The following is a 57671-nucleotide window of genomic DNA, read 5'->3' as shown; positions in this document are numbered from 1 at the left end:
GCTGGCGCCGGGCTTGCAGCCGGCCGCGCTGCAAGCGCTGCTGGCCAACTGGACCGGCAGCCTGGAGCAGGATGCCGGCTTCCAGAAAAGCATCACCGCCTACAACGACAACGTCAACGCCAGCAGCGCCGGTATCGACGATGCGCACTTCACCATGCGTTACCAGGCGTATGTGTTGCGTTTCCTGTCGCCATCGCAAGTTTTTTCCTCCATGGTGGCCGCGTTCAAGGCAGCGAGCCTGAATCCCTTGCTGGTGGGCGTGAACATCGTGGGCCAGGAAAGCGTGAACGTGTCGATGCGCGATTACAGCCTGCACATGGAAATGTTCAAGTTCCTCAAGGCAAAGTATCCGAACGTTAAGATCGCCTTGCACGCCGGCGAGCTGGCGCTGGGCATGGTGCCGCCGGAAGGCATGGCTTTCCATATCGCCGAAGCCGTCGATGTGGCGGGCGCCGACCGTATCGGTCACGGCATGGATATCGCCTACGAGCACAATGCGCTTGCGACCATGCAAAAGATGCGCGAACGGGGCATACCCGTGGAAGTGAACCTGACCAGTAACGATTACATTCTCGGCATCAAGGGCCAGGCCCATCCGATCACCCTGTACCGTAAATATGGCGTGCCCTTCGTCATCTCCACGGATGACGCGGGCGTCTCGCGCAATACCCTGTCGAATGAATACGTGCTGTTTGCCAGCCAGTACAGGACCGATTATGCGGAAGTCAAAAAGCTGTCGTATAACAGCTTGCGGTATTCGTTCCTGGCGGAAGCGGACAAGCAACGTTTGCTGAAAGCACTCGATGCCCGTTTCACCCGCTTTGAAGCGCAAATTGCCGCGGCCGACAAGGCAGGCAAGGCAGGCAAGAGCAGCAAACCGTAAGTTGCGCGACGTTCACAACTGATACTCTCAGGACGGCCGGATATTCCGGCCGTTTTCATTTCTCCCCCTCAAATCCCGGTAATGTATTTTTGTTAATTTTGTGGCGGCCATGCGACACAATTAACGGCAGATGCACGACTTTGTCCAATTTCTTGGATGAATCAATTTCAAGTACATATTGCTCATTTATAATCACGCGCCATAAGCCCGGACGCTGTCAGCACGATATCAATCCAGCTAGTTACCCCACGCTATTTATACTTAAAATATATAAATATGTAAAAAAAAACGTATTTGTCATCCATTTTTTGATGATGCATAGTGGGATGAATGTGATATTAAAAAGTCACAATTCATATGGCTGATAGCGTATGAAGATGGGTATTTGCAGTAAATAAAGGTGAGATGCAGAGTGAAACAAACAGTCGCGCAACTAAATGACGACATTCCTCTGCATTTTGCCGCCGTGTCACAGTCTTGAAATATTTAACAATTACACTCGCGGCTTGCCATGTTAGCCGGGTAAGCCTGTCGGGTGAATGACACAGGAGCTAGCGCCCTGGGTCGTACGGATCGGTCGCAGTTTTTTCCGCCGTTATTGTCTGAATAGGAATGGTTGTGATGTGTGGAGCGGCGTTTTGTGATGGTCTTGTCAGGACCGCAGCCAGTCCCGCCGGCGTAACAGTTGCAGCATCGTAAAGAGGAAATGTTGTGTTTGTGTTGCTGTGCGGCGCAGCCGGATGGTGGGGCAATCCAGGATTTTCAAAAATAATAGTCTTTTCTGGGGTTAAAGATGATCAATCACAAGCGACTTCGGCTAACGCAAATCGCGTTCAGCCTGTCTATTGCACTGGCGGCGGCACCATCGTTCGCACAGAACACTACGTCTTCCATTGGCGGCCGTATCTCGGCCACCGACGGCAAGCCGGCAGCTGGCGCCACTGTTACCATCGTGCACACCGAATCGGGTTCCGTCAGCAATGTGACGACCGATGCGGAAGGCCGTTACGTCGCCCGCGGCTTGCGCGCTGGCGGTCCCTACACCATCACCATCACGAAGAATGGTGAAGTTGAAAAACGCGAAGGCGTGTTCGTTCAGCTGGCTGAAACCGCCAACGTGGATGCCACCCTGGGCGCTCAGATGCAAACCGTGAACGTAACGGGCACGGGCGCACGCGCACAAATCTTTAACCGCAGCAACATGGGTGCAGGCACCAATATCGGCCCAACGGAACTGGCAACCCAGGCATCGATTTCGCGCAGCCTGCAAGACTACGCCCGCGCCGACCCGCGCCTGTCGCAAACTGATAAAGAGCGCGGTGAAATTTCCGTTGCCGGCCAAAACTCGCGCTACAACTCGATGACCATCGATGGCGTGGCCGTGAATGACACCTTTGGCCTGGAAGCTTCCGGTACTGCCACTGGTAAACAACCTATTTCTGTTGAAGCGATCCAGTCGGTCCAGGTGAACGTCGCCAACTATGACGTGACGCAAAAAGGCTACACGGGCGCCAACATCAATGCCGTCACCAAGTCGGGTACCAACAAGGTCAAGGGCAGCGTCTACTACGTCTTCCGTAACGACAAGATGTCGGGTGAGCGCTATAACGACACCACCGGCGAATACTACGATGCGCCAAAATCGAAGGACACCACCAAGGGTATCACCTTGGGTGGCCCGCTGATCGAAGATAAATTGTTCCTGTTTGCGAACTATGAAAAATCGAGCAGCAGCCGTAGCTCGCCAACGTTTGGTCCGATCGGCAGTCCACTGACGAACGTCCTCATTCCACAAGCGGCAATCGATAGCGCCATCGCCATTGCCAAGGATAAGTACGGTATTCCTATCGGTACCTCCGAGGTTCCTGGCGGTACGGAATTCACTGCAACGGAAAAGCTGCTGAAGCTGGACTGGAACTTGACGGATACGCAGCGCGTGATGTTGCGCTATTCGAAAACCGAGCAGGCCGAGCCAATGTTCCCTGGTTTTACCAAGACAGGTCTGTCGCTGAGTTCTTACTGGTATGCCCAGGAAAAGAGCTTGGAAACGATCGTCGCGCAGTGGACTTCCGAGTGGACACCGACGTTCTCTACCGAAGTAAAGTTGTCGAATCGCAAGTATGACAGCGTGCCAAAAAATAATGCCTATCTGCCTTCGATTGGCCTGCAATTCAGCGGTCCCGGACCTGATGGCAAGGCTGCTGACAGCCGCTACCTGAACTTCGGCACTGAAACAAGCCGTCAAAAGAATGTGTTGAATAACAAGGCGCTTGACGCTTACCTTGGCGCCAACTGGGCGCTGGGCGACCATGACGTCAAGTTCGGTACCGATTTCAGCAAAACCGAGGTGTATAACGCCTTCTTGCAAAACGTCAACGGTAACTATACCTTTGGCTGTATTACGACTGACGCGTTGGATTGCATCAAGGCGACTACGGCACAGTGGCAAGCTGCGATGCTGGAAAACTTCCGCAACGGCCGTCCTAGTTCGTACACGCTGCAAGCCCCGGTTGCTGGCGGTTCGCTCGATGACGCGATTGCCCGTTTTACGTTGAAAAATATCGGTCTGTTCGTGCAGGATAGCTGGAACGTCAACAAGCAACTGACGCTGATGGCAGGCTTGCGCGTCGACGGTACGCGCATCGGCGAAAAGCCTATTCGCAACGCTATCGCAGCCATGCCGGTTGGTCCAGTTGTCGCTGGTCGCCAAACTGGTGGTTTCGGCATCGACAATACGCACACGATTGATGGCGAAAACCTCTATCAGCCACGTTTTGGCTTCAACTACAAGCTGGATTCGGCACGCCCGACACAAATCCGCGGTGGTATGGGCTTGTTCCAGGGGGCTGCCATGGCTGTCTGGTTGGGTAATCCTTTCCAGAATACCGGTGTTGCGTTGCGCAACTTCAATTGCAGCTCGACCGGCAAAGCTTGCCCAACGAACGACGGTTTCTTCAGTATTGATCCACTGCGCCAGCCGACCAACGTAGGTGACACGGTTCCTGCGATGAAGGTTGACGTTCTTAGTCCTGATCTGGCTCAGCCATCGGTCTGGAAGGCCAACCTGGCATTCGAACATGAATTGCCATGGATGGGACTGGTATTTGGCGCTGAATACCTGCGCACTCGTACCAAAGATGCGATCTACTACCAAGAACTGAACCTTGGCGCGCCGACCAAAACCGGTAGTGATGGCCGTGCGCTGTACTGGGGCGCAAATGCTTACAAGGTCGATTGCTGGGATACTGTCAAAGGTATCTTGAATGGCAAGACTGGCTGCCGTGCCGATACCAAGGCTGGTAACAATGCCGCATTTGGCCAGGTACTGATGGCAACCAAGACAGACAAGGGCGAAGGCAATGTACTGACCCTGTCGTTGCGTAGCCCAATGCGCAATGGCTTGTCGTGGGGCACGTCGTACACGTACACGGATGCTACTGAAGTATCGCCACTGGGCTCGTCGACTTCCAGCTCGAACTGGGGCGGCCGTGCTTCGTTCAACCCGAACGAAAACGTCGCTTCGAACTCGAACTATATGGTGAAAGACCGCTTTACGGCCAACGTCAGCTGGCAGAAGCGCTTCTTTGGCGAGTACAAGACCAGCTTCGGCCTGTTCTATGAAGGCCGTAGCGGTAAGCCATATAGCTGGACCTTCAACAATGACTTGAACGGCGATGGCCTGGCTGGCAATGACCTGATGTACATTCCTAAAGCACCAGGTTCTGGCGAAGTCGCATTCTATGGCAAAACTCCAGCAGAAAGCGCTGCCAATGAAGCGGCATTCTGGGCAGTTGTGAACAGCAATGGCGATCTGCGCAAGTCCGCTGGCAAAGTCATGAACCGCAACAAGAGCTTTGCGCCATGGACCAATAGCATCGACATGCGCTTTAGCCAGGAAGTTCCAGGCATCTTCAAAGGCAACAAAGGCATCATTACCTTTGATATGTTGAACGTTGGCAACATGATCAACCGCAAGTGGGGTCGTATCAACGAAATCGCTTTCCAACCGCAAGGCGGGCAAGTGCGCAGCTTTGTCGACTTCGTCGGTATCGATGCCCAAGGTCGTTATATCTACAACACGCGTCCAACGGTAGAAGGCACGGAAACGCGCCAAGCCAAAGGCGAATCGCAATGGGCAATTCAAGCCACGGTCAAGTACGAGTTCTAATCTCGTAGTTGCCTCGTAGCTTGGCAAGTAAAAACGGCTGGTGGCGACACCAGCCGTTTTTTTTATAGGCAAGATGGTTTACCCTTTCTCTTTTTGACATATTGATTCCATGGCTCACTTCTTACGCACTCAGGTCGCCAGCGCGGCCCTGATTCTCATCCTGTCCGGCTGCACCAATTTAGCGTCCGCGCCACAGCTTGCGCCGAACGGCCCGATTGAAGTGAACCTGGTCGCCCTGAACGATTTTCACGGCAATCTCGACCGCAGCAAATTTACCTACACGAGCGTCGCCGATGCCGAGCGCAAGACGGTGCAGGCCGGTGGCATCGATACCTTGTCCGGCGCATTGACGGCGTGGCGGCGCGAAGACGCGCAGCTGATTTTTGTCGGCAATGGCGACCTGGTCGGCGCCAGTCCCGCCATGTCGGCGCTGTGGGCCGATGAACCGAGCATCGTCGCCATGAACATGCTGGGCATGAAGGCCAGTTCCGTCGGCAACCATGAATTTGACCAGGGCAAGGCGGAACTGTTGCGCCAGCAGCGCGGCGGTTGCGACTCGTCGCGCGCCGACAAGGCATGCAAGTTCACACCCGATTTCAAGGGCGCCAGCTACACCTATATGGCGGCCAATGTCATCGACACGCAGACGGGCAAGTCCTTGCTGCCCGCCTACCGCATCGAAGAGGCGCATGGCGTCAAGGTGGGCTTGATCGGCGCCGTGCTGAAAGATACGCCGTCCGTGGTGACGGCCGCCGGCATTTCCGGTTTGCAATTCGGTGATGAAGCGGATGCCATCAACGCCACCTTGCCGCAGCTGCGCGCGCAGGGCGTTGGCGTGTTCGTCGTGCTGCTGCACCAGGGCGGCGAGACGAAGGAAGCCGTCGACCAGCCCGATTGCAGCCAGCTGAAGGGCGAAGTGGTGGATGTGGTGAAACGTCTCGATCCGGCGATTCAGCTGGTCATCAGCGGCCATTCGCACCAGGGCTATTTGTGCCGCGTCGATGGCCGCCTGGTGACGCAGGCACAAATGGGCGGACACATGTTGACGCGCATCAAGCTCAAGGTCGATCCTGTCAAGAATGCGCTGATCGATGCCAGCGCGCAAAACGTGGTCATGCTGCCAGGCATGTATGAGCCGGACCCGGCCGTGGCAGCTTACCTGGAATCGGTGAAGCAGCGCAGTGCGGCCGAATTGTCGCGTCCCGTGGCCGCCATCGCCGTACCCACCGTGGGCCGCAGCACCAAGGGCGGCGGCGCATCCCCGCTGGGCGACCTGGTGGCCGACAGCACCTTATTTGGCGCGCGCGCAGCCGGCGCGCAAATTGGCCTGATGAACAATGGCGGCATCCGCAAGGACCTGGAAGCAGGCGCCGACTTGATGACGAACGTGGGCCAGAACCAGGCCGTGGTGCCGTTTGGCAATACCCTGATCGTCGTGAGTCTTTCCGGCGCGCAAATCCGTACCTTGCTCGAGCAGCAATGGCCGGGCGAAGAGGCCGGCGAGGGCAATCTGCTGCAAGTGTCCGAAGGTTTTAGCTACCGTTGGGATAGCACGCAGCCGCAAGGCCAGCGCGTGCTGCCGGGCAGCATCATGCTGAATGGCATTCCTCTTGAAGACAATCAACAATACCGAGTCGCCGCCAACAGTTTCCTGGCCGGTGGCGGCGACAGCTTCACCGTGCTGGCGGCCGGCACGCGCCGCCTGGACACGGGCGTGCGCGACATCGACGCCTTCAGCAATTACCTGATCGACCGCGCGCGCGCCGGCAAGCCGGCTGGCAGCGCCACGGCGGCCGGCCGCATCGTGCGCGTCAAATAACATTACAAGGAATAACCATGCGTCGTTTATTTGTTTCTGTCGTTCTCTCCAGTCTGTTCGCGGGTACGGCCCACGCCGATTTCACGATTCCCGGCTTTGAGCTGGTACACACCTCGCCCGTGGAAACGAGCTTGACCAATCCCGACCTGCGCGAGCCCGTTACCGTGTGGAGCGAGCTGTTTGATTCGGCCAAGAAAGAAATCGTCATCGCCCAGTTCTATGCCGTCAGCAAGCCGGGCACGGCCTTTGAAAAAGTGCTGGCGAGCCTGACGGCCGCGGGCCAGCGCGGCGTGAAAATCCGCTTCCTGCTGGACCAGAAGGGCGTGGGCCTGTCGGAAGCGGCGACCATCGACCGGATCAAGGCGATACCCAACCTTGATATGCGCCTCATCGACTTCAATAAAATCACGGGCAATGGCATCGTGCACGCGAAATACCTGGCCGTCGATGGCCAGGTGGCATACATCGGCAGCCAGAATTTCGACTGGCGCTCGTTCGAGCACATCCATGAGACGGGCTTGAAGATCACGGAGCCAGGCATGGTGAGCCAGGTGCAAGCGATTTTTGAACAGGATTGGCAAGCCCAGGCATTGACGTCGCAAGGCAGCCGCGCCACGGTGCTCAACAGCAAGATCGTGCCTGCCAATTACGCGCAAAACGCTTTCCTGTTGGCCAGCCCGAACGCTTACAACCCGGCCGGCGTGGGCGACTCGGAAACAGGCTTGCCCGCCTTGCTGGCGGAAGCGAAAAGCGAAGTGCGCATCCAGCTGCTCGACTATGCGCCCCTGTCCTACGGCCCGAACCGCACGCGGCCGTATTACGCCGTGATCGACAACGCCGTGCGCGCGGCTGCCCAACGTGGCGTGAAAATCAAGCTGATGGTGTCCGCCTGGAACACGGAAGCGCCCGCCATTGCCTATCTGAAAAGCCTGGCGCTGGTGCCGAACGTGGAAATCCGCATCGTGACGATACCCACGGCGTCGACGGGTTTTATCCCGTTCGCGCGCGTGATCCACAGCAAGACCATGAGCATCGACGGCAAGCTGGCCTGGGTCGGCACGAGCAACTGGGCGGGCGGCTATTTTGATTTGTCGCGCAACCTGGAAGTGGTGCTGCGCAACGATGCCATGGCGCAGCGTATTGCCGCGCTGCATGAGCAGACGTGGAGCTCGGCGTATGCCCAGCCTATCGATATCAACAAGCAATATCCGAAGCCGGCCAAGGCGGCGCCGCAAGGCAAGGAGTGAACATGAAAAAACTGTTGACGGTGCTGGCGCTGGGCGCGGTTTTCTCCTCCGGCAATGTGCTGGCCTGGGGCAACGACGGCCACCGCGCCGTGGGCGCCATCGCTGATCAGTTGCTCAAGGGTAGCGCGGCGCAGGAGCGGCTGGAGAAATTGCTGTTGCCCGGCGAAAGCCTGGAAAAGATCGCCAACTGGCCCGATTGCGTGAAGGGCACGTATTGCGGTCCGCAATCGCCCGAAATGTTGACCTATGTCGCGGCGAACCCCAAGCATGGCGAATACCATTACACGAACGTGCCTTTTCAAAACGCGCATTACCACGACCATGGCGTGGGCACGGCCGACGACGATATCGTGCAGACGCTCAAGCAGGCGATCCTGGTGTTGCAAGGCAAGGCTGATGCGGCCAGTAATCCGCACGGCTTCAGCCAGCGCGAAGCTTTGATTTTGATCACGCACCTGGTCGGTGATATCCACCAGCCATTGCATGTGGGCAATGCGTTTGTCGGCAAGGATGGCCAGTTTTTCGTGCCCGCCACGCAGGCGCAGATTGACGATGTCACCATTTTCAATGCGCGCGGCGGCAACGACTTGCTGCTCGACGATGCGAAGATGACGGCGCTGTCGGATGTCGTGATTCCCGCGCCGCTGCCGGCTGAGGATGGCGCGGCCAAGCCCTCCAGCGCGTATCCGAAGTCGCCCACCAAGCCCCTGCATTCATATTGGGACACGACCGTCGTCGATTACGCCATGCGCCGCCTGAGCACGCGCACGCCGCAGCAGTTCGCGCGCACCGTGATCGCCGGCGCGCCTGTGGTCAGCGCCAATAGCGGCGACCCCGCCACCTGGCCGTATCAATGGGCCGATGCCGCGCTGGCGGCGTCAAAGATTGCCTTCACGGACGTGGTGGCCGGCCCGGCCACGCAGCAGACCAGCCGCAAGGGCGATGTCTACAATGTGTGGAATTTGAACGTGCCGGACAATTATCCCGTGCCCAGCTCGGCGCTGGCGAAGCAGCAGCTGATCGAGGGCGGCTATCGTCTGGCCGCCGTGCTGCAGGCGATCTGGCCGCAGTAAAGTGTCATGCGAAAGCGGCCTGCGGGCCGCTTTTTTCATGCCAGGGTGATGCTGATCCCCATCTCGCGGTAGGGCGCGACCAGGGCGTCTTCCACGTCGCGGTGCACGATGATGTCGTTGACCTGGCTCAAGGGGACGATTTGAAACGGCGAGGCCGTATTGAACTTTTCCGGTGAAGCCAGCACGACAGTGCGGCTGGACGCTTCGCTCAGCGCGCGTTTCACGCACGCTTCTTCATGATCCCCCGTAGTGATGCCCGCTTGTGGATGCAGGCTGGACACGCCCATGAAGTACAGGTCGGCACGGATGCGGCCGATGGCTTCCACGGTGGCCGCGCCGACACCCACGATCGAGTGCTTGTACAGGCGCCCGCCCAGCATCAGCACCTCGACGCCGGGGTGATTCACCAGTTCGACGGCAATCGAAGGACTGTGCGTGACGATGGTGGCGCGCAATTCCCGCGGCAGCTGGCGCGCCAGTTGCACGGCAGTCGTGCCGCCATCGAGAAATACCACTTGTCCCGTTTGTATCATGGCACCCGCCGCGCGACCGATGGCGGGCTTGGCTTCCAGCGAAAGCTGTTCGCGCCCGGCGAACGGCGCCAGCGCGGGCGAACGGGGCAGCAAGGGCAGGGCGCCGCCGTGCACGCGCTCCAATAGACCCTCTTTCGCCAGTTCGCGCAGGTCGCGGCGTATCGTGTCTTCCGACAAGCCCAGGCTATCGCTGACGGCCTTGGCGACGATCTGGCCTTCGCGCTGGAGCAAGTCCAGCAGGTATTGTTTGCGTTGATGTGTCAGCATGAATTTTCTTGTATTTTCTTGATATTGCACGAGTTTGCATGATAAAGTCGTCGAAGGCAAGCATATACAAGCACAAGGAGACACTATGCGCGAAGAAACAGCACAGCAGGAACGGGTCCGCATCCACGGCGTGCAGACCCTGTCGCACGACTGGTATTTATTGCAGAAAACCACGTTCGACTATCTGCGCCGCGATGGGCAGTGGCAGATGCAGACGCGGGAAACCTATGACCGAGGCGATGGAGCCACCATCTTGCTCTACAACAAAGTCAAACGTACGGTGATTTTGATCCGCCAGTTCCGCTTTCCCACCTACCGCGAAGGCCACGACGGTTTCCTCATCGAATCGGCGGCCGGCTTGCTGGAAGAGGCCAGCGCGGAGCAGCGCATCCGCGCCGAGGTGGAAGAAGAAACGGGCTATACGGTGGGCGCCGTGCATAAAGTGTTCGAGGCTTTCATGAGTCCCGGTTCCGTGACGGAGCGCCTGCATTTTTTTGTCGCAGAGTACGATCCGGCCAGCCGCATCGGCGACGGCGGCGGTCTGGCGCACGAGGGCGAAGATATCGAAGTGCTGGAACTGCCCCTGGCGCAAGCGCTGCAGATGGTGGCCGATGGCCGCATCTGCGACGGCAAGACCATCATGCTGCTGCAGCATGCGCAGTTGCACTTGATGCCGCGCAAAAGAGGGCTGCAGATTTTAGTAGCTGGCCCGTATCGTTCCGGCACGGGCGACGACCCCGTCTTGATGCAGCGCAATGTGGACGCCATGCAAGCTGTCTGCCTGCCCCTGTATGCCAAGGGACACATGCCCGTGCTCGGTGAATGGCTGGCCTTGCCCATGCTGGCGCTGGCCGGTTCCACCCGGGTGGGCGACGCCGTGTATGAAGCGTTGTTCCACGCGCATGCGACGCGTTTATTGAGCCATTGCGATGCCGTGCTGCGTCTCGGCGGCGCGTCGCAGGGGGCCGACCAGATGGTGGCGGTGGCGCTGGATCTTGGTTTGCCTGTGTATTTCTCGCTGGACGAGATTGCGCGGGCGTAAAAAAAGCGAAGCCCGCGGGCTTCGCTTTTTTATGATGTGATAGCCTCTTAACGGGACTTCACAAAGGGGATACCGATGGCCTTCGGCGCGATGGATTTCGCCATCAAGCCTGCCAGCACGATCACGGTGACCACGTACGGCACCATCTGGATCAGCGAACCGGGGATGCGGCCCACGACGGGCAAGTCCACGCCTTCAATCTGAATCTGGATGGCGGCAAAGAAGCCGAACATCAAACAGCCGAGGAAGGTGTAGACGGGACGCCAGTTGCCGAACACCATGGCCGTCAGGGCCAGGTAGCCGGCGCCGGCCGACATGTCGCGCAGGAAGAAGCCGCTTTGCACAATGGCAAGATATGCGCCCGAGAACGAGCACAGGATGCCGGCCACCAGCATGGCCAGGTAGCGCGTCGCTTCCACGCTGACGCCGGCCGAGTCGGCCGCATGCGGGTTTTCGCCGCAGGCGCGCAGGCGCAGGCCGAAGCGCGTGTGGTACAGCAGCCAGTGCACGAGCGGAATCAGCAGGAATGCCACGTAGACGAGGATGGAATGGCCGCCGATCAGGTGGGCGTACACCCAGCCGATGAAGGGGATGTGTTCCACGTATTGCGTACCCGGCAAGACCACGTCGAACAGCCGCGCCGAACCGAGGTCGGGCGTGCGGCCGCCTTGCTGGAAGAAGAATTGCGCCAGAACAAACGTCAGTCCGCTCATGGCGATGTTGATCGCCATGCCGGCCACCAGCTGGTTGCCCTTTTGCGTGATGCTGACATACGCTTGTAGCAGGGCCAGCGCGACGCAGACGAGCATGCCGGCAGCCATGCCGTAATACGGGTTTTGCGTCGTGTAGGCCACGGCGGCGGACGCGAAGGCGCTGGCCAGGATCTTGCCTTCCAGGCCGATGTCGATCATGCCGCTGCGTTCGGCAAACAGGCCGGCCATGGCGGCAAAGATCAGGACGGGCGCATTGCGCACGGTCGATACCAGGATGCTGGCGAATTGAAAGTCGTCGAGTGTCATGGTGTTAGCCTTTGGTGCGCTTGAGCAGGGCGGAAATGGCCGGTGCGTAGAAGTTTTCCATGGCGCCGCAGAACAGGATGATCAAGCCCTGGATGAAAATGAAAGTTTCCGTCGGGATATTCGGTTTTTCCAGCGACAAGTCGAAACCACCCTGTATCAGCGCGCCGAACAGCACGGCCGACAGGAAGATGCCGACCGGATGCTGGCGGCCCATCAGGGCGATGGCGATGCCGATGAAGCCGGCGCCGCCGACGAAATTGAGCGACAGATAATGCGTCGAACCCATGATGGAATTGACGGAACCTAAGCCCGCCAGCGCGCCGGAGATCAGCATGACGATGATGATCATCTTGCTGATCGACACGCCCGCATAGTGGGCCGCGTGCTTGTTGAGGCCCGTGGCGCGCAGCTTGAAGCCCCACGACGAGCGCCAGACCATCACGCCGTAAATTACCAGCGCGGCAATCGCCAGGATAAAGCTGATGTTCAGCGGGGTGTCGCCCAGCGACGGGAACCAGGTGGACAGACGCGGCATTTCGCCGCTTTCCGCAAACACGCGGCTGGCCGTGTTCTGTTCGCCTGGCGGGATCAGGTATTTCACGATCACGAAGTTCATCAGGCTGGCGGCGATGAAGTTGAACATGATGGTGGTGACGACAATATGGCTGCCGCGCTTCGCCTGCAGGTAGCCGGGCAGGAAACCCCACAGCGCGCCGAACAGGGCCGCGCCGATCATGGCGGCCGGAATCAGCAACCAGGCGGGCAGGGTCTGGTCGAAAGCCAGCATGGCGACGGTGAGGCCCAGGCCGCCGATATACATCTGGCCTTCGGAACCGATATTGAACAGGCCGGCCTGCATCGCCACCGAGACCGACAGGCCCGTGAAGATGAAGGTGCTGGCGTAGAACAGGGTATAGCTCAAGCCTTCCGGATTGAGGATGGCGCTGTGGACGAGGATCGACAGCGATTCGGCCGGGTCTTCGCCCAGCATATAAATCACCAGGGCTGCGACCAGCAAGGCCGACAGCAGGTTTAACATGGGCATGACAAAGGCTGTCGCCCAGCGTGGCAAGTCGTTATTCATGATTTATGCATTCCCCCCATCAACAGACCGATGCGGGTGGTATCGAATTCTTCAATTTTCAGTTCGCCGGTGATGCGTCCGCCGCACATGACGAGAATGCGGTCGGCCAGCGCCCGCACTTCTTCCAGTTCGACGGACACCAGCAGGATCGCCACGCCCGCGTCGCGCAGGGCCAGCAATTGCGTATGGATGCTTTCGATGGTGCCGATGTCGACGCCGCGCGTGGGCTGGCCCACCAGCATCAGTTTTGGCTTGGCCAGTACTTCGCGCGCGATCACCACCTTTTGCTGGTTACCGCCGGACAACAAACCGATGCGCAAGTCCGGATTGGCCGGGCGCACGTCGAAAGTTTTCAGCAATTGCGCGCAGCGGGCGCCGATGGCCTTGAAGTTGAACAAGCCCCAGCGGTTTTTCAGGTGGTCCTGGTAACCGAGGATGGTGTTTTGCATGACGGAAAAATTTTTCACCACGCCATCGCGCAAGCGGTCTTCCGGAATGTGGGCGATGCCCAGTTCGCGGAAGGCCAGCGGCAAGCCGTCGGCATCGTGGCGCTTGGCAAACGGCAAGTCCTTGTCCAGGAAGCGCAGCTTGCCCGACGTCGGTAAACGCATGCCGGACAGAATTTCCAGCAGTTCGCTCTGGCCATTGCCCGACACGCCCGCGATGGCGACGATTTCGCCGGCGCGCAGATTAAAACCTATGTCGGCAAGCAATTTGACTTGCTGGTCGTCGGCTAGTTGCAAACCGTCAACTTCCAGCACCGTGGCGCCCGGATTGTACGGTGCGCGGGGCAAGTGGCTCTGGATGGGGCGGCCGACCATCATGTTGGCCAGTTCCTCTTTCGAGGTACCGGCGGTCGCCACGGCGCCCACCACCGTGCCGCCGCGCATGACGGTGACGTTGTCGGTGATTTCCAGGATCTCTTGCAGCTTGTGCGTGATCAAGATGATGGTCTTGCCTTGTTCCTTGAACAGGCGCAAGATTTCAAACAGCGAAGCCGTTTCCTGGGCCGTCAGCACGGCTGTCGGCTCGTCGAGGATCAGGATATTGGCGCTGCGGTAAATCTGCTTGAGGATTTCCACGCGCTGCTGCGCACCGACGGAGAGGTCTTCGATCTTCGCCAGCGGGTCGACATCGAGGCGGTAGCGGGCGCAAATCTCGCGCAACTTCGCTTCCGCTTCCGTGCGGTGGCTGGCCAGGCGAAAACCGCCTTCCGTGCCCAGCATGATATTGTCGAGAACGGTGAAGTTCTCGACCAGCATGAAGTGCTGGTGCACCATGCCGATGCCGAGGTTGATCGCTTCCTGGCTGTTGCGGATCGGTTGTACTTTTCCGTCGAGCAAGATTTCTCCGCCGTCGGCACGGTAATACCCGTACAGGATGCTCATCAAGGTCGATTTGCCGGCGCCGTTCTCCCCCACCAGGCCGTGGATACTGCCCTTGGCGATGGAGAAGCTGACGTCGGCGTTCGCCTTCACATGTCCAAACTGCTTGGAAATGCTGCGAAATTCTACTGCTGGCTGCATAGGTTCATAACTGGATAGTTTCATGGAAACGCGCCGCGCGGAGACTGGCCCCGGCGGCGCGCTAAAAGATACGGAGAAAAATTAAACCGGGCAGCTGCTGCCGACGCGGTAATCGATCACTTTGATCTTGCCATCGATAATGTCCTTACGCGCACCCAACACGCGCTTTTCGATTTCCGGCGTAATCAGCTTGCGGTTGTTCGCATCGAGCGCCCAGTCCACGCCGCCTTCTTTCAAGCCTTTATAGCTGACGCCGCCCTTCCAGGTGCCGTTCTTGACTTCCATGAAGCTGTCATAGACGGTGTTGTCGACGCGCTTGACCATCGAGGTCAGGATGCTGCCTGGATACAAATGGTTCTGGTTCGAATCGACGCCGATGGCCAGCTTGCCTTTTTCCTTGGCCATTTGCAGGGTACCCATGCCGCTGCCGCCTGCGACGGCGAAGACGACATCGACGCCGCGCTCGAATTGCGAGCGGGCCAGTTCGCCGCCCTTGGCCGGGTCATTCCAGGCGCCGGACGTGGTGCCGACCATGTTTTGCGTGATTTCCGCTTTCGCATTCACTGCCTTGACGCCTTGCGCGTAGCCGCAGGCGAAGTTGCGGATCAGGGGAATATCGATGCCGCCGATGAAGCCGACCTTCTTGCTCTTGCTGGCCATGGCCGCAGCCACGCCCACCAGGTAGGAGCCTTCTTCTTCCTTGAAGACGACGGAATTGACGTTGCTGCCGGCGGCCTGGCCGTCGATCAGCACGAATTTTACGTTCGGGAATTCCTTGGCGACCTTTTGCACGGCTTGCGTTTGCGCAAAGCCGATGGCGGCGATCATGTCGAGTTTCTTGCGGGCCAGGCCACGCATGACTTGCTCGGCTTGCGTATCGCTGGAGGCTTGCACTTCGATGAAGGAAATGCCCGTGTCTTTTTTGAAGCGCGAGGCGCCTTCGAAAGCGGATTGGTTGAACGACTTGTCGAACTTGCCGCCCGCGTCATACACGACACCCAGTTTTGGGGTAGCCGCGGACGCTTGAGCAGTCAGAAATACGGCTGCGATCGTCAAACTAAATTGTGTAAGTTTCATGAATTGGCTCCTGGAAGATCGATATTGTATATTTTTTATAGGTGAAACATATAATTTGGGGCCGATTTAGCCTGTTTTTGATGCACGAGGTGATAATTCCTTATCAACATTGCACTGTATTGCACAAGATCATTGCTGACCTTGACTGCTTTTATGTCGACAATGTGATGCTCATGCAACAGTCGACCCTGTCTCTTTTACAGGTACAACATCGAAGGGGGCTGCCGGAGCGGGCTGGGATGCGCCGTCAGTTGACGGGCAGGGCATGCACGGGACCGGCGCCGCGATGGGCGTCCGAATCACTATGCATCATGCCAGATATGTATGACAAATACGTTTTTGTTTAGTTATTTATATGAAAGCCATATAAATTGCGGCTTCAAGCGGTGGGGGGATTCAGAATATTCAAGAAGGCCCGCACGACGGGCGCGTCGTCCAGCGTGGTGTAGCTGATATACAGGTTGGCCGACGGCGGATTGGTCTTGATCGGCAGAAACACCACGCCGGGCCAGCCGATGCGGCTCGTCGTTTCCGGCACCAGGGTCACGCCCAGGCCCGCGCCCACCATGGCCAGCAGGGTTTGCGGTTCGCTCGCTTCCTGGAAGATCACGGGTTCGAAGCCGGCATTGATGCAGCATTGCACCAGATAGCGGGGAAACGCGGATTTGTCGAGGTTCAGGGTGAGCATCGGTTCGTGGGCGATGTCGATCAGTTCGATGGACGTGTTTTTTGCCAGCGGATGGTGTTCATTGACGGCCACGCAGACGTTTTCGCGGAAACACAGTTCCTGGCGTAAATTGTCGTGACGCAAGTCGTCGTCGTTGAGCTTGGGTTCGCGCCAGAAGCCCACGTCGATTTGCTTGGCGCGCAAGGCTTCGTATTGCACCGTGGGACCAAATTCATGGATGGTCCAGCTGACGCGGGGAAATTTGGTCTGGAATTCTTCCAGCAGGCTGGGGATGGGGCCCCACATGGCCGAGCCGACGATGCCTACGCGCAAGCGGCCCACTTCGCCGCGGTCGATCTGGCGGATGGTGTCGATGGTCATGCGCATCTTGGCCAGCAGGTCGGCCGCCTCGTTCATCAGCGCCTTGCCCGCCACGGTCAGTTCGAACGTGCGCGTGGTGCGTGCAAACAGGCGTACGCCCAGTTCGCTTTCCAGTTTCATGATCTGCTGGCTCAGCGGCGGCTGCGAGATATGCAGGCGCTCGGCGGCGCGGCTGAAGCTTTTCTCCTCGGCAACGGCAAGAAAATACTTTAACTGTTTCAGATCGATGGACATGCTTTCCTTGGCGTTGCGTGGTGCTAGGCGATGGAACGGCGCGCAGGCCTGGTTGCCGGCATGCGCGCTTTCTTTACAGCAGTCCTATTATCGTGCCACGACTGCCTGCATGGCAATGGCCAGCGCCGTGCCGACCTGGGCATTGTGCTTGACCAGCGCGATATTCGTCGCCAGGCTGCGGCCATCCGTCAGCTGCTTGATGCGCGACAAGAGGAATGGCGTGACCTGCTTGCCCTTCACGCCGCCCGCGTCCGCTTCCTGCAGCGCTTGCGTGGTGATGGCGTCGATTTCTTCCTTGGGCATGGCTTGCGCGGCCGGCACGGGGTTGCTGACGATCACGCCGCCTTTCAAGCCCAGTTGCCACTTGGTGCCGATGAAGGCAGCCTGTTCGGCGGCCGTATCGAGGCGGAAATCGGCCTTGAAGCCGCTTTCGCGCGTGAAGAAGGCGGGGAAGCCTTCCTGGCCCACGCTGATGACGGGCACGCCATGGGTTTCCAGGTATTCCAGGGTCAGGCCGATATCGAGGATGGATTTCACGCCCGCGCAGACGACGGCGACGGACGTTTGCGCCAGTTCCTGCAAGTCGGCGGAAATGTCGAAGCTCGTTTCGGCGCCGCGGTGCACGCCGCCGATGCCGCCCGTGACGAACACGGAAATACCCGCCAGTTCCGCGCAGATCATGGTGGCCGCCACGGTGGTGGCGCCCAGTTTACCCTGCGACAGGACGAACGGCAGGTCGCGGCGGCTGACTTTCATGGCGTCGGGCGAGGTGCCCAGCAATTCCAGCTGTTCGGGCGACAGGCCCACGCAGATCTTGCCGCCGATGATGGCGATGGTAGCCGGTACGGCGCCGCCGTCACGGATGATCTGCTCCACTTCGCGCGCCATTTCCACGTTTTGCGGATACGGCATGCCGTGAGAAATGATGGTTGATTCCAGCGCCACGATGGCCTTGCCGGCGGCGCGCGCGTCGAGCACTTCTTGCGAGAACAAGAGGAAATTCTGTAATTGAGTCATGTTAATCCTGTTGAAAGAGGGTAGGTGGGGGCGGCGCCAGGTCGGCGTCGTCAATGTTGTCGAGCGCGCCGGCGGAAATCTGGGGGGAGACGGTGGCCGCGGATTCCAGGGTCATGGCGGCCAGTTTCAGGCCGCGCCGGCACGCCAGTTTCAAATCGCTGCTGTCGTGGTAGAGCGACCAGCAGACGGCGGCGGAGAACGCGTCGCCGGCGCCCGTCACATCGACGGCGTCCACTTCGCGCGCGGCCAGGTGCACGACAGGCGCGTCCAGGCTGTCGCCATCCGTGAAGTACACGCCTTCGCCGCCGCAGGTGACGATCACCTGGCGCGCGCCCTGGCGCTGCACTTCGCGGCAGGCGGCGCGCACTTCGAACGCCGTGGGCAAGGCCCGCGCCACGCGCGTTTCCAGTTCGCCACGGTTGAGGATCAGCAAATGCAAGCCCGTCAGGTCTTGCGGCAGGTGCGCCATCTTCGGCTGCGAGACGGCGACGATGACCAGCGGCGTCGCATGGGCGGCGTCCTGGCGCGCATCGGCCAGCAGCGCCTGCACGCTGTCGTGGCCCAGGTTCAGGTCGCAGACGGTGAGGGCGGCGGCCGCGCGCTGCGGCTGGCGGCTGTGCAAAAAGGCGGGCGTCAGCTGTTCGTAGAGTTGCATGTTGGCCATCGCCAGCAGCATTTCGCCATGTTCGTCGAGCACGGCCGTATAGGTGCCGCTGCTGGTGTTGCTCAAATGCAAGCTGCCGCGCATGTCGATGCCCGCGTCTTCCGCGTGCGTCTGCAGCGCGTGGCCGGCCGCATCGTCGCCCAGCGCCGTCAGCAGGGCGACGGGAATGGACAGGCGGGCCAGGTTTTCCGCGATGTTGCGGCCGACGCCGCCAAACACTTCTTCCGAGCGCACGGGATTCGAGGTGCCCATCTGCAAGGTCGCCAGCGTGCGCATCTTGCGGTCGAGGTTGGCGGCGCCTATACACAGCACGGGACGGCTGTCGGGCAGCACGTAGGCGCGTCCCAGCAGGCGTCGCTCGCGGATCAGGCCGGCGATGTGGCCGGCGACGGCCGAGCGCGACAAGCCCAGTTCGCTCGCCAGGTCTTGCTGCGAGATGAAGGGGTTGTTGCGGATCAGCGTGTACAGCTGGTCTTTTTTATTGGTGTCGGTCACAAGGTTTTCGCTGAAGGTTTAAACATTTGTCTGCGACTGTAAACATTTGTCTTTCATGTGTCAAGCCCATGTCAAGCCCGTGTCAGGCGTGCGCGAAAAGCGGTCGTATGGAGCTTGTATGCATGCATTTTCGGGGCATGGCAGGTCTGGGCTTGCCTGGACTATAATGTCGGCCATTTATATTTGAATTGTATAAATGGGCAAGAAAAATGGTATTTGCCATACATATTCCGTTTGATGCATAGTGGCGGCAAATAGTGGCAATACGCATTTCGATATACCTGTAACACCATACTTAGCCGATACCTGGGCCGCAGTCCTTCACCGGGCACGGCCGCACAGGCAGCAACCCATCATCATTAGTCAATCAGAGGATAACCATGTCGAACAACAGCCCTTTCCACGCCGCCGAAATCATCCGTGCCCGCGCTCCTGCAAATTTCAAGCCGCGCGTGGCGATGATCCTCGGCTCCGGCCTGGGTGTGTTGGCCGAGCAGATGACGGATGCCGTCAGCATCAGCTTTGACGAATTGCCAGGCTTCCCGATCAGCACCGTGCACGGCCACGCCGGCGAACTGGTGGTCGGCACCCTGTCGGGCGTCGCCGTCGTCTGCATGAAGGGCCGTGGCCACTTCTACGAAGGCTATGGCATGGGCGTCATGACGAGCGCCATCCGCACCCTGAAACTGCTGGGCTGCGAAATGCTGTTCGTCACCAACGCCGCCGGTTCCCTGCGCCCTGAAGTGGACGCGGGCAGCCTGGTGGCCATCAGCGACCACATCAACCTGTTGCCAGGCACGCCGATGGTCGGCCCGAACGACGACCGCTTCGGCCCGCGCTTCTTCAGCATGGCCAACGCCTACGATGCGGACCTGCGCAACCTGGTCAAGGACACGGCCGCCACGAACGGCATCACCCTGCACGAAGGCGTGTTCGTCGCCTACCCAGGCCCGAACTTCGAGACTGCTGCGGAAATCCGCATGATGGCCCGCCTGGGCGCCGACACGGTCGGCATGTCGGTGGTGCCGGAAGTGGTGTCGGCCCGTCATTGCGACCTGAAAGTGGTGGGCGTGTCCGTCATCACCAACCTGGCCGAAGGCATGTCGCCATTCGCCCTGTCGCACGAACAAACCCTGAAATACGCGGCCATCGGCGCCAAAGACCTGGTCAAGCTGATCCTCGCTTTCCTCTCCAAAGTCGCTGAAAAACCGCAAGCCTAAGCAATTTTTTATGCAGTAGCGGCGCGCCGGCCACCGGCGCTGCCGCGCGGCAGGCCGGGAAAATCCGGCCTACACTGTCCGCATCATCCACAAAGCGAGCCTTATCATGTCACGCGCATTTATCCTCCTGCTTGATTCCTTCGGCCTTGGCGCGACGCCAGACGCCGCCAAGTATGGCGACGCAGGTGCCAATACCTTTGGCCATATTGCCAGCACTGTCGCCAAAAGCGGCAAGACCTTGAAACTCCCGAACATGGAACGCCTGGGCCTGGGCGCCGCGGCGCACCTGGCCAGCGGCGAATGGGCCACGGGCTTCGACCAGCGCGACGGTTTCACGGGCGCCTACGGCGCGGCGCGCGAGCGTTCCACCGGCAAGGACACGCAGAGCGGCCACTGGGAAATCGCCGGTGTGCCCGTCGAATTCGACTGGGGCTACTTCCCCCGCACGACGCCGTCGTTCCCGGCCGACCTGACCGACAAGCTGAAAGCCATGTCCGGCGTGCCGGGCTTCCTCGGCGACTGCCATGCCTCGGGCACGGACATCATCAACAAGCATGGCGATGAACACGTCGCCACGGGCAAGCTGATTATCTATACCTCGGGCGACTCGGTGATGCAGATCGCCGCGCACGAAGAGTCGTTCGGCCTCGAGCGCCTATATGAAGTGTGCGAAATGGCCTTCAAGCTGGTCGAACCGTACAACATCGGCCGCGTGATCGCCCGCCCGTTCACCGGCAGCAATGGCAATTACACGCGCACTTCCAACCGCCACGATTACGCCGTTGCGCCGCCAAGCAAGACCCTGCTCGACCACGTCAAGGATGCGGGCGGCGAAGTCGTCGGCCTGGGCAAGATCAGCGACATTTTCGCCACCCAGGGCATCTCGCGCGTCGTGAAGGGCGTCGACAACATGGCGCTGTTCGAAGCGCTGTTGAGGACGGCCGATGAAGTGCAGGACAAGTCGCTCACTTTTGTGAACTTCGTCGATTTTGACCAGGCTTTCGGCCACCGCCGCAACGTCGAAGGCTATGCCGACGCGCTGCGCGAAATGGATGCGCGCCTGCCGGAATTCATGGCCAAGCTCAAGGAAGGCGACCTGGTCGTGATCACCGCCGACCATGGCTGCGATCCTACCTGGCACGGCTCCGACCACACCCGCGAACACATTCCGATGATCTTCTTCGGCCCCGGCGTCGCTCCGCGCGCACTGGGCATTTCCGAGACGTTCTCCGATATTGGCCAAACCCTCGCCAAGCACCTTGGCGTACCACCACTTGCTAATGGAACCAGCTTGTTATGACACTCATGCACCCCGAATTCAAGCGTAACGAGGCCGTTGGCCTCGACCTGGGCTGGATCAACCAGATCCGCGTCAACCGCGCCGCGACGGACCGCCGCGCGGCCAGCCTGGCGAACCGCCGTACGGTGAAAAAGGAATACCAGGCCGCCTGGCTGGTGAAAGCCATCCAGATGATCGACCTGACCACCCTGGGCGGCGACGATACGCCGGGCCGCGTGGAACGCCTGTGCATGAAGGCCATGCGCCCGCTGCGCGCCGACCTGATGGAGGCACTGGGCCTGACGGAACTGAGCACCGGCGCCGTGTGCGTGTACCACGAGATGATCCAGCCGGCCGTGAAAGTCATCCAGGGCCGCTTGCCCATCGCCGCCGTGTCGACGGGTTTCCCTGCCGGCTTGACGAGCATGGAAACGAAGCTGCGCGAGATCGAACTGTCGGTCGCCGCGGGCGCCTCGGAAATCGATATCGTCATCACGCGCCAGCATGTCCTGAACGGCAACTGGCAAGTGCTGTACGACGAAATGCTGGCTTACCGCAAGGCTTGCGGCGAAGCGCACGTGAAGGCGATTCTCGCCACGGGCGACTTGCTGACCATGGAAAACGTGGCCAAGGCGTCGTGGGTCTGCATGATGGCGGGCGCCGATTTCATCAAGACTTCCACCGGCAAGGAAGGCGTGAACGCCACCATCCCCGTGGCCCTGACGATGGTGCGCACGATCCGCGAATACCACGAGCAGACGGGTTTCCAGGTGGGCTTCAAGCCGGCCGGCGGCGTCAGCTCGGCCAAGAGCGCGCTGCAATACCTGACCCTGATGAAGGAAGAGCTGGGCAACGAATGGCTGCAGCCGCACCTGTTCCGCATCGGCGCTTCCAGCCTGCTGACCGACATCGAGCGCCAGCTCGAGCACTACGTCACCGGCAGCTACTCGGCCAATCATCGTCACGCACAACCTTAAAGAACAATCGTCATGCCAACAATTAACGAGATTCTCAATACTATGGACTACGGCCCTGCTCCCGAAAGTCAAAAAGAAGCGCAGGCGTGGCTCGACGGCCACCAGCGCACATTCGGTCTGTTCATCGACAATGCCTGGAGCGAGCCGGCCGAGCTGTTCGCCTCGACCAATCCTGCCGACGGCACGCAACTGGCCGAGCTGACGCAAGCCACCGATGCCGACGTGGAACGCGCCGTGGAAGCGGCGCGCCGCGCGCTGCCCGTATGGCAAGGCATGGGCGGCCATGGCCGCGCGAAAGTCATGTACGCGCTGGCCCGCCTGCTGCAAAAGCACTCGCGTCTGTTCGCCGTGCTGGAAACCCTGGACAACGGCAAGACCATCCGCGAAACGCGCGATATCGATTTGCCGCTGGCCGCGCGCCATTTCTACCATCACGCCGGCTGGGCGCAGCTGCAGTCGGAAGAATTCGCCGACTACCGCGCCGTGGGCGTGGTGGGGCAGATCGTGCCGTGGAATTTCCCCCTGCTGATGCTGTCGTGGAAAATCGCCCCGGCCCTGGCCGCGGGTAACACGGTGGTCTTCAAACCGGCCGAATTCACCTCGCTCACGGCCATGCTGTTCGCCGAACTGTGCCTGCAGGCGGGCGTGCCGGCGGGCGTGGTCAATATCGTCACCGGCGACGGCCGCGTGGGCTCGGCCATCGTCAACCATCCGGGCGTCGACAAGATCGCGTTTACGGGTTCCACGGAAGTGGGCCGTTTGATTCGCGAGGCGACGGCCGGCAGCGGCAAGAAGCTGTCCCTCGAATTGGGCGGCAAGTCGCCGTTCATCGTCTTCGAAGACGCGGACCTGGACGGCGCCGTGGAAGGCCTGGTCGACTCGATCTGGTTCAACCAGGGACAAGTCTGCTGCGCCGGCTCGCGCCTGCTGGTGCAGGAGTCGATCCAGGAGCGCTTCCTGAACAAGGTACGCGCCCGCATGGAAAACCTGCGCCTCGGTTCGCCGCTGGACAAATCGATGGACGTTGGCGCGCTGGTCGACCCCGTGCAGCGCCAGCGCATCGCTGCGCTGGTCGATTCGGCCCGTGCCGAAGGCTGCGACGTATGGCAACCGGCGTGCGAATTGCCGGCGGACGGCTCGTGGTTCCCGCCGACCCTGATCACGGGCGCGTCCACTTCCGCCGCCGTGGCGCAGGCTGAAATCTTCGGCCCCGTGCTGGTGGCGATGAGCTTCCGCACGCCGCCTGAAGCGGTGCAACTGGCGAACAACACGGTGTACGGCCTGGCCGCCAGCGTGTGGACCGAGTCGATCAGCCTGGCGCTGGACACCGCGCCTGCCATCAAGGCCGGCGTGGTGTGGATCAACAGCGCCAACCAGTTCGACGCTGCGTGCGGCTTCGGCGGCTACCGCGAATCGGGCTTCGGCCGTGAGGGCGGCCGCGAAGGCATGCTGGAATACATGACGGCCCTGGCCGAAGATGCGCGTCCGGCCTTGCCGGTGGTGGAGGCGAAAGCCAAGGGTAATGTGAAACCGGCGGCAGCTGACCCATTCGCCATCGACCGCACGGCCAAGATGTACATCGGCGGCAAGCAGGCGCGCCCTGACAGCGCTTACAGCACCCCGGTATTCGGCGCGAATGGCGCCCTGCTGGCCGAAGTGGGCGTGGGCAGCCGCAAGGACATCCGCAATGCTGTCGAAGCTGCTCATAAAGCGTCCGGCTGGACCAGCGCCACGGCGCACAACCGCGCGCAAGTGCTGTACTACATCGCCGAAAACCTCGCTGCGCGCGCCGACGAATTCGCCGCCCGCATCGCTGCCATGACGGGCAGTAAAAATCCTGAGAAGGAAGTGCAGGCATCGATCGAACGCCTGTTCTACTACGCCGCCTGGGCCGACAAGTACGACGGCCTGGCGCACCAGCCGCCAACCAAGGGCATCACCGTGGCGCTCAATGAAGCGGTCGGCGTGATCGGCATCGTCTGCCCGAATGAAGCGCCTTTGCTGGGCTTCATTTCGCTGGTGGTGCCGGCCATCGCGCTGGGCAACCGCGTGGTGGTGGTGCCGTCGGAAGCGCATCCGCTCTCCGCGCTGGACCTGTACCAGGTGTTCGACACGTCCGACTTGCCAGGCGGCGTCGTCAACATCATCAGCGGCAACGCCGATGAACTGGCGCGCACCCTGGCCACGCACGCCGACATCGACGCCGTCTGGCGCCATGACGGTTCCGCCGAAGGTTGCGCGGAAGTCGAGCGCCTGTCGGCCGGCACCCTGAAGCGCACCTGGGTCGGCGGCGCGAAGGGCCGCGACTGGTACAGCGCCGCGCAAAGCGGCGGCCGCGCCGTGCTGGCGCATGCGTCGCAAGTGAAAAACGTGTGGATTCCTTACGGCGTCTGATAGGTCACTAGCGTTACAAAGCTGGGGTCAGATCCGCAGGGACTGACCCCAGATCTCATGATTGGAGTTATTCCATGTTGTTAACCCAGGAAATCATTCGCAAGAAACGCGACAAGGGCGTGCTGAGCGCCGAGGAAATCCAGTTTTTCGTGCGCGGCATCACTGACGGCAGCGTCAGCGAAGGCCAGATCGCGGCGCTGGGCATGGCCGTCTATTTCAATGACATGAACATGGACGAGCGCGTGGCGTTCACCCTGGCCATGCGCGATTCCGGCCAGGTGCTGGACTGGCGTTCGCTGAACTTGCCGGGCCCCATCGTCGACAAGCATTCGACGGGCGGCGTGGGCGATGTCGTCTCCCTGCTGCTGGGCCCCATGGTCGCCGCGTGCGGCGGCTACGTGCCGATGATCTCGGGCCGCGGCCTGGGACACACGGGCGGCACGCTGGACAAGTTCGACGCCATTCCAGGCTATTGCACGGTGCCGGACAATGAATTGTTCCGCAAGGTGGTCAGGGAAGTGGGCGTGGCCATCATCGGCCAGACGGCGCAGCTGGCGCCGGCCGACAAGCGTTTCTACAGCATCCGCGACGTCACCGCCACGGTGGAATCGGTGGCCATGATTACCGGCTCCATCCTGTCGAAGAAACTGTCGGCCGGGCTGGACGCGCTGGTGATGGATGTCAAAGTGGGCACGGGCGCCTTCATGCCGACCTACGACAAATCGGTGGAACTGGCCGAAAGCATCGTCGCCGTCGGCAATGGCGCGGGCATGCAGACGTCGGCGATTTTGACGGACATGAACGAGTCGCTGGCGCCGTACGCCGGCAATGCGCTGGAAGTGCGCGGCGCCATGGATTACCTGACGGGCCGTTCGCGTCCAACGCGCCTGCATGAAGTCACCCTGGCGCTGTGCGCCGAGATGCTGGTGCTGGGTGGCCTGGCCGCCACCGAGGAAGAAGCGCGCGTGAAATTGATGGCGGCCCTCGATTCGGGCGAAGCGGCCGAGCGCTTTGCGCGCATGGTGTCCGCACTGGGCGGCCCGGCCGACCTGGTCGAACATCCGGACAAGCACCTGGAACAGGCGCCATTCATCGTGCCGGCGCCTGCACTGTCGTCCGGTTACGCCAACGTGCGCGATTGCCGCGCCATCGGCCTGGCCGTGGTGGCCCTGGGCGGCGGTCGTCGCCGTCCGACCGACAGCATCGATTTCGCCGTCGGCCTGACGGACCTGGTCGGCCTGGGCGAGCAGGTTGCTGTCGGCCAGCCGCTGGCCATGGTGCACGCGCGCACGGCAGCGGCGGCGCAGCAAGCCGTCAAGGAAATCCAGGATGTGTATGCCATCGGCGCGGTGGCGCTGGCGGCCAATCCCGTGATTTACCGTACCATACGTCCGTAGTTGAAAACCGGAGTCAGCCCCCCGCTTGCGATAGCGCTAAGCTATGTGTCGGCGGTGGTCTGACCCCGGTCTTATGAATTCAAGGGTATTGCAGAAAAAATGAACAACCAAGAACTGATCGCCGAAGCCAATGCGGGCCGTGAACTGGCCTACGCGCCCTACTCGCGTTTCAAGGTGGGCGCGGCGCTGCTGTGCAAGGATGGCCGCGTCTTCCGTGGCTGTAACGTGGAAAACGCCGCCTACGGCCTGTGCAACTGCGCCGAGCGCACGGCGTTTTTCAGCGCCATCGCGCATGGCTGCAAACCGGGCGATTTCGCCAAGCTGGCCGTCACGGGCGACACGGCGGAACCGATTTCGCCATGCGGCGCCTGCCGCCAGGTGATGTTCGAGATGGGCGGCGCCGACCTGCCGGTGATCCTGACGAACCTGAAAAACGATGTCATGGAAGTGACGGCGGGCTGGCTGCTGCCGCATGGCTTCGGCAATTCCGACCTGGACATGAAGTAACAGGATCCGCTTGAACAAGACGATCGACATCCAGGCCGCCGTGGCGATTGCCGCGGCCGAAGCCATGGCCGCCAAGACGCAAGGCACCTTCGGCGTGGGCGGCGTGCTGCTCGATGGTGCCGGCAACGTGCTGCAATCGATGCACAACAACGTCGTGCGCCAGGGCCTGGTGTTCGACCCCACGGCGCATGGCGAGCGCCAGCTGGTGGACTGGTATTTTGCCGAACGGGCCAAGGGCACGCCCTTGCCGCCGCCGGGAGAGCTCACCATCGTCACCTCGCTCGACCCCTGCTGCATGTGCACGGGAGCGATTCTGGCGGCCGGTTTCAACGTGGTGGTGGCCGCACCCGATGTCAAGGCCGGCATCAATTACGATGGTAGCGCCACGTTTACGGCCTTGCCGGCGCTGTTGCAGGCGCAGGCCGGTCGCAGCTTTTGCTATCCGGCCGTGCGCGGCGCCACCGAGTATGCGCGCCTGCCTTCCGGCGCCACGCCCAAATCTTTTTTCATCGGCAAGAGCATCCACGAGGCGACGCAGGCACTGTGCTCGCTCGTGTTCGAGTCGACATCGGCGCAGGTGATGCAGCTGCTGAACGCCGGCGACGACGTGTACTTGCGCGATCCCGCCACCTTGCCATCCGAGCATGCCGTGGTGCGCGCCCTGCGCCGCCGCTATCCCGATGCCCTGACTTACCGTTGCGACCCGCACGCGCCCGATGCGGGCCTGGCGCCATTCCTGCAGGCGGCCATGGAGCAGGATGTGCGCGATGGCGGCCAGGGCGACGCGGCCGCCTTGCTCGATTCCTTCGGCAATCTGCTGCTGTGCATGCCGGGAAACGTGGCGCAATCGGCCATCCGCACGCCGTTCATGGAATGCACGCGCCAGTACGCGCAGCTGCGCTTTGAGCTGATGGCGAATGCGGCGCCGGCACTGCAGGAAGAATTCAAAAGCTACCTGGGCCACCCCAAGCACGGTACCTTCGTGCTGGCCATCGGCCCGGACGATAGCGCCGCCAGTTTCATGACCCTGGGCGCCTACGGCTCCACCATGGAGGGGGCACTGCCGGAGAATAATCCGGCGCAATTCCAGTACGTGCGACCCGTCATGGCGGAAGACGCGCTGCTGGCGCTGTGCGAGTCGATGCCGCCGCTGTACCGCAAGCTGATACGCATCCGGCCACGCCAGGTGGCCGACCAGGCCCTGGTCCAGGCGCTAGGCTAGCCTAGGCGTCATCGTCCGGCAGGTTTTTCAGTAAAAAGTCGCGCACGTTTTCTCCCGCCACGCGGCGGATCTGCGCTTCAGACAAGCCTGCGTCGAGCAGGGCTTGCGTCAGGCGCGGCAAGCCCGTCGCATCGATGGCCGTGGTGACGGCGCCGTCGAAGTCCGAGCCATAGGCCACGTGCTCCGCACCGATCAGTTTTACCGTGTACTTGATGGCGCGCGCGATGGACGCCACGTCCTTGCCGCAGACGGCCGTATTCCAGAAACCGATGCCCACCAGGCCACCCTGGGCGGCGATGCGTTTCAGTTGTGCGTCGCTCAGGTTGCGCCCGTTGGCGCAAGTGCCGCGCACGCCCGTGTGCGACACCATCACGGGGCGTTTCGCCATCGTCAATACGTCGTCGATGGTGGCTGGCGAGGCGTGCGCCAGGTCGACGATCATCTTGCGTTGCTCCATGGCGCGCAGCCATTGCTTGCCCAGCGGCGTCAAGCCGCCTTTCTTCAAGCCGTGCTGGGAGCCGGACAGTTCCGTGTCGAAGAAATGCGTGGGCGCGGCCATGCGGTAGCCGGCCCGATACAGGGTATCGAGGTTGTCCAGCTTGCCTTCGAGCGCATGCGCGCCTTCCAGCGTCAGCCAGCCGGCCAGCAGGGTGGGATCTTGCTCGCGCGCGGCGATGAAGTTGCGCAGCTGGGCGCGGCTGCCGATGACCCTGACCTTGCCTTGGCTCTTGGCCGCTTGCTGGCGCAGCTCGTCGGCCTGGTAGGTGGCGCGCGCCAGCAGGCTGTTCCAGGTGGCAGGCGGCAAGCCTTGCGCCACCACCAGGGCCGTGATGTTGTCCGTGTCGCTGTCATTGCGCTCGATATTCATCTTGCGCGGCGTCTTGGTGACGACGGAAAAGGTTTGCAGCGCCACGTTGGCCCGCTGCAGGCGGGGGAAGTCGACATGCCCGCGCTGGCTGTCGCGGTTCAGGTTGCGTTGCCACAGCAGGCTGTCCGCGTGCAGGTCGGCGATCCACAGGCTTTGGTGCAGGGCCACAGTGGCTGCCGATGGCGCCTTGCCGGACGGAGGATGGACACGGTTGAGGTGCTCATCGACGAGGACGGGAGCGGACAGGAAACCGCCGATCAGCGCAAGGCTGGCGGCGGCGAGGGTACTGATAATCATTGTTCTCCGTCTTACCATGGATCGTAGGTGCCCAGGCTCCAGATATGGCCTTCCGGGTCGCGGCAGGTAAAGCCCCGTCCGCCGTAATCTTCATCCTTGATGTCGAGCACGATTTCGGCGCCCGCTTCGCGCGCGCTGCGGTAGACGGCATCGGCATCGCTGACGACCAGGTAGCAGTTTTGCGTGTTCGCGCCACCGACGTCGCCGGGCAGTTTCATCAGGCGGCCATAGTCGCTGTCGATGGCCGGCGCCACCATGACCATGCCATTGCCAAAGCTCAATTGCGCATGGGCGACGCCGCCGTTTCCGTCAGGCACAATCAATTGTTTTTCAAAGCCGAGCGCCTTGCACAGCCATTCGATGGCGGCGGGCGCATCGCGGTAGCGCAGGCAGGGAATGGTCGTGCCGGTTGTGGCTTTTGCAGTCGAGGTCATCAGAAAACTCCTATGGCTGTGGGGGAGTAGCTTCGATTGTTAATCTTGCGTAGCGTTCCGTCTCAATACCATCCATCGGGAGGGGTTTGATGCCCGTCAGTGCCGCGCCCATCCATAGTGCCATAGAATAATCATTGCACTCTTGCTATGACGCAAATTTTTATTGCGGCGACTGCGAAGAGTTCGCTGCCTTCGTGTCCGCGTCCATGTCGTCGCTGTTGCTTGCCCATCTCAGCAGCATGACGAGGGCAAACAGCATGATTGCCAGCGGCAAGATGGTGATCACGAACGCCAGGCCCAGGCAGCATGCCAGCAGCATGGGCCAGGACATGGCGCGCAGGGCGGCCATGCCTTGGCGCGTGTAAGCGCACAGCTCGTTCCAGAAAGCGCTGAAGGAAGTGCTGCCCGGTGCCGAATTGAGGTCTTTCATGCCGTTCTCCTGTCGTGTGGGTGCCGCTGCGTATGCAAGCTGGCGATGAATCCACTATAGGCAAAACCCCGCTGCCAGGCGTCGCGTATGCGACGAATGGCAGGAATGGCGGGCCGAACGGCGACAAATCAGGACAAACGGTTATTCAAACACCTTGAGTTTCAGCTGGAAACTGAGGGCGCCATACAGGCGATCCTTGTAGGATGGCACGATGGCGATATTCACGCCCACGCGCTGGTATTCATAGCTGATGGTAGGGACCAGGGCCGGGAACCAGCCGCCATCGCGCATCTTCGGATAGCCGCTGAAGCCGCCAACGACGGCGCCGACGCGCAGCGGGCCCACCTTGATGGGCTGGTAGTACACGCCCAGGTAGTTCGAATAGGCGCGGTCGCTATTGTAGAAGCGGCCGGCCGTGACCGAGGCGACGGTGGAAAAGCGGTACTCGGCGCCCAGGCCCGGATTGCTGTCGTTCAGGTTCTTGTCGCGCTGGAAATGATACGAATAAAAGCCCGCGTTGAGCCAGGTTTCGCTCAGCGGCTGGTTATCTATCATGCCGACTGTCTGCGCCTGTGCCGCGCCCGCCACTGCCAGCAGCGCCGCGCACGCAGCTTTGCCCAGCAATGACGCGGTGCGCGCCGATGACCATTGTTTCATGCCTGTTCCCTATCCTGTCGATATTGCGCCGCCATTGCAAACGCTTCAGCGCGCCATGCTATCACTGTCAGATTGTTCATTGGAAATTTCATCACGTGCCGGGCACTGCTCCGGGCAGGGCGATGGCCGCCTGCACCATGTGTGTAAGCAGGATTTCGGCATCCTCGTAATCCTTGCGCGTGAGTTGCTTGCGCTCCAGCACCAGGGCCATCTGCGCTGAAAAATCCGCATACGATTGCGTCATGGCCCAGATGGCGAACATCAGGTGCGTGGCGTTGACGGGCGCGATCCTGCCGGCGGCGATCCAGGCTTCGAAGACGGCGATATCCTTGCGCAGCAGGGGCACGACCCGGTCGCGTATCTGCGCGCCGTACAGGGGGGCGCCATTGATCACTTCCAGCGCATACACGCGCGAAGCCCACGGCTGCTCGCGCGAAAAACGCAGTTTGGCGCCGATGTACGCGCGCAGCACGTCGCGCGGCTCGTCGTGTTCATTGGCCAGCGATTCCATGCGCGCCAGCCAGTCGTCGAGCACGTCGTCGAGCACGCGTTGGTACAGCAACTGCTTGGACGGGAAGTAATACATCAGGTTTTGCTTCGACAGGCCGGCCCGTTCGGCGATGGCGGCGATCGACGCGCCCTCATAGCCGCTTTCCGCGAACACGCGCACGGCTTGTTCCAGGATGTCCGCTTCCAGGCGGTCGCGGTTTTGCAGGCGCCGGCCGCCGGCATTTTTCACGGAAAGGGCAGGGGATTTGTCGCTGGCCATGGCGGATTCTTTAGCGTGGGCGGATCGATTGCAGGAAGGCTTGCAGCACGGGGGTATCGGTGTAGGCCACGTTGAAGCGGAACCACACCGTCTCGGGCGCGCGCAGCATGAAAAATTCGTTTGGCGACAGCAGGATGCCCGCCTTCAAGGCCATGTCGGCGATGATCTTGCCATTCCACTCCGGCGTTTGTACATCGGGCCATCCGGCGCTGACGAACATGCCGCCGCGGGGACGCGCCACGGGCGCCATGCCCGCCTGCGCCAGGCAATCGATGCTGCGCTCGCGGGCCGCATCGAGCTGCGCCACCAGCCTTTCCACCATGCGTTTGTAGGGCCGCGCGGAGATGGCGTGGTAGACGGCGCGCTCGTTGATTTCCGACGTCGTCAGTCCCGCCAGCATTTTTACGCGTACCAGTTCGGCCACCAGCGATGGCGAGGCGCAAATCGATCCCACGCGCAGCACGGGCGACAGGGTCTTGGAAAAACTGCCCACGCGGATCACGCGGCGCAAGCCATCCATGGCCGCCAGCGACGCGTCGCCGCGCGCCGCCAGTTCGCGGTAGATATCGTCTTCCACCAGCCAGAAATCGAATTGCTCTGCCAGTGCCAGCAAGCGGTGCGCCTGCGCCTGGCTGAGCGAGGTACCGAGCGGATTTTGCAGCACCGTGTTGACGAACATCAGCTTGGGCTGCGTACGCGCAGCCTCGCTGGCCAGCGCATCGAGGTCCAGGCCCGCTTCGCCGCGCGCAATGCCCACGGGGATACAGCCGTGATGGCGGATCAGCGACTGCAGATTGCTGTAGCCTGGGTCTTCCACCAGCACCGTGTCGCCCGGCTTGGTCAGGCTGCGCAGGACCAGGTCAAAAGCGTGCGTGGCGCCATGCGTGAGCAAGACCTGGTCCGGCTCCACCTGGAACAGCTCTTCCGACAGGCTTGTCGCCAGGTGCTGGCGCAGCGAGGGAAAGCCCAGCGGATGGCCATAGCCGCGCAGCCGGCTGGCGGGAATGCGCATGGCCTGGCGCACGGCGTCGAGCACGGTCGCTTCGCCATACATCTCGGGCGGCAGCCAGCCCGCGCCCACGGGCAGGGCGTCGGACACGCCCGAATACAGGTCCGGCGTGAGGGCGTCGATCGCGGTGGGACTCGTGTGTACGGCCGTCTGCGGCGAGGCGGCGATATCGTGGCGTGCGACGAAATAGCCGGAACCGCGCCGCGACGACAGCAAGCCCAGGTTGACCAGGCGGTCATACGATTCGACGACGGTAAACGTCGACACGCCATTGCAGCGGGCGAACTGGCGCACGGACGGCATGCGCGTGCCGATGCGCAGGGTGCGGCTGCCTACCATGACGCTGATGGCGATGACGATCTGTTCGACGAGGCCGCCCTTTTTCTGGCGGTCGATGTCCAGCACGGGCCAGCCGCTGGTCTGTTCGGGGGCATCGTCTGCGCTGTCGCTGTGCTTCACGGTGGCTCCTTATGCTGCCTTGCACAAAACTGTAGTGGTTTTTCGACCTGTACGGTTGGAATACTTTGCCGTTTGTGTATCTGTGCCATTGGGGATGGCCTGTCTATTATTACATCAGCTTTTTGCCAACTGGTAAATTATTTTACGCTTCGTCAAAAACGATCCTGGCCCCGCGCCAGCCCATCCCAAGGAGAAGGTCATGAACGAAACAAGGCCGGAATCGATGTCGGCATTCTGGATGCCGTTTACGAACAACCGTGATTTCAAGGCCAATCCGCGCTTGCTCGTGTCGGCCGAAGGCATGTATTACAAGGACGTCGATGGCAATAGCATCCTCGATGGCACGGCCGGCCTGTGGTGCGTGCCCTGCGGCCATGCGCAGCCAAAAATCGTCGGCGCCATCCGCGACATGGTGGGCCAGCTCGACTTCGCGCCCACTTTCCAGATGGGCCATCTGGCCGCCTTCGACCTGGCGGAAAAACTGATGGACTACACGGGGCATAAATTTGGCCATGTCTTCTACACCAACTCCGGTTCCGAAGCCGTCGACACTGCCTTGAAGATCGCGCTGGCCTACCACCGGGCGCGCGGCGAGGGCGCACGCACCCGCTTGATCGGCCGCGAACGCGGTTACCACGGCGTGGGCTTCGGCGGCATTTCCGTGGGCGGCATCGGCGGCAACCGCAAGACCTTTGGCCCGCTGTTGCCCGGCGTGGACCATTTGCCGCACACGCATAACCTGGACAAGAACGCCTACACGGTGGGAGAACCCGAATACGGCACCCACCTGGCCGATGAACTGGAACGCATCGTCGCTCTGCACGACGCCTCGACGATTGCCGCCGTCATCGTCGAACCGGTGGCCGGTTCCACGGGCGTGCTGATTCCGCCGAAAGGTTATCTGAAACGCTTGCGCGAGCTGTGCACCAAGCACGGCATCCTCTTGATTTTCGATGAAGTCATCACGGGTTTTGGCCGCATGACGACGCCGTTCGCGGCTGATTATTTCGACGTCGAGCCTGACCTGATGACGACGGCCAAGGGCCTGACCAACGGCATGGTGCCGATGGGGGCCGTCTTCAGCAAAAAGTATATCCACGACGCCTTCATGGATGCGCCGGCCGGCATCGAACTGTTCCACGGTTACACGTATTCCGGTCACCCGCTGGCCTGCGCCGCCTCGCTGGCCACCCTGCAAGTGTTCGAGGAACAGGACATTCTCGGCCACGCGAAAGCGATGCAGGCGTATTGGAGCGACGCCGTGCATTCCTTGAAAGGCTTGTCGCACGTGATTGACCTGCGCAGCATTGGCCTCATCGCTGGCATCGAGCTCGATCCCATCGCCGGCAAACCCGGTGCGCGCGCCTTCAACGCCTTCAAGCAGGCCTTCGCCGATGGCGTCCTGATACGCACGACGGGCGACATCATCGCCCTGTCGCCGCCGCTGGTGCTGGAAAAACAGCATGTCGACGAGCTGTTTGGCAAGCTGGCCAAGGTACTCAAAAATCTCGACTAAGGAACGCCATGACCAATCTCGACACCATCACCCACTACATCAACGGCGCAAAAGTCGACACGAATAGTGGCCGCTATGGCGACGTGTACAACCCGGCCCTGGGCGTACCCGTGGCCCGGGTGGCGCTGGGCACCGTGGAAGACGTGGATGCGGCCGTGCAGGCGGCCGCCGCCGCCTTTCCTTCCTGGTCCGCAACGCCGCCCTTGACGCGTGCGCGCGTGCTGTTCCGCTACCTGCAGTTGTGCCAGCAGCACACGGACGACTTTGCCGCCATGCTCACGCGCGAGCACGGCAAGACTTTCGCGGATGCGCAGGGTGAGGTGGCGCGCGGCATCGAGATGGTGGAATTTGCCGTCGGCATCCCGCAATTGTTAAAGGGCGAATTCACGGACCAGATTTCGCGCGGCATCGACGCCTGGTCGATGCGCCAGGCGCTGGGCGTGGTGGCCGGCATCACGCCATTCAATTTCCCCGTGATGGTGCCGATGTGGATGTTCCCCGTCGCCATCGCCTGCGGCAATACCTTCGTCTTGAAACCGTCAGAGCGCGATCCGTCGGCGTCCCTGCTGCACGCCAAACTGTTGAAAGAGGCGGGCTTGCCCGACGGCGTCTTCAACGTGGTACAGGGCGACAAGGTGACGGTCGACGCCTTGCTCGATCATCCTGTCGTGCAGGCGATCAGCTTTGTCGGTTCCACGCCGATCGCCGAATACATCTATGCGCGCGGCAGTGTCAGCGGCAAGCGCGTGCAGGCGCTGGGCGGCGCGAAAAACCACATGGTGGTGATGCCCGACGCGGACATGGAGATGACGGTCGATGCGCTGATCGGCGCGGCCTACGGTTCGGCGGGCGAGCGCTGCATGGCCATCTCCGTGGTGGTGGCCGTGGGCGACGCGGGCGACAAATTGATCAATGCACTGGCAACGCGCACGGCCGCACTGAAAGTGCGCGACGGCATGGCCGATGGTGCGGAAATGGGACCCGTCGTGTCGCTGGCCGCCAAGCAGCGTATCGAAAAACTGATCGCCTCGGGCGTGGAGCAGGGCGCGACCCTGGTCGTCGATGGCCGCAACCATGTGGTGCCGGGCCGCGAAAACGGATTTTTTGTCGGCGGTACTTTATTTGACCACGTCACGCGCGACATGAGCATCTACAAGGAAGAAATTTTCGGTCCCGTGTTGTGCGTGCTGCGCTGTCCTGACGTGGTGCATGCGGTGGAGCTGATCAACGCCAACGAATATGGCAACGGCGTGGCCATCTACACGCGCGACGGCGGCGTGGCGCGCGAATTCGTGCGACAGATCCAGGTCGGCATGGTGGGCGTCAACATCCCCTTGCCCGTGCCGATGGCCTTCAACAGCTTTGGCGGCTGGAAGCGCAGCATGTTCGGCGACCACCACGCCTATGGTCCCGAAGGCGTGCGTTTCTACACGCGCCACAAGGCCGTGATGCAGCGCTGGCCGAACACGGCAAGCGCTGGTGTGGAATTTGCTTTTCCCCAGATGAAGTGACGGTTTTACACTGAAAATCCACCGCAGGATCAAAGAAAGAAAACGCGATGATCGAGTCCCTGAACTATTTGCCGCATCCCATCCTGCCCAACGAGGAACTGGCGGGCCATTTCACGGACTTGGCGCCTCCTTTGAGCGCGCGCCAGGCCGCCATCGAAAGCGCCCGGTGCCTGTACTGCTACGACGCGCCGTGCAGCCGTATCTGTCCGTCGGAAATCGACGTGGCCAGCTTCATCCGCAACATCCACGACAAGAACATCAACGGTGCCGCCGCCGGCATCCTGAAGCAGAACATTCTGGGCGGCAGCTGCGCCCGTGTCTGCCCGACGGAAATCCTCTGCGAAGACGTCTGCGTGCGCAACCACGACGCGGAAGGCCAGCCCGTCAAGATTGGCCTCTTGCAGCGCTACGCCGTCGACCACATGCATTTCGCTGCACACCCGTTCAAACGGGCGGCAAGCACGGGCAAGACGATCGCCATTGTCGGTGCGGGCCCTGGCGGCCTGTCGTGCGCGCACCGCCTGGCCATGCTGGGACACGACGTAGTGATCTTTGAAAAGGAAGGCAAGGCAGGCGGCTTGAATGAATACGGCATCGCCAAGTACAAGCTGACGGACGATTTCGCGCAAAAGGAAATCGACTTCCTGCTGGACATCGGCGGCATCGAAATCCGATGTCGCCAGGTGCTGGGCGAGAACCTGCAGCTGCGCGACTTGCACGCGCAATACGACGCCGTCTTCCTGGGCCTGGGCCTGGGCGCCAGCCGCAAGCTGGGCTTGACGGGCGAAGACGCTCCTGGCTTGCTGGCCGCCGTCGATTACATCAGCGCGCTGCGTCAGGCCGACGACCTGGCTGCGCTGCCCGTGCCGAAACGCGCGATTGTGATTGGCGCCGGCAATACGGCCATCGACATGGCCGTGCAGATACAGCGCCTGGGCGCCGAGGAAGTCACCCTCGTCTACCGGCGCGGTTTCGACGCCATGACGGCCACCCACCATGAACAGGACATCGCCAAAGCCAACCAGGTGCGCATGTTGACGTGGGCCCAGCCGCAGCAGGTGCTGCTCGATACTGCCGGCAAGGTGGCCGGCATGCGTTTCGAGAAGACGCGGATGCAGGGCACGCGCCTGGCGGGGACGGGTGAAACGTTCGACGTGGCGGCCGACGCCATCTTCAAGGCCATCGGGCAGAGCCTCGACCCCGACGTGCTGCATGACCCGATGGCGTCGCTCTTGCGGCGAGATGGCGACAAGATCGCTGTCGATGCGCGCTTTCGCACGGTGCTGCCGGGGATCTACGCGGGCGGCGACTGCGTGGCGCCGGGGCAGGACCTGACGGTGCAGGCCGTCCAGCATGGCAAGCTGGCCGCACTGGCCATCCATCACGATCTTCTTTCCAAAGTGGAGGCTGCATAATGGCTGATCTCAGCATCGAATTTTGCGGCATCAAGTCGCCGAATCCCTTCTGGCTGGCGTCCGCACCGCCGACCGACAAGGCCTACAACGTGGTGCGCGCCTTCGAGGCGGGTTGGGGCGGCGTCGTGTGGAAAACGCTCGGTGAAGACCCTGCCGCCGTGAACGTCTCGTCGCGCTATTCCGCCCTGTACGGCAAGAACCGCGAAGTGGTCGGCTTCAATAACATCGAACTCATTACCGACCGCTCGCTGGAGATTAACCTGCGCGAAATCACGCAGGTGAAAAAGGATTGGCCCGACCGCGCCATGATCGTCTCCCTGATGCTCCCGTGCGAAGAGCACTACTGGGCCGACATCCTGCCCAAGGTCGAGGCGACGGGCGCGGACGGCATCGAACTCAATTTCGGCTGCCCGCACGGCATGCCTGAGCGGGGCATGGGCGCGGCCGTGGGCCAGGTGCCCGAGTACGTGCAGATGGTCACCGCCTGGTGCAAGAAGCACAGCAAACTCCCCGTCATCGTCAAGCTCACGCCCAATATCACGGACGTGCGCATGCCGGCGCGCGCGGCCAAGGCGGGCGGTGCGGACGCCGTCTCGCTGATCAACACCATCAACTCGATTACCTCGCTGGACCTGGACCGCATGGTGGCCTTGCCCATCGTGGGCGGCGCCAGCACGCACGGCGGCTATTGCGGAGCGGCCGTGAAACCCATCGCGCTGAACATGGTGGCGGAAATCGCCCGCGATCCGCAGACGCGCGGCTTGCCCATTTCCGGCATCGGCGGCATCGGCAACTGGCGCGACGCGGCCGAATTCATCGCCCTGGGCGCGGGCTGCGTGCAGGTGTGCACGGCCGCCATGCTGCATGGCTTCCGCATCGTCGACGAGATGAAGGATGGCCTGTCGCGCTGGATGGACGAGAAGGGCTATGAGCACATCAGCGACTTTGCCGGCAAGGCCGTGCCCAACACGACGGACTGGAAATACCTGGACATGAATTACCAGGTCATCGCGCAGATCAACCAGGACGACTGCATCAAATGTGGCAAGTGCTACGTGGCTTGCGAAGACACCTCGCACCAGTCGATTGCGCAACTGATCGACGCCGCCGGCACGCGCACGTATGAGGTGATCAAGGAGGAGTGCGTGGGCTGCAACCTGTGCGAAATCACCTGTCCGGTGCAGGGTTGCATCACGATGGTGCCGCAGACCACGGGCAAGCCGTACATGAACTGGACGCAGGATCCCAGGAATCCCCGCGCGTTGGCGAAGACGGCATAGGGCACGGTTATTGCGTGCGTTTATTTTATAAACAGCGGCGCGTCTTTGCAGTAAGCTAGATTACTTAAAAGCCGAGCCGTTTCCACATTGCCGTATCCCTGGCGTCCTCGCGACGCCAGCGGTCTAACCGATGGAGCAACCCTGTGAACCACGACTATTCAGGCAACACGCAACTCTGGAATGAAGACCTGGCGCCCACCACGGCGGCACAGCGCACCTGGCGCTGGTATCACTTCGCCGCGCTGTGGGTCGGCATGGTGATGTGCATTCCCGCCTACACCCTGTCGGCCAGCCTGATCGACAGCGGCATGTCTGGTTACCAGGCCGTGCTCACGGTGTTTCTCGCCAACGCCATCGTGCTCCTGCCGATGCTGCTGATCGGCCATGCGGGCACCAAGTACGGCATTCCGTATGCCGTGCTGGCGCGCGCCTCGTTCGGCACCATGGGCGCGCGGTTGCCGGCCCTGATGCGCGCCATCGTCGCCTGCGGCTGGTATGGCATCCAGACCTGGTTCGGCGGGCAGATGATCTATACCCTGATGGGCGTGCTGGTAGGCCATGAACTGGGCGGCGAGAAGATTGCGGGCCTGGGCATCAACGGCAGCCAGCTATTGTGCTTCCTGGCTTTCTGGGCCATCCAGTTCTATTACATCCTGCATGGCATGGAGTCGATCCGCAAACTGGAAACCTATACGGCGCCCTTGAAAATCCTCATCTGCTTCGTGCTGCTGTACTGGGTGCACAGCAAGGCCGGCGGCGTGGCCAGCCTGCTGGATCAGCCATCGCAATTCATCCCCGGCGGCAAAAAGGCGGGTCAGTTCTGGAGCGTCTTCTGGCCGTCGTTGACGGCCATGGTGGGCTTCTGGGCCACCCTGGCCTTGAACATTCCCGACTTCACGCGCTTCGCCAAGACGCAGCGCGACCAGGTAATCGGCCAGTCGATCGGCCTGCCCGTGCCGATGGGATTGCTGGCCATGCTGGCCGTGATCGTCACGGCAGGCTCCGTCGTCATGTACGGCAAGGCCATCTGGGATCCCGTCGATCTGGCCAGCCGCATGACGGGCGCCGCCGTGCTGATTGCCCTGATCATCCTCCTGATCGACACGGTCAGCGTCAACCTGGCAGCCAATCTGGTGGGCCCCGCCTACGACTTTTCCTCGCTGGCGCCGAAGCAGATTTCGTACAAGATGGGCGGCTACATCACGGCCTTCATCGCCATCGTCATGATGCCGTGGAAGGTGCTCGAGTCGACGCAGGGCTATATCTTCACCTGGCTGATCGGCTACTCGGCCTTGCTGGGCCCCATCGCCGGCATCCTCATCGTCGACTACTACTTTGTACGCAAGACGCAGCTGGACGTCAAACAGCTGTACCGCGACGACGGCGTCTACTCGTATGGCAATGGCTGGAACATGGCGGCGCTGATCGCCTTTGTCATTGCCGTGCTGCCGAACATCCCGGGCTTTTTGAACGCGGCCTTCCCCACGGCGTTTCCCGGTGTGGCCGAAGGTTTTAAGACCATCTACACCTACGCCTGGTTCGTGGGCGTGGCCATCGCCGCCGTCGTTTACGGCGCCATGATGAAGGGCAAGGCGGCGGAGAGAGTGCAGCAGGCGCCGCAGTCGTAATCACTCAAGGAGACAAGATGACTACACTGATACGTGGAGGTACTGTCGTCAACGCCGACCGCGCCTTCCGCGCCGATGTGCTGATCGAGGGCGACACGATTGCCGCCGTCGGCGAGAACCTGCCGGTGCCGGTCGGCGCCACGGTGATCGATGCGGGCGGCCTGTACGTGATGCCGGGAGGGATCGACACGCACACGCACATGAATTTGCCCTTCATGGGCACCGTGACGTCCGACGATTTTTTCACGGGCACGGCGGCGGGGCTGGCGGGTGGCACCACCACCATCATGGACTTCGTCATCCCCGCACCGAAGCAGTCGCTGATCGAGGCCTATCACCAGTGGCGCGAGTGGTCGGCCAAGGCGGCCGGCGACTACACCTTCCACGTGGCGATCACGTGGTGGAGCGAGCAGGTGCACGAGGAAATGGGTACCCTCGTGCGCGAACATGGCGTGAACAGCTTCAAGCACTTCATGGCCTATAAAAACGCCATCATGGCCGACGATGAAACGCTGGTGAAAAGTTTTACACGTTCGCTGGAACTGGGTGCGCTGCCCACCGTGCATGCGGAAAACGGCGAATTGGTTTTCCAGTTGCAGCAAGCCTTGCTCAAGAAGGGAATTACCGGGCCGCAGGCGCATCCGCTGTCGCGCCCTCCGGTCGTGGAAGCGGAGGCGGCCAACCGCGCCATCGCGATTGCCAACGTCCTCAATACCCCCGTGTACATCGTGCACGTGTCGTGCGCCGAGTCGCTGGACGCCATCACGCGGGCGCGCGCGAATGGTCAGCGCGTGTATGGCGAAGCGCTGGCGGGCCACCTGGTGATCGACGACAGCGTCTACCAGGGCGACGATTTCGATTTCGTCGCGGGCCACGTCATGAGCCCGCCGTTCCGCGGCAAGCAGCATCAGGCGGCCCTGTGGCACGGCTTGCAAAGCGGTAACCTGCATACGACTGCCACCGACCACTGCACCTTCTGCGCCGAGCAGAAGGCGGCCGGCAAGAACGACTTCACGCGCATCCCGAACGGCTGCGGCGGCGTCGAGGAGCGCATGGCCGTCGTATGGGATGCCGGCGTCAATTCCGGCATGTTGACGCCCTCCGAATTCGTCAAGGTGAGCTCCACCAATGCGGCGCAGATCTTCAATATGTATCCGCGCAAGGGCCTCATCGCCACCGGCAGCGATGCCGACATCGTGCTGTGGGATCCGCAGGGCACGCGCACCATTTCCGCCGCCACGCAGTTCGCCAAGGGAGGCTTCAATGTCTTCGAAGGACGCACCGTGCGCGGTATCCCCAGCACCACGATTGCCGCCGGCAAGGTGGTCTTCCACCAGGGTGAACTGATGGCGGTGGAAGGGACAGGGCGCTATGTTGAGCGGCCCGCGTTTTCCGCCACCACCGCATAAGGAGTTGACGATGGATGCATTGCGTATCAATGGCGAACGGCTGTGGGCTGCCCTGATGGAACTGGCGCAGATCGGCGCGACAGCGAAGGGCGGCGTCAAGCGCCTGGCCCTGACGGACCTCGACAAAGAAGGCCGCGACCTGGTGGTAGGCTGGGGCAAGGAAGCCGGTATGAGCATCACCATCGACCAGATCGGCAATGTCTTCATGCGCCGAGACGGCACGGACAATAGTTTGCCGCCCGTGATGACGGGCAGCCACATCGACACGCAGCCCACGGGCGGCAAGTTCGACGGCAATTACGGCGTGCTGGCCGGCCTGGAAGTGGTGCGCACCCTGAATGATTTACAGATCAAGACGCAGGCTCCCATCGAAGTGGCTTTCTGGACCAACGAGGAGGGCTCGCGCTTCGTGCCCGTGATGATGGGCTCGGGCGTGTTCTGCGGCGCTTTTTCGCTCGAAACCGCGTATGCGGCCAAGGATACGGAAGGCAAAACGGTGGGCGAGGAGCTGGCGCGTATCGGTTATTGTGGCGACCAGGTGCCGGGCGACCACCCGATCGGCGCCTACTTTGAAACGCACATCGAACAGGGGCCCGTGCTGGAAGACGCCGACAAGGTCATCGGCGTGGTGCCGGCCGTGATGGGGCTATCGTGGTATGACTGTGTGGTGACGGGCATGGAAGCGCATGCGGGCCCCACGCCCATGGGCTTGCGCAAGGATGCGCTGCAGGTGTCCACCAGCATCATGCAGGAAGTGGTGGCCATCGCCAACCGCTACCCGCCGTATGGCCGCGGCACGGTGGGCATGGTGCAGGTCTTCCCGAACAGCCGTAACGTGATCCCCGGCGAAGTCAAATTCAGCATCGACCTGCGTAACGTGAACGACGAGCTGCTCAACACCATGCATGGCGAAATCACGGCCTTCATCGACGCCACGCGCACCGGTACGGGACTGGATATCTCTCTTGAGCGGGTTTCCTATTACCCGCCATGCCCATTTCACCCCGACTGCGTGGGCGCCGTGCGCAACGCCACTGAAAAGCTGGGTTACTCGGTGATGGATGTGGTGTCCGGCGCCGGCCACGACGCCATCTACGCGGCCAGGCTGGCGCCGGCCGGCATGATCTTCGTGCCGTGCAAGGACGGCATCAGCCACAATGAAATCGAGGATGCCAAGCCCGAGCACCTGGAAGCGGGCTGCAACGTGCTGCTGCACGCGATGCTGGAGCGGGCCGTGGCTGTGTAGCCCAAAAAATTGTCAGGCGGTCCGCCTGCCGCCTGCTTGTTTCCCGGTCTCTGTGGGGAGGACATCAACTACCCAGCTGCCTCGCCGCGCGAGACATCCCGGCGCCTTGCCACTTTTCCCGTACCTGACTGCAGATACTCCGTTTCGACGCCAGTGGTGCGAGTGCGTATGGTGCGTCCATCCGCCAATTTTCGTGCCGGCTTGTTATATCTGCCCATCTTTCATCCATCACTTGACTTGCATTCAGAGTATCAAGAAATCATGGAAAAATTGCAGTTCAAAAAACGATGTTTTTAAATTTTCACTGTGCGCATTTTTCTGTTGCGGGTATGGTGAAGAACCAATTATGACATGCATGTTACAATTGTTGCCCAAAAAAAATAATTAAAAATCACCGGCCGATGTCATGGCTTTTCTGTTTCTTTCTTGCGATGACAAGATGCTATCTTTAGTATTGTTTACCCCATGAGTTCAATTTTTACGCTACAAGAAAATCCGCTATTTTTAAATTATTCTGAAAAATTCACATATGTACGCTGTTTTTTATGGATGTTATTACCCAGCTTGGTCTGGAGCTTTGCATTTGGCAGTATATATGTCTGCGTCGAACCATTATTTTTCCCGTATCTGGAAAAACGTTTCAAGAGCTGGATTTCCTTTCTAATCAAGTTTGTATGGATTTTCATCTTTTTGGTTTCCATATTGTCAAACTGGAATATTCGACCCAGCTCATATGAATTTTACCTGTTCACTGTTTTGGGGAATTCTCCGGCGCCGATATTGATAATCTGTTCCCTGTTTTTTCTGGTAATGTTTTTCTTCCTGTATTCCGATATTTATCGGAAAACTTCGCTGGGATTCAGGCGCATTGCATTTTTTATTGGTATTTTCCTGATATCGTTCAAGGGTATGCTGCTCGTGCTGGATGTCGGTGTAAGTGAAATCCGCAATAAAATTATCACACCGTCACCGTTTGCGATTAAAACACTGATCAGTGATAATTTTTTAAAGAAAGAGAATTCTTTGGGGAAAACCAGCGAGCCGACCTTTTTGAATCATGTGAAAAGTGAAAATCCAATGCCCGCGAAAATGGTTCTGATGATCGTGGAGTCATGGGGGGAGAGCCATGGATCATTGGTGGCCGTCGAGAAAAAGCTGAAGAGTCGCGGCGTGAAAGTGCTGCAGACGGGATTCACTGATTATCATGGTTCGACCATGCAGGGCGAGATTCGTGAGTTATGCTCCGAATACATTCAGTTTGATGTAAATACTAATTTCTCAGCAATGGCTGATGCTTGTGTTCCGGCCTACATGAAAAACAAAGGGTATGAAGTTTTTGGCGTACATGGTTATCAAAAAATGTTCTATGCCCGTGATTCCGTCTGGAAGAACCTGGGCATCGATCATGCTTATTTCCAGCCTGAGTTGAGTAAATTGAAAACCTGTCCGGGACCATTTCGTGGTATTTGTGACGAAGATATGATTAATTTTGGCGTGGATTTGATACGTCAGCAAGACAAGGCTTTTTTGTACATGCTTTCGTTGTCCAGCCATGAACCCATTGCTTCGGGCATGCCAGAAGCATCTGTTCAATATTTCCAGGATATGGAGAAGATTGGTGATTCACAGCTGGTAGCACGCAATGCGATCGGATTTTTGGTAGATACATTAAGCGCCAGTACTGAGCTGGGCTGTACCGAAGCTTACGTGGTTGGTGATCATCAACCGCCGTCTGCCGTAAATAGCGGGCAACTCCCCGAGGGCCTGGTTCCATATATACGGATGTCTTTTAACTGCCAACCATAGCAAGTTTCAGATTGTGAAAAATATCATGATGGATGGTTTGCAACGGATATGATGCTAGCCAGGCGTGCATCTCTCCGTGGATCTGGGCGGCTGTCGCAGTGTTTCGTTGCTGCCGCACAACGTACGCCATAGTACCGGCATGTACCGGTTCGGCTGCCTTCCAGGCAGCATCCCTGGCGCGGCGCCTGGCCTTGTTCTACCACTCGCTTCCTGTTACGTGAGTTTCTGCTGGAAGTTGCGCAAAAACGCCAGCAGGGCGCGCGCCGCGATGTCGGCGTCGTCGGCCGTCATGGTTTCCAGCGGGTTGTGGCTGATGCCGCCATTGCCGCAACGGGTAAACAGCATGGCCACGTCGGTGATGGCAGCCATGGCCATGGCGTCGTGGCCGGCGCCCGACAGCAGCGCGTATGGTTCGACGCCGACCGATTCCACGGCTTGCGCCAACTGCGCCATCAGCCACGGCGCGCACGGCGCCGCACGTGCGGACAGCAGCAGTTCCAGCTGGTAGTCGATCTGGCGCCGTGCACAGATGGCGGCGATGCCATCGAGAATATCGTCGACGGCTGCCTGGCGCACGGCATCAACGGCCGCGCGGATGTCGAGCGACAGGGTGCAGGCGCCGGCGATCACGTTGACGGAGCCGTTCGGCACGTGCAGCTGCCCCACGGTGCCCACCAGCGCCTCGCCCTGGTTGCAGCGCCGTTCCACCAGCAGGATGATTTCGGCCGCCGCGCTGGCGGCATCCTTGCGCATGTTCATGGGCGTGGTGCCTGCGTGGCTGGCCACGCCGCCAAGATTGACCAGGTAGCGCGAGCTGCCGGCAATCGCCGTGACGATCCCCAGCGGCAGGTCGCGTTCCAGCAGCACGGGACCCTGCTCGATATGCACTTCCACATAGCCGAGCAAGTCGGCGGGATCGCGTGCTATGGCGCCGATGGCGCTCACTTCGTGGCCGGCGGCGGCCAGCGCGTCGCGCATGCTCACGCCATCCGCATCAAGCTGCTCCAGCAGCGATACGTCGAACTTGCCCGTGACGGCCGTACTGCCCAAAAACGTGCTGTTGAAGCGCACGCCTTCTTCCTCGGCGAAGCCGACAATCTCGAAGTGAAACGGCAGCCTTTCTTGCCGCTCATGCAGGTGGCGCACGACGGCGATCGGCAGCATGATGCCCAGGCGGCCATCGTACTTGCCGCCGTTGCGCACCGTGTCGTAATGCGATCCCGTCATCAGGGTTTTTGCGCCGGGTGCATCGGACAGATAGCGCCCGACCACGTTGCCGACGGCGTCGATGTGCACCTGCATGCCCGCGTCCCGCATCCAGTCGGCCAGCTGTGCTGCCGTTTTCTGGTGCGCCGGCGTCAGGTAAGCGCAGGTCAGGTTGTAATCGCTGTCGCTCCAGCCGGCCAGGGTTTCCGCCTGCTGCATGATTGCCGGGCCGAAGTCCAGGCGCACGTCGAACAGGTCGTTCAGGCGCAGCTCGGCGATGCGCTTGATCTGCCGCAACGATTCGGCCAGTTCATCGGCGCGCCGGTTCTTCAGGCGCCGCGCAAACGTGGCGATGATGTCCTGGCGCGTCAAGCCTTCGCCCGTCGGGCCCTTGACGGCCAGGATGAAGGGAAAGCCGAACTTGGCGTTGTAGTCGTCGTTCAGGCGCTGCAGGGTGGCGAATTCGTCGGCGCTGCACAGGTTCAGGCCGGACTTGGCCTGCTCGCGCGTCGATTCCGCCGTCAATTGCCCTGCGATGGCGGCCTTGCCGGCCAGCTCCGGGTGGGCGCGTATCAGCCCCAGTTGCTCTTCGGGCGAAGCTTGCGCCAGCACGTGCTGCAGCTCCGTCTTGAGTGCCGTCAGGCTGGCAAATGGCCGGGCGGGCGCCGCGCGCTGGGCGATCCAGGGCGAATGTTCATAGATGCCGTGCAGCCGTGCGATAAAGTCTGCCGTGCTGCCGGCGTTCAAGTCTGAAAGGGTGGTCATGGTTTTCCGATCATGCAAGCGGTGATGATAGCGCCCCGTTCCTGTCTCCATTATATGCGCGTGCTGATAGCGGCTATCGCTGGACCAGCGCCTTGGCGGCAGCGCTGACCTGGTCGCGCAGCCATTTGTGTTCGGGCGCCTGGTGCACGCGCTGGTGCCACAGCTGGTAAAAACGCATGGGCGGGAATTTCAGAGGTACGGTATACGTTTTCAGCGGCAGCGTCTTTTCATAGAAGCGCATGAATTGCCGGCCCGTGGTCAGCACCAGGTCTGTCTGTGTCAGCATGTAGGGAATCAGGCCGAAATACGCCGATTCCACTACCACGTTGCGCTGCAGGTTTTGCCGTTCGAGGAAGGAATCGATCACGCCGTGGTAGCCGGGCATCGTCTGCGACGGCGCTACGTGGGGCAGGCTCAGATAATCGTCGAGGGTCATGGCGTCGCTGGCCGTGCGCCGCGCATAGGCGTTTTCCGCATGCATGGCGCAGATGATGGGGTCTTCGAACAGCTTCGAGATGTGCAGATGCGCGGGCGGCTCGTCCCAGTTGGCGATCACCAGATCCAGGCCCCCATCGGACAGTTGGCGGATATGGTCGATGCCCGGCCCCAGGCTGTGCAGCACGACGCGGCTTTTCGGCGAACCGCGGCGCAGCAGGGCCACCACGTTGGGCAGGAACTGGCTATCCAGGTAGTCGGGCGCGGCGATGTGGAAAGTGCGCGCTTCTTCCTGCGCCACGAATGGCGTCTTCTTGACGAACAGGCTCTCCGTCTGGTCGAGGATGCGCTTGGCCGGATTGAGCAGACTTTCGCCATGCTGGGTCGGCACCATGCCGCGCGCGCCGCGCACCAGCAGCGGGTCGCCCGTCAGTTCGCGCAGCTTGCGCAGGGAGGCTGAAATCGAGGGCTGCGGCTGATTGAGTTTGAGCGCCACGCGCGAGACATTCTTTTCCACCAGCAGCAGGTAGAGGATGCGGATCAAGTGCAGGTCGAGGTGTTGCGGCAGGCTGGACATGTGGCGGCGGCTCTGTTGTATATCGATTTGAATATGTCAAATATACGATATTTTTCATGTGATGGGCGGTAAATCCGTTTATCTTGTGTAGATTGGCACGAATATTGGTTCGGTCTGACTAGAGGAAATTTATGGAAGTATTTGCCTACCTGATTCCGTACGGCCTGGAGTGGCTGAACCTGATCGTCCGCTGGCTGCACGTCATCACGGGCATCGCCTGGATCGGCGCTTCCTTTTATTTCGTCTGGCTCGACAACTCGATCCGCCCACCCGCGCCCGGCTCGGAGCTGGCGAAGAAAGGCGTGTCGGGAGAATTGTGGGCCGTGCACGGCGGCGGCTTCTATAACCCGCAAAAATACCTGGTGGCGCCCGCGGAACTGCCGAAGGAACTGCACTGGTTCAAGTGGGAAGCGTATTCGACCTGGCTGTCCGGCTTTGCGCTGCTGACGATTGCCTACTACTTCAATGCCCAGGCCATGATGATCGACAAATCCGTGGCCGACATCAGCAGCGGCCAGGCGACCGGCATCGGCATCGCCACCCTCGTCATCGGCTGGACCGTGTACGACCTGCTGTGCCGATCAAAGCTGGCGCAATATGAACTGTGGTTCGGCGTGACGGTGTTCGCGCTGATCGTCGGCGCCGCGTATGTGCTCACGCACTTGCTCAGCGGGCGCGCCGCCTACATCCACGTGGGCGCCATGATCGGCACCATCATGGTGGCCAATGTGCTGATGCTGATCATTCCCGGCCAGCGCAAGATGGTCGAAGCCATGGCCGCCGGAAAACTGCCCGATCCCAAACACGGTCTGAAGGCCAAGCAGCGCAGTGTGCATAACAATTATTTTACGTTGCCCGTGCTGTTCATCATGATCAGCAACCACTACGCGATGACCTACCGCAACGATCACGCCTGGCTGGTGCTGGCGCTGATCATGGCGGCTGGCGTCTTTATCCGCCACTTCTTCAACCTGCGTCACAAGGGCCGCGTCGAGTGGCGCTATCCAGCCCTCGGCGTGGCCTTGCTGGTGGCCGTGGCCGTGGCCATCGCGCCCAAGGCGCCCGTAGCCGTGGCGGCTGCGCCGGCGGTGGACCCGGCCGCGCAGTTCAAGGCCGTGCATGCCATCATCGCCCAGCGCTGCGCCACCTGCCATTCGGCCCAGCCTACGCAACCGGGTTTTGCCACGGCACCGGCCGGCATGATGCTGGATAATGAAACGGAAATCCGCCAGCATGCGGCGCAAATCTACAAGCAGGCCATCGAGCTCAAAGCCATGCCGATCGGGAACTTGACCAATATGACGGACGCCGAGCGCAGTGAACTGGGCGTCTGGCTGCAACAGACCATACAAGGAACAAAATGACAACGCACGCAGAACGAATCACGGCCTGGATCGACGAACACTTCGACGAGGAAGTCGCCTTTTTGCAGAAGGTGGTGCAGCAGCCGACGGACACGCCACCCGGCAACAATGCGCCCCACGCGGAACTGGTGGCGCAGCTGCTGCAGGCGTATGGCTGGCAGGCGGAAAAGCACGCGGTGCCAGCGGAGCAGGTGGAAGCGTTCGGCATGCAAAGCATCACCAACCTGATCGTGCGCCGCCCGTATGCGGCAGGCGGTCCGACGGTGGCTTTGAATGCGCATGGCGACGTGGTGCCGCCCGGCGACAATTGGACGTATCCGCCGTATGGCGGCCAGATCGACGGCGGCTATATCTACGGCCGCGCGACGGCCGTGTCGAAGGGCGATTTCGCCACCTATGTGTTTGCCGCGCGCGCGCTCGAAGCGCTGGGCATTCCCTTGAAGGGCCAGCTTGAGCTGCACTTCACGTACGACGAGGAATTCGGCGGCTTGCTGGGACCGGGCTGGCTGCTGGAGCAGCAGCTGACGAAACCCGATTTTGTCATCGCCGCCGGTTTCAGCTACGGCATCGTCACCGCCCATAACGCCTGCCTGCAGCTGGAAATCACCGTGCACGGCAAGTCGGGCCACGGCTCCATGCCGGAGACAGGACACGACGCGCTGCAGGCGGCCAACAAGATCCTCAACGCCATCTACGGCCAGTTGCCGGAGCTGAAAAAGGTCAGATCCAAAGTGGCGGGCATCGATTCGCCCACCATGCTGGTGGGGCGCATCGACGGCGGCACGAATACCAATGTGGTGCCGGGCAAGGTCGTCATGAAGATGGACCGCCGCATGATTCCCGAAGAAGACCCGGTGGCGGTGGAAGCGCAGGTGCGCGCGCTGATCGAGGACGCCGTGCGGGGCGATCCCGGCATCCGCCTCGAGATCCGCCGCCTGCTGCTGTCGCACGCGCTGCGCCCCTTGCCCGGCTCCGAGCAGCTGGTGAGCAGCCTGCAAAAGAATGCGCAAGTCATCCTCGGCGAAACGATTCCCGCCGTTGGCACGCCCCTGTATGCGGATGCGCGTCTGTATGGCGAGCGGGGCATCCCCGCCGTGCTGTATGGCGCCGGTCCGCGCACGGTGCCCGAATCGAATGCGAAGAAGGCCGACGAGCGCCTGGCGCTCGACGATTTGCGCAAGGCCAGTAAGATCGTGGCCCTGACCCTGCTGGACTTCCTGGCGCAAAAATAAGGTCGCTGACTTTGGCTTACAATGGGGTGGACATTCAAACTGTGAAGAAGAGCCCCATTGAATACCCGTTTTCTCGAAGCGTTTGTCTGGGCTGCGCGGCTGGGCAGCTTCCGCACGGCGGCCGACAAGCTGCATATCACGCAGGCGGCCATCTCGAACCGCATCGCCTCGCTGGAGCAGGATTTCGGCACGCGTCTGTTCGACCGCGACGCGCGTGAAATCCGCCTGACCTTCGCCGGACGCAACCTGCTCGTGTACGCCGAACGCATGCTGGAACTATGTCGCGACATGTATGCGGCCAATTCCTCGCCCGCGCTGATTACGGGCGAAGTGCGCATCGGCGTCATCGAAACCATCGTGCATACCTGGCTGATCCCGTTCCTGCAGCGGGTGCAGGAGCGCTATCCGGGCATCGAGATTCAACTGACGTCGGAATCGACGCGCCGCCTGCACGAGCAGCTGCAGCAGGGCGAGCTCGATATCGCGCTGCAGACGGACATGCTGACGGGCGACCATCTCCGCAGCACGGGCAGCGGCGCCATCGCTATGGGCTGGGCGGGCAGGGCCGCCGACTGGCCCGACACGGGCAAGCCGTTCACGGTGGCGCAACTGGCGCAGCATCCGATCATCACCATGAACCGGGGCTCGCAGCCCCATTCCGCATTAAAAGCGCTGTGCCAGGACGAGGGCGTGCAGCTGGGCAGGGTGCATTGCGTCAGCTCGATTTCCGCCATCGTACGGCTGGTCAAAGCAGGTTTCGGCATCGCCGTGCTGCCGTTGGCGCCCCTGCGCGAGGAAATCGAGCAGGGCCACATCGCCCTGATTCCCTGTACCAGCAGCCTGGCGCCGCAGCGCATCGTCATCAGTTACAGCGAAGACCTCACCACGGAAGCGATTCAATTGGTGGCCATGCTGGCATGCGAGGAGGCGGCCAGGTTCACCCTGGGGCTGGGCGAAGAGTATGGCGCCAGTGCGCGGACGTGAGAATTAAATTGCTGTTGTCACCGCGACCCATAAGAAAAACTTATCAGTCGCGTTCAGAATAACCCGTTTGCCAAGTGATGGCGTGCCACCTATTCTGGGCTGGCATACCACCCATAACGCAGAACGGAACCATCATGACGACGTCACCTACCTTGCCAGGCATCCTGTTTGTCTGGACCAGCGCAGACCCGGAACACGAACGCGATTTCAACCGCTGGTACGACCGCGAACACGTGGAAGAGCGCGTGCGCATTCCCGGTTTTGTCAGCGGCACGCGCTACCAGAGCGTGCGCGGTTCCCGCAAATATCTGGGCCTGTACCGCACCGTCTCGCTCGACGCCTTCCAGACTCCCGACTACTTCAAGGCTTTCGGCCAGCAGACGCCATGGTCGGTGGCGAATCTGCAGCGCATGGTGGACCCGATGCGCCGCGTTTGCGCCATCGAGGCGGAAACGGGCATGGGTACGGGCGCCTGGCTGGCCGTGATGCGTCTGGGCGCGCCGGCGATCGACCAGGATGCGCAAGCCGTGGCCGCCATGGCCGCGCTGGGGGCGACATTGCTGCAGATCGATGGCGTCATTGCCACGCGCTTGCTGACGCCCGACGCCAAGCTGTCCGGCCCTCTGCCGGCGGAGCAGAAGGAGGGCCGCTTGCTCGACCCGATTTTCCTGATCGACGCATCGTCGGAAAGCGCTGCTGTGGCGGCCGCCGATGCCGCCAGCGCGGCGCTGGGCCTCGACGGCGAACAGGCTGCCATCCTGCAGTTGTCCTGGCAGTTGCGCGAGGCCGACCTGCACGCGGCCTGACACGGCCGCGCGTATCTTGCCGGCACTGATAACACGAGACACGGGCCACGGCGCAGGGCAAAGCATCCTGCACCGGACCTGCAATAAAACTGACGAGAGAGGTAGGCAATGACCACATATACAACGGCAAACGCTGCGCATCCGGCGGCTCAGACACCGGGCGACAAGCCAAAAACGGGACGCCTGGCCACGGCCAGCATGGTCGGCACGACCCTGGAATGGTATGACTTCACCGTCTACAACACCATGGCCGCGCTGATCTTCAACCATCTGTTTTTCCCTTCTTTCGATCCGCTGACGGGCACCATCCTGGCCTTTTCCACGTATGCCGTCGGCTATATCTCGCGCCCCATCGGCGGCGTGATCTTCGGTCATCTGGGCGATAAGCTGGGACGCCGCTGGGTGCTGGTCGTGACCCTGATGTTGATGGGCGTGACGACGGGCTTGATGGGCCTCTTGCCCACGTATGCGACGGCTGGCATCTGGAGCCCGGTCCTGCTGGTGGCACTGCGCTTCGTGCAGGGCATCGCGCTGGGTGGCGAATGGGCAGGCGCCGTGCTGATCTCCGTCGAACACGGAGCAGCGGACAAGCGTGGCCGCAACGCTTCGTGGACACAGGTGGGACCATCGTTCGGCACCTTGCTGGCCACTGGCTGCATCGGTTTGATCACCTATTTGCTGCCGCATGAAGCGTTCATGGACTGGGGCTGGCGTATGCCGTTCATCGCCAGCCTGCTGCTGGTGGCCTTCGGCATGTGGATACGCAGCGGCATCGAGGAAACGCCGCTGTTCAAGGAACTTGACCAGAAGGATGCGAAGGCGGAAGCGCCGATCGGCGACGTGCTGCGCCTCTACTGGCGCCGTTTGCTGATCGCCGGCGGCGTGCGCATCGGCTCGGACGTGCTGTATGCGCTGGTGGTGGTGTTCACCCTGACGTACGTGACGACGGTGCTGCACCTGTCGTCGACCCTGGCGCTGACCGCCATTATGATCGGCACGGCCTGCAATGCGCTGTCGGTGCCCGTATTTGGCGCGCTGTCGGACAAGATCGGCCGCCGACCCGTGTATGCGCTGGGCGCCATCCTGGGCCTGGTGTGGGCGTTCGCCTTCTTCACCCTGCTCGACACGGCCAGTCCGGCCGCCATCGTCACGGCCGTCGTCGTAGGCCTGGTCATCCACGCCATCATGTACGGCCCGCAAGCGGCCTTCGTCATCGAGCAATTCCCCACCAAGGTGCGCTACGCGGGTTCCTCGCTGGCCTATACCCTGGCCGGCGTCATCGGCGGCGGCTTTGCACCGCTCGTCATCGCCAGCCTGTACCGCTCGTACAACAGCACCATGGCCGTCTCGCTGTATGTAGCGGCGGCCCTGCTGATCACCGGTGCCGCCGTCTTCGCAGCCAGAGAAACGGGCCGCGGCCCCCTTGAGGAGTAAAGAGATACAATGACTACTCATACCTTCAACCTGGCGGGCCACGGCCCCGTCACCTTCGACATCGACAACCTGATCATCGCCGGCTGGACGGGCCGCGACATGGCGATGGTCGAACACCATATCGCCGAACTGGAAGCCATCGGCGTGGCGCGCCCGAAAAGCGTGCCGACCTTTTACCGCGTGGCGGCGGCGTTGCTCTCCAGCGATGCCGCCATCGAAGTGCCGGGCCGCGATTCGTCCGGCGAGGCGGAATTCGTGCTGTTTTCCACGGAGTACGGCCTGCTGGTGGGCATCGGCTCCGACCATACGGACCGCAAGGTGGAAAGCTATGGCGTGACGGTGTCGAAGCAAATGTGCGGCAAGCCCGTGGGCGACACCTTGTGGCGCTATGCCGACGTGGCGGGCCACTGGGACCAGCTGCAGATGCGCTCCTGGCGCGAACGGGCCGGCGTGCCGGCCCTGTACCAGGATGGCCCCGTGACGCGCATGCTGTCGCCGGAAGACCTGATCCTGCGCTACACGGGGCAGGCCAGCCTGCCCGTGGGCAGCGCCATGTTCTGCGGCACGCAGCCGATCATCGGTGAAATGGGCCATGGCGACGCGTTCGAACTGGAGCTGTATGATCCTGCCTTGCAGCGCCGCCTGCAGCACCGCTATGCCGTGCAAACCCTGCCCGTGGAAGGATAAATACAATGACCAAGACCATCCGTGACCTGGCCGCCGACCTGGCCGCCGGCCGCATCACCAGCGTGGAATTGACGCAGCGCATGCTGGCGCGCGCCGAGGCGCACCGGGCGCAGGGCGGCCATGCGTATGTCAGCCTCGATGGCGAACAGGCGCTGGCCGAGGCCCGCGCCAGCGATGCGGCGCGCGCCGCCGGCCAGGTGCCTTCGCCGCTGGCCGGTGTGCCCATCTCGATCAAGGACCTGTTCGACGTCAGGGGACAGGTCAGCAGCGCCGCCTCGCTGGCGCTAGCCGACGCGCCGCCCGCCGTTGTGGATGCCGATGCCGTGGCGCGCCTGCGCGCGGCCGGCGCCATCCTGCTGGGGCGCACCAACATGAGCGAATTCGCGTTTTCCGGCCTGGGCCTGAATCCCCATTACGGCACGCCGCGCAATCCGCACGACCGCGCGCGCGTGGCGGGCGGCTCCACCTCGGGCGGCGCCGTGACGGTGGCGCTGGGGATGGCTGCGGGAGCGCTGGGCACGGACACGGGCGGTTCGATCCGCATCCCGTCCGCTTTTTGCGGCTTGACCGGTTTCAAGCCGACGGCGGCTTCCGTGTTGCTGGCCGGCACGGTGCCGCTGTCGCGCTCCCTCGATTCGGCCGGACCCATCGCGCACAGTGTCGATTGCTGCGCCATTTTGTACGCAGCGCTGTCGGGTCATGATATCGGCGCGCAGGCGCCAGCACTGAAAGGCTTGCGCTTCGGCTTTACCCTGGACTACGTTGGTACGTACGTGGCGCCGCAGGTGCAGCAGGCTTTCGAGGCTGCCCTGGACAAGCTGCGGCAAGCCGGCGCGCAGGTGGAACAGTTCGATTTCCCCGAATTGCTGGAACTGCCGGGTATCAATGGCGGTGGCGGACTGGTGGCGGCGGAAGCCTGGCACTGGCACAGGGTGTTACTTGAAGAGAAGGGCGCGCAATACGACCAGCGCGTGGCGGCGCGCATCCGGCGCGGCCAGCAGCAGGGTGCCGCCGACTACATCGATTTGCTCGATGCGCGCGCGCGCCTGATCGCTGTCGCCCGACGGCGCTTGGCGCCGTTCGACGCCTGGCTGATGCCCAGCGTGGCCATACTGGCGCCGGAAGTCGCGCCGCTGGAAGCGGACGACGCCACGTTTTTTGCCACGAATGGCCTGGTGCTGCGCAACGCCAGCGTGATCAACTTCCTCGACGGCTGCGCGCTGTCGCTGCCTTGCCACACCGACGGCGAGCTGCCCGTGGGGCTGGGCATTTGCGGCCTGGCGGGCGCTGACGATACAGTGCTGCAAATCGGCCGCGCCGTGGAGGCGCTGCTGCGGGAGCGTGGAAAAGAATAATGCTGTAGTGCAGAAAAATGCCAACTCTGTCATGATGGCTGGCATTGACATGGGATAGTCGCGCTTCGGGCGCCGGCAAACTTCACACTGTGCACCGATACGACCTGATTAGTTGTCATGACTGCGGCGTGCTGTACCGCAAACGTCCGCTGCGTCCCCGCGAAAAGGCGCGCTGTATCCGTTGCCGCTCGGTGCTGTATCGCGGCGCCCACGCGCGGGGCCCATCGGCCGAATTGACCAAGGTGGTGGCGCTCACGCTGGGCGCCGCTTTTGTCTTCCTGATCGCCCAGTTTTTCCCCATCGTCGAACTCGACGTCAATGGCCTCACTTCCAGCGCTACCTTGCTCGGTTCCATCCGCGTGCTGTGGTCCGAGCAGATGCATATCGTGGCGACGATGGTCTTCCTGTTTACCATCCTCTTTCCCGCAATCGAACTCGGTTTCCTGCTGTACGTGGCGCTGGGCTTGCGCGGCGGCGTCAAGGTGCCCGGCTTTAACCGCGTGCTGCGCGCTGTGCAGACGGCGCGCGAATGGGGCATGACGGAGGTGCTGATGATCGGCATCCTGATCACCGTCGTCAAGATGACCAGCCTGGCCACGGTGCTGCCGCAACCGGGGCTGTTCGCGTTTGGCGCGCTGACCCTGATGCTGGCCATCGTCGTCTCGTTCGACCCCAAGGCCCTGTGGAACCTGGGCGACGACCTGACCCGGCAAGCGCTGCCGGGCATCCGCTACAAGGCCTTCGCGCCGGGCGAGAAAGTGCTGCCTTGCCATGCCTGCGGCCTGGTGGCGCCGCCGCTGGGCAAGGGCAGGCACCTGGCTTGCGCGCGCTGCGGCACGGCCCTGCACGTACGCAAACCGGACAGCATCAACCGCACCTGGGCCTTGCTGATCGCCGCCATGATCCTCTACATTCCCGCCAACCTATTGCCCGTGATGGTGACGCAATCGCTGTTCGGCGCGCAGGACGACACCATCATGAGCGGCGTGGTGCTGTTCTGGACCAGCGGCTCGAAGGGCCTGGCCATCATCATTTTCATCGCCAGCGTGGTCGTGCCCATGCTGAAGCTGGGCGTGCTGGCGCTGCTGGCGTTCACCGCGCAGCGGCGTTCGCGCTGGCGGCCGCGCCAGCGCACCATCCTGTACCGCATGGTCGAATTCATCGGCCGCTGGTCCATGCTCGATATCTTTGTCGTCACCCTGACGGTGGCGCTGGTGCGCTTCAAGTCGCTGGCCGTGATCACGGCCGGCCCCGGCGCGCTGGCCTTTGGCGCCGTGGTGGTGCTGACCATGCTGGCGGCGATGCAGTTCGACCCGCGCCTGATCTGGGACCCCATCGACGGGCAGGTGCCCGGCGAGGAAGAACCCGTGGTGGTGACAAATACCGGAAACAATACAGTGATTGGAGAACAGCATGTCTGACAAAGAAGCAGGCGACCTTGCCGAAGCGGGTGGCCGTCCATTGCCCGAGCCTGATGTGGAACAGGGCAGCCGCTGGCTGCCGTCGCTGGTATGGCTCATCCCGCTGCTGGCCGCACTGATCGGCGCCGGCCTGGCCGCCAAGTCCATCCTCGACCAGGGGCCCACGGTGACGGTCAGCTTCAAGAGCGCCGAAGGACTCGAGCCTGGCAAGACCAAGGTCAAATACAAGGATGTCGATATCGGCCAGGTGCGCGCCATCACCCTGGGCGAGGACTTGAGCAAGGTGCTGGTGACGATCGACATGAGCAAGGAAGCGCGCCGCTTCGCTACCGCCGATTCGCGTTTCTGGGTGGTGCGCCCGCAGATCGGCGCCAGCGGCGTGACGGGGCTGGGCACCTTGCTGTCGGGCGCCTACATCGGCGTCGACACGGGCAAGTCGGAAGCCAAAAAGGAGAATTTCATCGGCATGGAGAGTCCGC

At 61.5% G+C, this 57671-nt stretch carries 45 protein-coding genes and 1 pseudogene (2 of these 46 running past the window's edge); 30 read left to right on the top strand and 16 right to left on the bottom strand.

Annotated features, from left to right (window positions below):
- The 5 genes from OX459_RS20885 to OX459_RS20865 form a co-directional block, all read left to right on the top strand.
- A protein-coding gene (locus OX459_RS20885) for an adenosine deaminase (protein WP_289906416.1) crosses the window boundary here: on the top strand, positions 1-883 show its 3' portion. Its footprint begins 614 nt before the window's first position; 883 of the gene's 1497 nt are visible here — the last part of the coding sequence; its start codon lies beyond the left edge, outside the window; its stop codon occupies positions 881-883.
- Positions 884-1676: 793 nt separating this feature from the next.
- The gene (locus OX459_RS20880; RefSeq protein WP_289906415.1) at positions 1677-5051 is read left to right on the top strand and encodes a TonB-dependent receptor; all 3375 of its coding nucleotides are present in this window, start codon (positions 1677-1679) and stop codon (positions 5049-5051) included.
- 109 nt (positions 5052-5160) lie between these two features.
- Positions 5161-6870, top strand: coding sequence for a bifunctional metallophosphatase/5'-nucleotidase (locus tag OX459_RS20875; RefSeq protein ID WP_289906414.1), 1710 nt, complete (start codon positions 5161-5163; stop codon positions 6868-6870).
- Positions 6871-6887: 17 nt separating this feature from the next.
- Positions 6888-8117, top strand: coding sequence for a phospholipase D-like domain-containing protein (locus OX459_RS20870; protein WP_289906413.1), 1230 nt, complete (start codon positions 6888-6890; stop codon positions 8115-8117).
- Positions 8118-8119: 2 nt separating this feature from the next.
- A complete protein-coding gene (locus tag OX459_RS20865; RefSeq protein WP_289906412.1) occupies positions 8120-9190 on the top strand; it encodes a S1/P1 nuclease in 1071 nt (356 codons plus the stop codon).
- A 35-nt stretch (positions 9191-9225) separates the two neighbouring features.
- Here the strand turns inward: OX459_RS20865 and OX459_RS20860 are convergent, their stop codons facing one another.
- Entirely contained in the window at positions 9226-9990 is a 765-nt protein-coding gene (locus OX459_RS20860; protein ID WP_289906411.1) for a DeoR/GlpR family DNA-binding transcription regulator, read from the bottom strand.
- Positions 9991-10075: 85 nt separating this feature from the next.
- On the opposite strand from OX459_RS20860, the pseudogene OX459_RS20855 reads away from it, so the two are divergent.
- A pseudogene (locus OX459_RS20855) lies at positions 10076-10660 on the top strand (NUDIX domain-containing protein); the annotation flags it as partial.
- Between the two features lie 419 nt (positions 10661-11079).
- On the opposite strand, the gene OX459_RS20850 reads toward OX459_RS20855, so the two are convergent.
- From OX459_RS20850 to OX459_RS20820, 7 genes are all read right to left on the bottom strand, one after another.
- Positions 11080-12051 (bottom strand): ABC transporter permease, encoded by a 972-nt coding sequence (locus tag OX459_RS20850; RefSeq protein WP_034754516.1) that lies wholly within the window; start codon positions 12049-12051, stop codon positions 11080-11082.
- A 4-nt stretch (positions 12052-12055) separates the two neighbouring features.
- A complete protein-coding gene (locus tag OX459_RS20845; protein WP_035824975.1) occupies positions 12056-13135 on the bottom strand; it encodes an ABC transporter permease in 1080 nt (359 codons plus the stop codon).
- A complete protein-coding gene (locus OX459_RS20840; protein ID WP_099665375.1) occupies positions 13132-14661 on the bottom strand; it encodes an ABC transporter ATP-binding protein in 1530 nt (509 codons plus the stop codon). The genes OX459_RS20845 and OX459_RS20840 overlap by 4 nt, the downstream gene beginning before the upstream one ends.
- 81 nt (positions 14662-14742) lie before the next feature.
- Positions 14743-15738, bottom strand: coding sequence for a BMP family ABC transporter substrate-binding protein (locus OX459_RS20835; protein WP_086145103.1), 996 nt, complete (start codon positions 15736-15738; stop codon positions 14743-14745).
- A 379-nt stretch (positions 15739-16117) separates the two neighbouring features.
- The gene (locus OX459_RS20830) at positions 16118-17020 is read right to left on the bottom strand and encodes a LysR family transcriptional regulator (RefSeq protein WP_289906410.1); all 903 of its coding nucleotides are present in this window, start codon (positions 17018-17020) and stop codon (positions 16118-16120) included.
- An 87-nt stretch (positions 17021-17107) separates the two neighbouring features.
- On the bottom strand, positions 17108-18037 hold the full coding sequence (locus OX459_RS20825) for a pseudouridine-5'-phosphate glycosidase (RefSeq protein ID WP_099665374.1): 930 nt from the start codon (positions 18035-18037) through the stop codon (positions 17108-17110).
- 1 nt (position 18038) lies between these two features.
- Positions 18039-19196 (bottom strand): carbohydrate kinase, encoded by a 1158-nt coding sequence (locus OX459_RS20820; protein WP_099665373.1) that lies wholly within the window; start codon positions 19194-19196, stop codon positions 18039-18041.
- A gap of 380 nt (positions 19197-19576) precedes the next feature.
- Here OX459_RS20820 and xapA point away from each other — a divergent pair, with 380 nt between their 5' ends.
- The 7 genes from xapA to OX459_RS20785 all read left to right on the top strand — a co-directional run bounded on the left by xapA (position 19577) and on the right by OX459_RS20785 (position 28192).
- Positions 19577-20416: a xanthosine phosphorylase gene (gene xapA / locus OX459_RS20815; protein WP_099665372.1), complete on the top strand. Its 840-nt coding sequence runs from the start codon at positions 19577-19579 to the stop codon at positions 20414-20416.
- A gap of 106 nt (positions 20417-20522) precedes the next feature.
- Positions 20523-21716 (top strand): phosphopentomutase, encoded by a 1194-nt coding sequence (locus OX459_RS20810; protein ID WP_289906409.1) that lies wholly within the window; start codon positions 20523-20525, stop codon positions 21714-21716.
- Positions 21713-22672 (top strand): deoxyribose-phosphate aldolase, encoded by a 960-nt coding sequence (gene deoC / locus OX459_RS20805; RefSeq protein WP_099665370.1) that lies wholly within the window; start codon positions 21713-21715, stop codon positions 22670-22672. The genes OX459_RS20810 and deoC overlap by 4 nt, the downstream gene beginning before the upstream one ends.
- Positions 22673-22714: 42 nt before the next feature.
- The gene (locus tag OX459_RS20800) at positions 22715-25066 is read left to right on the top strand and encodes an aldehyde dehydrogenase family protein (protein ID WP_289906427.1); all 2352 of its coding nucleotides are present in this window, start codon (positions 22715-22717) and stop codon (positions 25064-25066) included.
- A gap of 74 nt (positions 25067-25140) precedes the next feature.
- Positions 25141-26463 (top strand): thymidine phosphorylase, encoded by a 1323-nt coding sequence (gene deoA, locus OX459_RS20795; RefSeq protein WP_289906408.1) that lies wholly within the window; start codon positions 25141-25143, stop codon positions 26461-26463.
- A gap of 87 nt (positions 26464-26550) precedes the next feature.
- Entirely contained in the window at positions 26551-26970 is a 420-nt protein-coding gene (locus tag OX459_RS20790; protein WP_354004615.1) for a cytidine deaminase, read from the top strand.
- A 10-nt stretch (positions 26971-26980) separates the two neighbouring features.
- Positions 26981-28192 (top strand): nucleoside deaminase, encoded by a 1212-nt coding sequence (locus OX459_RS20785; RefSeq protein WP_289906407.1) that lies wholly within the window; start codon positions 26981-26983, stop codon positions 28190-28192.
- A gap of 1 nt (position 28193) precedes the next feature.
- Here the strand turns inward: OX459_RS20785 and OX459_RS20780 are convergent, their stop codons facing one another.
- The 6 genes from OX459_RS20780 to OX459_RS20755 form a co-directional block, all read right to left on the bottom strand.
- Positions 28194-29357: a dipeptidase gene (locus tag OX459_RS20780; protein ID WP_289906406.1), complete on the bottom strand. Its 1164-nt coding sequence runs from the start codon at positions 29355-29357 to the stop codon at positions 28194-28196.
- 11 nt (positions 29358-29368) lie between these two features.
- The gene (locus OX459_RS20775) at positions 29369-29791 is read right to left on the bottom strand and encodes a VOC family protein (RefSeq protein WP_099665365.1); all 423 of its coding nucleotides are present in this window, start codon (positions 29789-29791) and stop codon (positions 29369-29371) included.
- Positions 29792-29951: 160 nt separating this feature from the next.
- Positions 29952-30221 carry a hypothetical protein gene (locus tag OX459_RS20770; protein WP_289906405.1) on the bottom strand — a complete coding sequence of 90 codons (270 nt, stop codon included), beginning with the start codon at positions 30219-30221 and terminating at the stop codon, positions 29952-29954.
- A gap of 141 nt (positions 30222-30362) precedes the next feature.
- Positions 30363-30878: a hypothetical protein gene (locus OX459_RS20765; RefSeq protein WP_289899796.1), complete on the bottom strand. Its 516-nt coding sequence runs from the start codon at positions 30876-30878 to the stop codon at positions 30363-30365.
- A gap of 91 nt (positions 30879-30969) precedes the next feature.
- Complete coding sequence (locus tag OX459_RS20760) at positions 30970-31647, bottom strand: TetR/AcrR family transcriptional regulator (protein ID WP_289906404.1); 678 nt, start codon at positions 31645-31647, stop codon at positions 30970-30972.
- Between the two features lie 10 nt (positions 31648-31657).
- Positions 31658-33115, bottom strand: a complete 1458-nt coding sequence (locus OX459_RS20755) for a PLP-dependent aminotransferase family protein (RefSeq protein WP_289906403.1) — start codon at positions 33113-33115, stop codon at positions 31658-31660.
- 199 nt (positions 33116-33314) lie between these two features.
- On the opposite strand from OX459_RS20755, the gene OX459_RS20750 reads away from it, so the two are divergent.
- The 8 genes from OX459_RS20750 to OX459_RS20715 all read left to right on the top strand — a co-directional run bounded on the left by OX459_RS20750 (position 33315) and on the right by OX459_RS20715 (position 44926).
- Complete coding sequence (locus tag OX459_RS20750; RefSeq protein WP_289906402.1) at positions 33315-34631, top strand: aspartate aminotransferase family protein; 1317 nt, start codon at positions 33315-33317, stop codon at positions 34629-34631.
- A gap of 8 nt (positions 34632-34639) precedes the next feature.
- Positions 34640-36142 (top strand): CoA-acylating methylmalonate-semialdehyde dehydrogenase, encoded by a 1503-nt coding sequence (locus OX459_RS20745; protein ID WP_289906401.1) that lies wholly within the window; start codon positions 34640-34642, stop codon positions 36140-36142.
- Between the two features lie 47 nt (positions 36143-36189).
- On the top strand, positions 36190-37557 hold the full coding sequence (locus OX459_RS20740; protein WP_289906400.1) for an NAD(P)-dependent oxidoreductase: 1368 nt from the start codon (positions 36190-36192) through the stop codon (positions 37555-37557).
- Positions 37557-38837, top strand: coding sequence for an NAD-dependent dihydropyrimidine dehydrogenase subunit PreA (gene preA / locus OX459_RS20735; RefSeq protein WP_289906399.1), 1281 nt, complete (start codon positions 37557-37559; stop codon positions 38835-38837). The genes OX459_RS20740 and preA overlap by 1 nt, the downstream gene beginning before the upstream one ends.
- A gap of 143 nt (positions 38838-38980) precedes the next feature.
- Positions 38981-40465, top strand: a complete 1485-nt coding sequence (locus OX459_RS20730; protein WP_289906398.1) for an NCS1 family nucleobase:cation symporter-1 — start codon at positions 38981-38983, stop codon at positions 40463-40465.
- Positions 40466-40482: 17 nt separating this feature from the next.
- Complete coding sequence (hydA, locus tag OX459_RS20725; protein ID WP_289906397.1) at positions 40483-41874, top strand: dihydropyrimidinase; 1392 nt, start codon at positions 40483-40485, stop codon at positions 41872-41874.
- Between the two features lie 10 nt (positions 41875-41884).
- Entirely contained in the window at positions 41885-43120 is a 1236-nt protein-coding gene (locus OX459_RS20720) for a Zn-dependent hydrolase (RefSeq protein WP_289906396.1), read from the top strand.
- A 465-nt stretch (positions 43121-43585) separates the two neighbouring features.
- Positions 43586-44926, top strand: a complete 1341-nt coding sequence (locus OX459_RS20715; protein ID WP_289906395.1) for a sulfatase-like hydrolase/transferase — start codon at positions 43586-43588, stop codon at positions 44924-44926.
- Between the two features lie 213 nt (positions 44927-45139).
- On the opposite strand, the gene OX459_RS20710 is transcribed toward OX459_RS20715, so the two are convergent.
- Both OX459_RS20710 and OX459_RS20705 read right to left on the bottom strand, forming a co-directional pair.
- Positions 45140-46897: an allantoate amidohydrolase gene (locus tag OX459_RS20710; protein WP_289906394.1), complete on the bottom strand. Its 1758-nt coding sequence runs from the start codon at positions 46895-46897 to the stop codon at positions 45140-45142.
- A 73-nt stretch (positions 46898-46970) separates the two neighbouring features.
- On the bottom strand, positions 46971-47909 hold the full coding sequence (locus OX459_RS20705) for a LysR family transcriptional regulator (RefSeq protein WP_289906393.1): 939 nt from the start codon (positions 47907-47909) through the stop codon (positions 46971-46973).
- 131 nt (positions 47910-48040) lie between these two features.
- On the opposite strand from OX459_RS20705, the gene OX459_RS20700 reads away from it, so the two are divergent.
- The 9 genes from OX459_RS20700 to OX459_RS20660 all read left to right on the top strand — a co-directional run.
- Complete coding sequence (locus OX459_RS20700) at positions 48041-49273, top strand: urate hydroxylase PuuD (protein ID WP_289906392.1); 1233 nt, start codon at positions 48041-48043, stop codon at positions 49271-49273.
- Positions 49270-50505 carry a M20/M25/M40 family metallo-hydrolase gene (locus OX459_RS20695; protein WP_289906391.1) on the top strand — a complete coding sequence of 412 codons (1236 nt, stop codon included), beginning with the start codon at positions 49270-49272 and terminating at the stop codon, positions 50503-50505. Before OX459_RS20700 ends, OX459_RS20695 begins: the two co-directional genes overlap by 4 nt.
- A gap of 57 nt (positions 50506-50562) precedes the next feature.
- Entirely contained in the window at positions 50563-51489 is a 927-nt protein-coding gene (locus OX459_RS20690; protein WP_289906390.1) for a LysR family transcriptional regulator, read from the top strand.
- A gap of 134 nt (positions 51490-51623) precedes the next feature.
- Entirely contained in the window at positions 51624-52295 is a 672-nt protein-coding gene (locus OX459_RS20685) for a DUF4286 family protein (RefSeq protein ID WP_289906389.1), read from the top strand.
- Between the two features lie 108 nt (positions 52296-52403).
- Positions 52404-53729 carry an MFS transporter gene (locus OX459_RS20680; RefSeq protein WP_289906388.1) on the top strand — a complete coding sequence of 442 codons (1326 nt, stop codon included), beginning with the start codon at positions 52404-52406 and terminating at the stop codon, positions 53727-53729.
- Between the two features lie 9 nt (positions 53730-53738).
- The gene (locus tag OX459_RS20675; protein ID WP_289906387.1) at positions 53739-54416 is read left to right on the top strand and encodes a DUF2848 domain-containing protein; all 678 of its coding nucleotides are present in this window, start codon (positions 53739-53741) and stop codon (positions 54414-54416) included.
- A gap of 5 nt (positions 54417-54421) precedes the next feature.
- On the top strand, positions 54422-55771 hold the full coding sequence (locus tag OX459_RS20670) for an amidase (RefSeq protein WP_289906386.1): 1350 nt from the start codon (positions 54422-54424) through the stop codon (positions 55769-55771).
- A gap of 89 nt (positions 55772-55860) precedes the next feature.
- The gene (locus OX459_RS20665; protein WP_289906385.1) at positions 55861-57192 is read left to right on the top strand and encodes a paraquat-inducible protein A; all 1332 of its coding nucleotides are present in this window, start codon (positions 55861-55863) and stop codon (positions 57190-57192) included.
- Positions 57185-57671, top strand: partial view of an MlaD family protein gene (locus OX459_RS20660; protein WP_289906384.1) — the 5' portion only. It continues 1145 nt past the right edge of the window; the window shows 487 of its 1632 coding nt (coding positions 1-487); its start codon is at positions 57185-57187; the stop codon falls past the right edge of the window. Before OX459_RS20665 ends, OX459_RS20660 begins: the two co-directional genes overlap by 8 nt.

This window comes from Janthinobacterium sp. SUN026 (genome assembly GCF_030397625.1).
Lineage (GTDB): Bacteria > Pseudomonadota > Gammaproteobacteria > Burkholderiales > Burkholderiaceae_D > Janthinobacterium > Janthinobacterium kumbetense.
Note: the sequence above shows the minus strand (reverse complement) of the source record. Positions and strands in the feature narration are given on the sequence as shown.

Excerpts from the sequence above, each read along its gene's own strand:
- OX459_RS20860 (WP_289906411.1), bottom strand. The coding sequence starts at position 9,990 with ATGCTGACACATCAACGCAAACAATACCTGCTGGACTTGCTCCAGCGC.
- OX459_RS20680 (WP_289906388.1), top strand. The coding sequence starts at position 52,404 with ATGACCACATATACAACGGCAAACGCTGCGCATCCGGCGGCTCAGACA.
- OX459_RS20810 (WP_289906409.1), top strand. The coding sequence starts at position 20,523 with ATGTCACGCGCATTTATCCTCCTGCTTGATTCCTTCGGCCTTGGCGCG.
- OX459_RS20675 (WP_289906387.1), top strand. The coding sequence starts at position 53,739 with ATGACTACTCATACCTTCAACCTGGCGGGCCACGGCCCCGTCACCTTC.
- OX459_RS20705 (WP_289906393.1), bottom strand. The coding sequence starts at position 47,909 with ATGTCCAGCCTGCCGCAACACCTCGACCTGCACTTGATCCGCATCCTC.
- OX459_RS20875 (WP_289906414.1), top strand. The coding sequence starts at position 5,161 with ATGGCTCACTTCTTACGCACTCAGGTCGCCAGCGCGGCCCTGATTCTC.
- OX459_RS20670 (WP_289906386.1), top strand. The coding sequence starts at position 54,422 with ATGACCAAGACCATCCGTGACCTGGCCGCCGACCTGGCCGCCGGCCGC.
- deoA (WP_289906408.1), top strand. The coding sequence starts at position 25,141 with ATGTTGTTAACCCAGGAAATCATTCGCAAGAAACGCGACAAGGGCGTG.
- OX459_RS20700 (WP_289906392.1), top strand. The coding sequence starts at position 48,041 with ATGGAAGTATTTGCCTACCTGATTCCGTACGGCCTGGAGTGGCTGAAC.
- OX459_RS20770 (WP_289906405.1), bottom strand. The coding sequence starts at position 30,221 with ATGAAAGACCTCAATTCGGCACCGGGCAGCACTTCCTTCAGCGCTTTC.
- OX459_RS20765 (WP_289899796.1), bottom strand. The coding sequence starts at position 30,878 with ATGAAACAATGGTCATCGGCGCGCACCGCGTCATTGCTGGGCAAAGCT.
- OX459_RS20835 (WP_086145103.1), bottom strand. The coding sequence starts at position 15,738 with ATGAAACTTACACAATTTAGTTTGACGATCGCAGCCGTATTTCTGACT.
- hydA (WP_289906397.1), top strand. The coding sequence starts at position 40,483 with ATGACTACACTGATACGTGGAGGTACTGTCGTCAACGCCGACCGCGCC.
- deoC (WP_099665370.1), top strand. The coding sequence starts at position 21,713 with ATGACACTCATGCACCCCGAATTCAAGCGTAACGAGGCCGTTGGCCTC.
- OX459_RS20830 (WP_289906410.1), bottom strand. The coding sequence starts at position 17,020 with ATGTCCATCGATCTGAAACAGTTAAAGTATTTTCTTGCCGTTGCCGAG.
- OX459_RS20845 (WP_035824975.1), bottom strand. The coding sequence starts at position 13,135 with ATGAATAACGACTTGCCACGCTGGGCGACAGCCTTTGTCATGCCCATG.
- OX459_RS20750 (WP_289906402.1), top strand. The coding sequence starts at position 33,315 with ATGAACGAAACAAGGCCGGAATCGATGTCGGCATTCTGGATGCCGTTT.
- OX459_RS20840 (WP_099665375.1), bottom strand. The coding sequence starts at position 14,661 with ATGCAGCCAGCAGTAGAATTTCGCAGCATTTCCAAGCAGTTTGGACAT.
- OX459_RS20825 (WP_099665374.1), bottom strand. The coding sequence starts at position 18,037 with ATGACTCAATTACAGAATTTCCTCTTGTTCTCGCAAGAAGTGCTCGAC.
- OX459_RS20870 (WP_289906413.1), top strand. The coding sequence starts at position 6,888 with ATGCGTCGTTTATTTGTTTCTGTCGTTCTCTCCAGTCTGTTCGCGGGT.
- OX459_RS20780 (WP_289906406.1), bottom strand. The coding sequence starts at position 29,357 with ATGATTATCAGTACCCTCGCCGCCGCCAGCCTTGCGCTGATCGGCGGT.
- OX459_RS20710 (WP_289906394.1), bottom strand. The coding sequence starts at position 46,897 with ATGACCACCCTTTCAGACTTGAACGCCGGCAGCACGGCAGACTTTATC.
- OX459_RS20865 (WP_289906412.1), top strand. The coding sequence starts at position 8,120 with ATGAAAAAACTGTTGACGGTGCTGGCGCTGGGCGCGGTTTTCTCCTCC.
- xapA (WP_099665372.1), top strand. The coding sequence starts at position 19,577 with ATGTCGAACAACAGCCCTTTCCACGCCGCCGAAATCATCCGTGCCCGC.
- OX459_RS20800 (WP_289906427.1), top strand. The coding sequence starts at position 22,715 with ATGGACTACGGCCCTGCTCCCGAAAGTCAAAAAGAAGCGCAGGCGTGG.
- OX459_RS20685 (WP_289906389.1), top strand. The coding sequence starts at position 51,624 with ATGACGACGTCACCTACCTTGCCAGGCATCCTGTTTGTCTGGACCAGC.
- OX459_RS20715 (WP_289906395.1), top strand. The coding sequence starts at position 43,586 with ATGAGTTCAATTTTTACGCTACAAGAAAATCCGCTATTTTTAAATTAT.
- OX459_RS20880 (WP_289906415.1), top strand. The coding sequence starts at position 1,677 with ATGATCAATCACAAGCGACTTCGGCTAACGCAAATCGCGTTCAGCCTG.
- OX459_RS20720 (WP_289906396.1), top strand. The coding sequence starts at position 41,885 with ATGGATGCATTGCGTATCAATGGCGAACGGCTGTGGGCTGCCCTGATG.
- OX459_RS20695 (WP_289906391.1), top strand. The coding sequence starts at position 49,270 with ATGACAACGCACGCAGAACGAATCACGGCCTGGATCGACGAACACTTC.
- OX459_RS20775 (WP_099665365.1), bottom strand. The coding sequence starts at position 29,791 with ATGACCTCGACTGCAAAAGCCACAACCGGCACGACCATTCCCTGCCTG.
- preA (WP_289906399.1), top strand. The coding sequence starts at position 37,557 with ATGGCTGATCTCAGCATCGAATTTTGCGGCATCAAGTCGCCGAATCCC.
- OX459_RS20740 (WP_289906400.1), top strand. The coding sequence starts at position 36,190 with ATGATCGAGTCCCTGAACTATTTGCCGCATCCCATCCTGCCCAACGAG.
- OX459_RS20745 (WP_289906401.1), top strand. The coding sequence starts at position 34,640 with ATGACCAATCTCGACACCATCACCCACTACATCAACGGCGCAAAAGTC.
- OX459_RS20760 (WP_289906404.1), bottom strand. The coding sequence starts at position 31,647 with ATGGCCAGCGACAAATCCCCTGCCCTTTCCGTGAAAAATGCCGGCGGC.
- OX459_RS20850 (WP_034754516.1), bottom strand. The coding sequence starts at position 12,051 with ATGACACTCGACGACTTTCAATTCGCCAGCATCCTGGTATCGACCGTG.